Source organism: Paraburkholderia sp. UCT2 (assembly GCF_014397665.1).
Lineage (GTDB): Bacteria > Pseudomonadota > Gammaproteobacteria > Burkholderiales > Burkholderiaceae > Paraburkholderia > Paraburkholderia tuberum.
In genome coordinates this window covers 1-57295 of the sequence record NZ_VZQO01000052.1, presented here as the reverse complement: position 1 = coordinate 57295, position 57295 = coordinate 1, and the positions used below count along the sequence as shown (strand labels likewise).

At 61.7% G+C, this 57295-nt stretch carries 52 protein-coding genes and 2 pseudogenes; 37 read left to right on the top strand and 17 right to left on the bottom strand.

From position 1 onward, the window contains the following. The first annotated feature begins 177 nt into the window (after positions 1–177). Positions 178–486, top strand: coding sequence for a DUF4148 domain-containing protein (locus F6X39_RS30690; protein ID WP_187619338.1), 309 nt, complete (start codon positions 178–180; stop codon positions 484–486). A gap of 326 nt (positions 487–812) precedes the next feature. Beyond that, entirely contained in the window at positions 813–1898 is a 1086-nt protein-coding gene (locus tag F6X39_RS30685; RefSeq protein ID WP_262414870.1) for a class I SAM-dependent methyltransferase, read from the top strand. Positions 1899–2385: 487 nt separating this feature from the next. Here F6X39_RS30685 and F6X39_RS30680 read toward each other — a convergent pair. Continuing rightward, a pseudogene (locus F6X39_RS30680) lies at positions 2386–3255 on the bottom strand (MFS transporter); the annotation flags it as partial. 560 nt (positions 3256–3815) lie between these two features. Between F6X39_RS30680 and F6X39_RS30675 the strand changes: the two are divergent. Then, positions 3816–6287: a glucose/quinate/shikimate family membrane-bound PQQ-dependent dehydrogenase gene (locus F6X39_RS30675; protein ID WP_187619337.1), complete on the top strand. Its 2472-nt coding sequence runs from the start codon at positions 3816–3818 to the stop codon at positions 6285–6287. 75 nt (positions 6288–6362) lie between these two features. Here F6X39_RS30675 and F6X39_RS30670 read toward each other — a convergent pair whose 3' ends face one another. Next, positions 6363–6515, bottom strand: coding sequence for a hypothetical protein (locus tag F6X39_RS30670; RefSeq protein WP_184010528.1), 153 nt, complete (start codon positions 6513–6515; stop codon positions 6363–6365). Between the two features lie 172 nt (positions 6516–6687). Here F6X39_RS30670 and F6X39_RS30665 point away from each other — a divergent pair, with 172 nt between their 5' ends. Further along, positions 6688–7476 carry a DUF72 domain-containing protein gene (locus F6X39_RS30665; protein ID WP_187619336.1) on the top strand — a complete coding sequence of 263 codons (789 nt, stop codon included), beginning with the start codon at positions 6688–6690 and terminating at the stop codon, positions 7474–7476. 284 nt (positions 7477–7760) lie between these two features. Here F6X39_RS30665 and F6X39_RS30660 read toward each other — a convergent pair whose 3' ends face one another. Continuing rightward, complete coding sequence (locus F6X39_RS30660) at positions 7761–7880, bottom strand: SDR family oxidoreductase (RefSeq protein ID WP_262414869.1); 120 nt, start codon at positions 7878–7880, stop codon at positions 7761–7763. Positions 7881–7984: 104 nt separating this feature from the next. Between F6X39_RS30660 and F6X39_RS30655 the strand changes: the two genes are divergently transcribed. From F6X39_RS30655 to F6X39_RS30645, 3 genes are all read left to right on the top strand, one after another. Beyond that, positions 7985–9232, top strand: coding sequence for an ecdysteroid 22-kinase family protein (locus F6X39_RS30655; protein WP_262414868.1), 1248 nt, complete (start codon positions 7985–7987; stop codon positions 9230–9232). Positions 9233–9342: 110 nt separating this feature from the next. Further along, positions 9343–9693, top strand: a complete 351-nt coding sequence (locus F6X39_RS30650) for a hypothetical protein (protein ID WP_262414867.1) — start codon at positions 9343–9345, stop codon at positions 9691–9693. Between the two features lie 43 nt (positions 9694–9736). Next, the gene (locus tag F6X39_RS30645) at positions 9737–10612 is read left to right on the top strand and encodes an enoyl-CoA hydratase-related protein (protein WP_187619335.1); all 876 of its coding nucleotides are present in this window, start codon (positions 9737–9739) and stop codon (positions 10610–10612) included. An 18-nt stretch (positions 10613–10630) separates the two neighbouring features. Here F6X39_RS30645 and F6X39_RS30640 read toward each other — a convergent pair whose 3' ends face one another. The 5 genes from F6X39_RS30640 to F6X39_RS30620 all read right to left on the bottom strand — a co-directional run bounded on the left by F6X39_RS30640 (position 10631) and on the right by F6X39_RS30620 (position 15738). Further along, complete coding sequence (locus F6X39_RS30640; RefSeq protein WP_187619334.1) at positions 10631–12211, bottom strand: AMP-binding protein; 1581 nt, start codon at positions 12209–12211, stop codon at positions 10631–10633. Next, positions 12208–13056 (bottom strand): alpha/beta fold hydrolase, encoded by an 849-nt coding sequence (locus F6X39_RS30635; protein WP_187619333.1) that lies wholly within the window; start codon positions 13054–13056, stop codon positions 12208–12210. Before F6X39_RS30635 ends, F6X39_RS30640 begins: the two co-directional genes overlap by 4 nt. 48 nt (positions 13057–13104) lie before the next feature. Then, entirely contained in the window at positions 13105–14022 is a 918-nt protein-coding gene (locus F6X39_RS30630) for an NmrA family NAD(P)-binding protein (protein ID WP_187619332.1), read from the bottom strand. Between the two features lie 263 nt (positions 14023–14285). Then, the gene (locus F6X39_RS30625) at positions 14286–15254 is read right to left on the bottom strand and encodes a phytanoyl-CoA dioxygenase family protein (protein WP_316251740.1); all 969 of its coding nucleotides are present in this window, start codon (positions 15252–15254) and stop codon (positions 14286–14288) included. A gap of 55 nt (positions 15255–15309) precedes the next feature. After that, on the bottom strand, positions 15310–15738 hold the full coding sequence (locus F6X39_RS30620) for a carboxymuconolactone decarboxylase family protein (RefSeq protein ID WP_008917662.1): 429 nt from the start codon (positions 15736–15738) through the stop codon (positions 15310–15312). A gap of 229 nt (positions 15739–15967) precedes the next feature. Here F6X39_RS30620 and F6X39_RS30615 point away from each other — a divergent pair, with 229 nt between their 5' ends. The 4 genes from F6X39_RS30615 (at position 15968) to F6X39_RS30600 (ending at position 19150) form a co-directional block, all read left to right on the top strand. After that, on the top strand, positions 15968–16867 hold the full coding sequence (locus F6X39_RS30615; RefSeq protein ID WP_184032496.1) for a LysR family transcriptional regulator: 900 nt from the start codon (positions 15968–15970) through the stop codon (positions 16865–16867). Between the two features lie 150 nt (positions 16868–17017). After that, entirely contained in the window at positions 17018–17803 is a 786-nt protein-coding gene (locus tag F6X39_RS30610; protein WP_187619331.1) for an SDR family NAD(P)-dependent oxidoreductase, read from the top strand. Between the two features lie 478 nt (positions 17804–18281). Next, on the top strand, positions 18282–18596 hold the full coding sequence (locus F6X39_RS30605; protein ID WP_187619330.1) for a hypothetical protein: 315 nt from the start codon (positions 18282–18284) through the stop codon (positions 18594–18596). 11 nt (positions 18597–18607) lie between these two features. Further along, positions 18608–19150 (top strand): nuclear transport factor 2 family protein, encoded by a 543-nt coding sequence (locus tag F6X39_RS30600; RefSeq protein WP_184032187.1) that lies wholly within the window; start codon positions 18608–18610, stop codon positions 19148–19150. Between the two features lie 91 nt (positions 19151–19241). Here the strand turns inward: F6X39_RS30600 and folE are convergent, their stop codons facing one another. Continuing rightward, positions 19242–19877 (bottom strand): GTP cyclohydrolase I FolE, encoded by a 636-nt coding sequence (folE, locus tag F6X39_RS30595; protein ID WP_187619329.1) that lies wholly within the window; start codon positions 19875–19877, stop codon positions 19242–19244. A 193-nt stretch (positions 19878–20070) separates the two neighbouring features. On the opposite strand from folE, the gene F6X39_RS30590 reads away from it, so the two are divergent. Then, entirely contained in the window at positions 20071–21048 is a 978-nt protein-coding gene (locus F6X39_RS30590; protein ID WP_184050184.1) for an NAD(P)H-dependent flavin oxidoreductase, read from the top strand. 87 nt (positions 21049–21135) lie between these two features. Here the strand turns inward: F6X39_RS30590 and F6X39_RS30585 are convergent. Next, a pseudogene (locus tag F6X39_RS30585) lies at positions 21136–21642 on the bottom strand (MBL fold metallo-hydrolase); the annotation flags it as partial. Between the two features lie 314 nt (positions 21643–21956). Here F6X39_RS30585 and F6X39_RS30580 point away from each other — a divergent pair. The 5 genes from F6X39_RS30580 to F6X39_RS30560 all read left to right on the top strand — a co-directional run bounded on the left by F6X39_RS30580 (position 21957) and on the right by F6X39_RS30560 (position 27964). Then, positions 21957–23888: an AMP-binding protein gene (locus tag F6X39_RS30580; RefSeq protein ID WP_262414866.1), complete on the top strand. Its 1932-nt coding sequence runs from the start codon at positions 21957–21959 to the stop codon at positions 23886–23888. Positions 23889–23907: 19 nt separating this feature from the next. Next, positions 23908–25119 carry an acyl-CoA dehydrogenase family protein gene (locus tag F6X39_RS30575; protein WP_187619328.1) on the top strand — a complete coding sequence of 404 codons (1212 nt, stop codon included), beginning with the start codon at positions 23908–23910 and terminating at the stop codon, positions 25117–25119. A 78-nt stretch (positions 25120–25197) separates the two neighbouring features. After that, positions 25198–26358: an acyl-CoA dehydrogenase family protein gene (locus F6X39_RS30570; protein ID WP_187619327.1), complete on the top strand. Its 1161-nt coding sequence runs from the start codon at positions 25198–25200 to the stop codon at positions 26356–26358. A gap of 19 nt (positions 26359–26377) precedes the next feature. After that, on the top strand, positions 26378–27115 hold the full coding sequence (locus F6X39_RS30565) for an enoyl-CoA hydratase (protein WP_187619326.1): 738 nt from the start codon (positions 26378–26380) through the stop codon (positions 27113–27115). 69 nt (positions 27116–27184) lie between these two features. After that, positions 27185–27964, top strand: coding sequence for an SDR family NAD(P)-dependent oxidoreductase (locus tag F6X39_RS30560; RefSeq protein WP_187619325.1), 780 nt, complete (start codon positions 27185–27187; stop codon positions 27962–27964). A 149-nt stretch (positions 27965–28113) separates the two neighbouring features. Here the strand turns inward: F6X39_RS30560 and F6X39_RS30555 are convergent, their stop codons facing one another. After that, positions 28114–29049, bottom strand: a complete 936-nt coding sequence (locus tag F6X39_RS30555) for a FadR/GntR family transcriptional regulator (protein ID WP_187619324.1) — start codon at positions 29047–29049, stop codon at positions 28114–28116. Positions 29050–29316: 267 nt separating this feature from the next. On the opposite strand from F6X39_RS30555, the gene F6X39_RS30550 reads away from it, so the two are divergent. Next, positions 29317–30381: a hypothetical protein gene (locus tag F6X39_RS30550; protein WP_187619323.1), complete on the top strand. Its 1065-nt coding sequence runs from the start codon at positions 29317–29319 to the stop codon at positions 30379–30381. 68 nt (positions 30382–30449) lie between these two features. Here F6X39_RS30550 and F6X39_RS30545 read toward each other — a convergent pair whose 3' ends face one another. From F6X39_RS30545 to F6X39_RS30525, 5 genes are read right to left on the bottom strand one after another with little or no spacing between them, the layout of a single operon-like run. Beyond that, positions 30450–31226, bottom strand: coding sequence for an enoyl-CoA hydratase-related protein (locus tag F6X39_RS30545; protein ID WP_184032198.1), 777 nt, complete (start codon positions 31224–31226; stop codon positions 30450–30452). Between the two features lie 43 nt (positions 31227–31269). After that, positions 31270–32034: a glucose 1-dehydrogenase gene (locus F6X39_RS30540; RefSeq protein WP_018425530.1), complete on the bottom strand. Its 765-nt coding sequence runs from the start codon at positions 32032–32034 to the stop codon at positions 31270–31272. Positions 32035–32072: 38 nt separating this feature from the next. Beyond that, complete coding sequence (locus tag F6X39_RS30535) at positions 32073–33326, bottom strand: CaiB/BaiF CoA transferase family protein (RefSeq protein ID WP_187619322.1); 1254 nt, start codon at positions 33324–33326, stop codon at positions 32073–32075. A 2-nt stretch (positions 33327–33328) separates the two neighbouring features. Then, the gene (locus F6X39_RS30530; protein ID WP_090808761.1) at positions 33329–33805 is read right to left on the bottom strand and encodes a MaoC family dehydratase; all 477 of its coding nucleotides are present in this window, start codon (positions 33803–33805) and stop codon (positions 33329–33331) included. Between the two features lie 49 nt (positions 33806–33854). Next, positions 33855–35018, bottom strand: coding sequence for an acyl-CoA dehydrogenase family protein (locus F6X39_RS30525; RefSeq protein WP_187619321.1), 1164 nt, complete (start codon positions 35016–35018; stop codon positions 33855–33857). Positions 35019–35405: 387 nt separating this feature from the next. On the opposite strand from F6X39_RS30525, the gene F6X39_RS30520 reads away from it, so the two are divergent. From F6X39_RS30520 to F6X39_RS30450, 15 genes are all read left to right on the top strand, one after another. Beyond that, on the top strand, positions 35406–35771 hold the full coding sequence (locus tag F6X39_RS30520) for a Zn-ribbon domain-containing OB-fold protein (RefSeq protein ID WP_018425526.1): 366 nt from the start codon (positions 35406–35408) through the stop codon (positions 35769–35771). Positions 35772–35830: 59 nt separating this feature from the next. After that, positions 35831–36982, top strand: a complete 1152-nt coding sequence (locus tag F6X39_RS30515) for a thiolase (RefSeq protein ID WP_090808764.1) — start codon at positions 35831–35833, stop codon at positions 36980–36982. Between the two features lie 105 nt (positions 36983–37087). Next, the gene (locus tag F6X39_RS30510; protein WP_187619320.1) at positions 37088–37888 is read left to right on the top strand and encodes an enoyl-CoA hydratase/isomerase family protein; all 801 of its coding nucleotides are present in this window, start codon (positions 37088–37090) and stop codon (positions 37886–37888) included. A gap of 11 nt (positions 37889–37899) precedes the next feature. Beyond that, the gene (locus tag F6X39_RS30505; RefSeq protein WP_187619319.1) at positions 37900–38706 is read left to right on the top strand and encodes an enoyl-CoA hydratase/isomerase family protein; all 807 of its coding nucleotides are present in this window, start codon (positions 37900–37902) and stop codon (positions 38704–38706) included. A gap of 17 nt (positions 38707–38723) precedes the next feature. Next, complete coding sequence (locus F6X39_RS30500) at positions 38724–39539, top strand: enoyl-CoA hydratase/isomerase family protein (RefSeq protein ID WP_187619318.1); 816 nt, start codon at positions 38724–38726, stop codon at positions 39537–39539. Between the two features lie 44 nt (positions 39540–39583). Next, the gene (locus F6X39_RS30495) at positions 39584–40438 is read left to right on the top strand and encodes an SDR family oxidoreductase (protein ID WP_187619317.1); all 855 of its coding nucleotides are present in this window, start codon (positions 39584–39586) and stop codon (positions 40436–40438) included. 3 nt (positions 40439–40441) lie between these two features. After that, the gene (locus F6X39_RS30490) at positions 40442–41584 is read left to right on the top strand and encodes a CaiB/BaiF CoA transferase family protein (RefSeq protein WP_187619316.1); all 1143 of its coding nucleotides are present in this window, start codon (positions 40442–40444) and stop codon (positions 41582–41584) included. A 43-nt stretch (positions 41585–41627) separates the two neighbouring features. Then, positions 41628–42827 carry an acyl-CoA dehydrogenase family protein gene (locus tag F6X39_RS30485; RefSeq protein WP_187619315.1) on the top strand — a complete coding sequence of 400 codons (1200 nt, stop codon included), beginning with the start codon at positions 41628–41630 and terminating at the stop codon, positions 42825–42827. Between the two features lie 31 nt (positions 42828–42858). Further along, positions 42859–44013 carry an acyl-CoA dehydrogenase family protein gene (locus tag F6X39_RS30480; protein WP_187619314.1) on the top strand — a complete coding sequence of 385 codons (1155 nt, stop codon included), beginning with the start codon at positions 42859–42861 and terminating at the stop codon, positions 44011–44013. A 34-nt stretch (positions 44014–44047) separates the two neighbouring features. Next, positions 44048–45214, top strand: coding sequence for an acyl-CoA dehydrogenase family protein (locus F6X39_RS30475; RefSeq protein ID WP_187619313.1), 1167 nt, complete (start codon positions 44048–44050; stop codon positions 45212–45214). A 16-nt stretch (positions 45215–45230) separates the two neighbouring features. Then, the gene (locus F6X39_RS30470) at positions 45231–46037 is read left to right on the top strand and encodes an enoyl-CoA hydratase (protein ID WP_187619312.1); all 807 of its coding nucleotides are present in this window, start codon (positions 45231–45233) and stop codon (positions 46035–46037) included. Between the two features lie 22 nt (positions 46038–46059). Next, a complete protein-coding gene (locus tag F6X39_RS30465; RefSeq protein WP_187619311.1) occupies positions 46060–46929 on the top strand; it encodes a MaoC/PaaZ C-terminal domain-containing protein in 870 nt (289 codons plus the stop codon). A 139-nt stretch (positions 46930–47068) separates the two neighbouring features. Next, positions 47069–48277, top strand: a complete 1209-nt coding sequence (locus F6X39_RS30460) for an acyl-CoA dehydrogenase family protein (RefSeq protein WP_187619344.1) — start codon at positions 47069–47071, stop codon at positions 48275–48277. 9 nt (positions 48278–48286) lie between these two features. Continuing rightward, entirely contained in the window at positions 48287–49420 is a 1134-nt protein-coding gene (locus F6X39_RS30455) for an acyl-CoA dehydrogenase family protein (protein WP_187619310.1), read from the top strand. Positions 49421–49491: 71 nt separating this feature from the next. Continuing rightward, positions 49492–50721 (top strand): cytochrome P450, encoded by a 1230-nt coding sequence (locus tag F6X39_RS30450; RefSeq protein WP_187619343.1) that lies wholly within the window; start codon positions 49492–49494, stop codon positions 50719–50721. Positions 50722–50862: 141 nt separating this feature from the next. Here the strand turns inward: F6X39_RS30450 and F6X39_RS30445 are convergent, their stop codons facing one another. Further along, positions 50863–51522 (bottom strand): TetR/AcrR family transcriptional regulator, encoded by a 660-nt coding sequence (locus F6X39_RS30445; RefSeq protein ID WP_187619309.1) that lies wholly within the window; start codon positions 51520–51522, stop codon positions 50863–50865. A gap of 1226 nt (positions 51523–52748) precedes the next feature. Here F6X39_RS30445 and F6X39_RS30440 point away from each other — a divergent pair. The 4 genes from F6X39_RS30440 to F6X39_RS30425 are packed head-to-tail and all read left to right on the top strand — an operon-like array spanning position 52749 to position 57172. Then, the gene (locus F6X39_RS30440) at positions 52749–54446 is read left to right on the top strand and encodes a DUF1302 domain-containing protein (protein ID WP_262414865.1); all 1698 of its coding nucleotides are present in this window, start codon (positions 52749–52751) and stop codon (positions 54444–54446) included. A gap of 14 nt (positions 54447–54460) precedes the next feature. Beyond that, complete coding sequence (locus tag F6X39_RS30435; protein WP_316251739.1) at positions 54461–55810, top strand: DUF1329 domain-containing protein; 1350 nt, start codon at positions 54461–54463, stop codon at positions 55808–55810. Positions 55811–55859: 49 nt separating this feature from the next. Beyond that, positions 55860–56054 (top strand): DUF1329 domain-containing protein, encoded by a 195-nt coding sequence (locus tag F6X39_RS30430; protein ID WP_410450554.1) that lies wholly within the window; start codon positions 55860–55862, stop codon positions 56052–56054. Positions 56055–56107: 53 nt separating this feature from the next. Continuing rightward, positions 56108–57172 carry a WD40/YVTN/BNR-like repeat-containing protein gene (locus F6X39_RS30425; RefSeq protein ID WP_187619308.1) on the top strand — a complete coding sequence of 355 codons (1065 nt, stop codon included), beginning with the start codon at positions 56108–56110 and terminating at the stop codon, positions 57170–57172. Positions 57173–57295: the final 123 nt, after the last annotated feature.

Sequence of the window (57295 nt, the reverse complement as noted above, 5' to 3'; positions counted from 1 at the left end):
ACGCCTGGCGACGTTGCAGACGCGGAAACGCTCTGTTGGGTGAAAGGTGATTGTAATGCGATGGTAAGCAGATAAACTGGCTTCAACGACTTGGCACAGGCTTCCGCCCCGGCGGTCGTTGTTTCGCTAACCAGCCTTTTCTTTCTGTTTCTGACGCTCACAATTGGAGATTTCATCATGGCTAAAGCACTCATCCCCGTTCTCGCGCTCGCGGCGGTCCTCGCTCTGCCCACGGTTGCGTCCGCTCACAACAACGGTCCCCTGACGCGTGAGCAGGTGCGCGCGGAACTCGTCCAACTGCAGAAAGCGGGCTACGACCGCAACCACAGTGACGCGCACTACCCGGCAAACATCCAGGCAGCGCTGGCGAGCGTGGCGGCCCAGCAGCAGGCGTCCAGTGGCTACGGTGGCGTGAAATCGGGTTCGGCCGCTTCGGGGCGACCGACCCAGTGGGCCTCGGATCATTCGATCTACAAAGGAAGTTGATTGGCGATCAGCCGGGTGGCCGGGCGCTTTCAACCGCCCGGCCCGGTGACACACGGCGAGCGGCATCGTCGCGGCTTGCAGGTTCGCCGATGCGGCCCGTTACCGGCAGGAACAGCGCGAGCGGTTCGCCGAGGGTGTCAGCGGTGCTAACGACTACATCGAACGCATGCGCCAGAAATTGGGCGAGAAGCACAGGGGACGAATTGCCCGAAGGCGTCATAGATCAGCCTGGCAATCGAAGTCTAAGCCGCCTAACACGGCGCTTGAAAAATAAACTGCCTCGTTCGACACGTAGCCATTATTCGACTAGGCTTATCAGAAGCCCCATGCTGCACAAACGCGTTGAAAACCCGCCAGGAAAGATTCGATTCAAACACCTGATTGCAGGCTATCTCACGATAAGCTACCGACCCATGGACGACATCTCTCCGCAGGCCTTCGTCGATGCCGCGATCGCCTATCAGAAGACTGCCGCGGTGAAAGCCGCCGTCGAGCTCGATCTGTTCACCGCGATAGCGGACGAGCACGGCGACGTTAAGCGTATAGCCGAGCGGGTAAAGGCCGCCGAGCGCGGTGTGCGCATACTCTGCGACTTTCTGACCGTGCACGGGTTTCTGCAGAAGGAAACGGGACAGTACCGATTGACGCCGTCGACCACCGCATTCCTGACGACTTCCTCGCCGGCCTGGATGGGGAGCATCGTGGATTTCCTGGCGGCTCCTGAAATGACGGCACTGTGGCTGGACGACCCCGCCGCGTTCGTTCGCAATGGAGGAGCCGTGGGGCTGGGCAACATCGCGCCCGAGCATCCCGTCTGGGTGAAGTTCGCGCGTGCGATGGCACCCTTCGTGACACAAACCGCACAGAGCGTCGCGCAACACGTGAGTGCGCGGCCTCAGGCACCGAAGCGCGTGCTGGACATTGCAGCCGGGCATGGGCTGTTCGGAATCGCGATCGCCGAAGCGATCCCCGGCGCGGAAATCGTGGCGACCGACTGGCAACCGGTTCTCGAGGTCGCAACGGAGAACGCCGCTGCGGCCGGTGTCAGTTCGCGTTACCGCACGGTCGCCGGCAGTGCGTTCGAAGTCGATTGGGGTACGAATTTCGATCTGGCGCTGGTCACGAACTTCCTGCACCACTTCGATCCGCCAACCTGCGTGGAATTACTCTCGAAAGTCCGCAGGAGCCTCAGTCCCGCAGGGCGAGCGCTCGCGGTGGAATTTGTTCCCGACGAGGATCGCGTGTCGCCGCCGTTCGCAGCCGCGTTTTCCTTTATGATGCTTGCATCCACGCCGCAAGGCGACGCGTACACCGCGCGCGAACTCGAGCAAATGGGCCGCGAAGCCGGCTTTTCCAACGTAACGGTGACGCCGCTGCCACCTTCGCCGCAAGCCCTCGTTGCATTCGAGTAGCGCACACCCCTCGCGCTCCAGGCACCGCATTTCATCATGGAGACGGCGTTCAGACGATGTCGATGTTGAAGGTTGCGCTGCCGGCCGACCTGACGGTCGACGCCGAGGTGTGCTCGGCACGGGCGCGGGCAGCTATCTTCCGCCGTCGCGAACGCCCGACGACGTATGCTCTTGCTGACGTACAAAACCTGGTCGATCTTGCTCATCCTGCGGGTCGATGCCACTCGCAGCCTCGTCGATACCGGAGAACTCTCACTTGCAGTGATCGCCAGAGAGACCGGATTTGGCGATACCGAAAGAATGCGCAGAGCATTCGTCAGGACTCGGCCACCCCCCTCATTGCTTTACGGGATTTTCAGGAAGGGTTCCGCACCTTGTCCACGGCTCAGTCCCTGCACATGGTTGCGGCGCGATTGGTAGCAAACGTGTACACGGCGATCCGTCAGCGGGCCGCGCATAATCGTTGCCTGCCTGAAGGCGGTACGTTTCAGCGGACATCGAAGTATGGACGCCGAAAGCAGGCGCGTCCGGCGACGCCAAGCACATCACTTGCGGGCTGGATGGTCGCCACCGCGAGACCCGCTCCTGCGAATGCGCACGCGGCGGACACCAGCGCGACGGCGCGCAGCGCGTCAGTGATGGCGTCGGCTTGCGCCTGCGCCACGGGTGTCTGCGGCGCCGTATGAGCATCGCCGGCTGCCGCCCCGGTTTGCGCGTCCGGCTCCAGCAACCGCCCGGTCTGGTGTGTGCCCTGAGGAACGTGCAGTTCGTCGAGCCGCGCCGACAGTTCCGCGTGGTGTGACCGCACGAACACGATGCCGGCGACGCCCGGGGCAGCGCTCAACAGCGCCCGTGAACCGAAGCGGCTCGTCAGGTTGCCGGTGAAGCGCGACAAAAAGCCGATGATGACCGGTACTGGCAGCAGCGCCGCGCCCGCTTCGGTTGTGGTGTAGCCATGTGCGCGGATCAGCGTGAACGGCAGGAAGAACAGTACGCCGCCCAGACCGACGTGGAGCAGCAACGTCACGAGGTTGGCGCTGGTGAAATCGCGCGAGCGGAACACGTCGAGCGGCATCATGGGGCGACGGCTGTTCGCTTCGATTATCACGAATGCGGCCAGCACAAACACGCCGACGCCGATCGCGCACAGTACGAGCGGATGCCCGAAGCCATGCGCCAACGCCTGGGTCAGGCCATAGGTGAGAGCGGCGAGCCCCGCTGCCGCGCTCAGCGCGCTGGGCCAGTCCGACTGTTGAGGCGCATCGAGCTTGTGGCTGTTCGGCACCGACAAAATCGCGAGCGCAATCGTCACCGCTGCAAGCGGGACGTTGAGGAAGAAGATCGCGCGCCACGACAGCGAAGACCGCGCACATCGTCGCTGCGCAAGCGAGCCCGTGCGAGACATCGGGGTCTTCACGCTGGCGTCGGCCGCTTGCGGGCTAGCGCCGAACGCGGGTTCGCTGATCGCCGCCCGCGCGGTGCAGGGCATTGGCGCGGCGCTCTTCGTGCCCAGCAGTCTGGCGATCATCGGCGCCGTATTCGAAGGGTGAAAAAGGCGCCCTCAAAAGATCTCCCGCCTCCTGCCCAGCGGGCGCCAAGGGCTTTTATGCGGGGCTGACAGGCAAGGGGCCCGGATCGCTCGATGCGTCATCATCGCTGTGGCGCAGCATGATTCAATTGACCGTCGCCAACGAAGCGGCATATCTTGAGCATTGCCGACGCTACGCTCTCGACCACCTGGGCCAACAGGTCAGATAGCGAGGTATCGGTTGCATGTCCGCGGCAGGTTCGATCTCATCGCTGCACGCGCGATAACCCGCGAGAAGTCAGGCGCCTGCATCGAACAACAGGACAGACCAGGCCCATCTTTTGCGGTCTGCGCGCGCACGTCGTTCTTGATTAGGGTGGAAGATCATCATGTCGAGACAGCCCGGTTGGTCAGTCGTCATCGGTGCAATCACACTTGTGTTTCTCGCGCTCACTTCGCTTTACCTCGTGATCGGCGGAACATGGCTGATTGCCGTAGGCGGGTCGTGGTACTACCTGATCACGGGCCTGCTGCTCGCAGTAGTGACGTGGTTGCTTTACCGGCGCAAGCCCGCTGCGCTCGTTCTCTATGCGCTCGTGATGATTGCGACGGCGGTCTGGGCACTGTGGGAGTCCGGCACGGACTTCTGGGCATTGGCTCCGCGCTCCGGGGTGCTGGTCATTTTCGGCGTGTGGCTACTGCTGCTCGTGAGCTGGCGGATGGAGGGCGCACGCGGGCTCGGCATTGGTTCGCTCGTCGTTGCATTGGCTGTCTGGGCGGGCGTGCTCATCTACGCGAACTTCAACGACCCGCAAACGGTCAACGGGAGCTTCAGTGCGGCATCGGCGGCCCCCGCAGAGACCGGTGATAGCGCCGCCGACTGGCCGGCCTACGCGCGCACCCAGGCCGGTACCCGCTATTCCCCGCTGACTCAAATCACGCCTGCAAACGTCAAGGACTTACAGGTCGCGTGGACCTTCCGGACCGGGGATAGCAAAGGCCCCAACGACCCCGTCGAGATTACGGACGAAGTCACGCCGATCAAGATCGGCGAGACCTTGTTTCTATGCTCGCCGCATCAGATCCTATGGGCGTTGGATGCGCAGACCGGCAAGTTGAAATGGAAATTCGATCCGCAGCTGAAGGCCGATCCGTCGTTCCAGCACGTGACCTGCCGTGGTGTGTCTTACGTCGATCTTTCCGCGGCCGGTCCCGCGCCGACGGCTGATCAGCCCTCGGGCGCATCGGCCGCCGCGCCGGATCAGCAGGCAGCATCGGCCGCGGCGCCCGCTCAGCAGCAACCAGCGTCTGCGCCCGCTGCGACTGCCGCGACCGCCGGGGCCTGCATGCGCCGCATCTATCTGCCCGTCAACGATGGCCACCTGTATGCGCTCGACGCGCAGACAGGGGCGCTGTGCAAAACCTTTGCCAACGGCGGCGATCTCGATCTCCAGCACAACCAGCCGGTGACGACCTCCGGCATGTATGAGCCGACCTCGCCGCCGGTCATCACGAACGACGTGATCGTCGTCGCGGGCGCGGTCGAGGACAACTATTCGTCGCGCGAGCCGTCGGGCGTGATCCGCGGCTTCGATGTGCGTTCCGGCGAACTGCTGTGGGTGTTCGACCCGGGCGCGAAGGACCCGAATCAGAATCCTCCCGCCGGCGGTCACTACACGCTCACGTCCCCGAACTCGTGGGCGCCCGCTGCATACGATCCCAAGCTGGACATCGTCTATCTGCCGATGGGCGTGACCACGCCGGACATCTGGGGCGGCAACCGGACGGCGGAGCAGGAGCGTTTCGCGAGCGGCCTGCTCGCGCTGCACGCGTCGACGGGCAAGCTCGCGTGGTTCTATCAGACGGTCCACCACGACCTGTGGGACATGGACCTGCCATCGCAGCCCACGCTCGCGGACATTACCGACGTCAAGGGCAATACCGTGCCTGTCGTGTATGCGCCGGCCAAAACCGGCAACCTGTTCGTGCTCGACCGGCGCACGGGCGTGCCGGTGGTGCCGGCTCCGGAGCGTCCGGTGCCGCAGGGTGCGGCGCCCGGCGACCATGTTTCGCCTACCCAGCCGTTCTCCGGACTGACATTCCGGCCATCGAAGGATCTCACCGATGCCGACATGTGGGGCGCCACGATGTACGACCAACTGGTATGCCGGATCATGTTCCACAAGCTGCGCTATGAAGGCACCTTCACACCTCCGTCGGTGCAGGGGACGCTGGTCTTTCCCGGCAATCTCGGCATGTTCGAGTGGGGCGGCATGGCGGTCGATACGGATCGCCAGATTGCGATCGCCAATCCGATTGCGCTGCCGTTCGTTTCGCGGCTGATTCCGCGTGGCCCGGGCAATCCGATTCAGCCGGTACCGGGCGCGAAAGGTTCGGGGACGGAGACCGGAATTCAGCCGCAATACGGCGTTCCGTTCGGCGTGACACTGAATGCGTTCATGTCACCGTTGGGTCTTCCTTGCAAGCAACCTGCCTGGGGCTTCATTTCGGCGATCGATCTGAAGACCAACCAGATCGTATGGAAGAAGCGGATCGGAACAGTGCGGGACAGCTCGCCGATTCCGTTGCCGTTCAAGATGGGGATGCCGATGCTCGGCGGCCCGATCATCACGGCGGGCGGCGTGGCGTTCATCGGCGCGACGGCCGACAACTACATTCGCGGCTTCGACGTGAACAACGGCAGGCAGCTCTGGCAGGCGCGTCTGCCCGCCGGCGGGCAGGCAACGCCGATGAGCTATTCGGTCAACGGACGTCAGTTCGTGGTGATTGCGGCAGGCGGTCACGGCTCATTCGGTACGAAGCTCGGCGACTACGTGATTGCCTATGCGTTGCCGCAATAGCAAAGCGGTGAAGCAGGGTGGACGTGCGTGGACAGGACTGCCACGTCCACGCACGGCAATGTGGTCATCTGTTTGTCACTGACTTGCGGCGGACGGCGAACTGCTCGCCGCCGAATCCGCGTTGGCTGTTCCACCCGCCTTATCGGCGGGCTTGCAGCCCGCGCACATCGCGGCGATAGCGATCGTGATCGCGCTCGCGAGAAGCCGGCGGTAGAGGATTGGTTTCATGACATCTCCTGGTTGGGTGGCATCCGATCAATACTTGCGACGCAATCAGACAGCGCTCGTCGGGCTATCCTGCAGAGCTACGCATCTCCTGTTCCCGCTACCTTGAATTCACGTCAGTGCGAGAATCTGTCGGTCACTCCGTGTACTGAGAAACCCAATATGGGCTCCGACCTTGCCGGATAAAACTCCCCCGAATCATGCGGCGCCTCGCGAGAACCGTTGCACGGCATCGCCGATACGGATCGGTTGTGCAGGATGGGGACTGTCGGCCAAGGTAGCGGCGCGGTTTCCTGCGCACGGAAGCCATCTCGAGCGGTATGCCCAGATCTTTTCTGCGGTTGAAATCAATTCGTCGTTCTATCGTTCGCACCAGCCGAAGACGTATGCTCGGTGGGCTGCGAGCGTGCCCGATGCATTCCGGTTCTCTGTCAAGGTTCCACGGAGGATTTCGCACGAGCTCAGGTTGCGCGACGCGGATGCCGCCGTTAAAGAATTCGTGCGTGAGGTCACGCCGTTGGGTGAAAAACTGGGGTGCCTGTTGCTTCAGTTGCCGCCCCGCCTGGCGTTGGATACGGTCCCGGCACGAGATTTTTTTTCGCTGCTGCGCGGCCTCACGGCAGCGCCTATCGTCTGCGAACCGCGCCACGCAACGTGGTTTACCGAGGAGGGCGCGCAAACGCTGAAAAATGCGGGGATCGCTTGCGTGCGCGCGCATCCGTCGCCGATCGCCGGCGTCGAACCGGTGGGTGATCCGGGTACGCTGTATATCCGTTTGCATGGCTCGCCGGAGATCTATTATTCGGCATACGACGAGCCGTTCATCGAAGCGGTGGCTGCGCGGATTTTGGACGCTCGAAACTCTAACTCCGAGGTCTGGTGTATTTTCGACAATACCGCGCGCGGTGAGGCGGTACCTAACGCTCTGACACTGATGGAAAAATTAGAGAAGACCCCTTGCTGAGATAAGCCTTTCGAAGAGATCGTGACAAGCGCGTGTCTTTGCGCACGAATAGCAATCTGTATCGGTAGCAGTCGATCGCGAGCGAACTGTGGGTCGGGTCGGTGAGTCTGCGCAAGGTGACAGGCGCAAACGTGCGCTCGTGGGCCGCGTTGCCATCGGGTCGCACGTTCAGGAACAGTTGTCTTCATGTCACGCCCCGGGGCGTGGGTGGCGCGCGAATCGGCGCGGTCCGCGCAAGGATATCGGTGATGATCATCGCGAGCGAACATGGTCGTGGAGTCCGCCTAGCTGACCGTGAAGCCGCCGTCCGCGGCGATGATCTGCCCGGTGACATAGCTTGCGGCAGGGCTTGCGAGAAAGAATACGCTCTGTGCAACCTCGATCGGGGCGGCCATTCGTCCCATCGGAATCCGTCCTGCGCCTACGATCGGCCCTCGTCGAAACGGTGAGCGAAAATACGCACATCGTTCTAAAAACGCAACGATAATACCAGCCGGGATTTCCCTCGTTGCGGGTCTTCAGACGTGCCGCGCAACATGCGCGTGGAGAACGTCGGTCCGGCAATGATGATGTCGGCACGAACGCACATACAACCTCACAGGAAGGCGCCAAGATGAATGTTGCGAAAAGAAGCCCCGCCCAGATGGAATCGCACCGACCGCAGCCTGATACCGGCACGCTTCCTTTGCAGGTTGAGGACATCAGCTCTTCGTGGCTGACGTCGGCGCTCGCGCGCAGCCATGAAGGGGTAGCCGTCGAATCACTGGCCGTCGACGAGGTGATGTACGGCACGGCTACCAAAGTCAGGGTGCGTCTTGCTTACAACGCAACAGGGCGCGAGCTTCGCTTGCCCGAGTCTCTGATCGTCAAGGGCGGTTTCGTTCCCGAGTACCGGAACCTGAACGCCTACATATACGAATACGAGGCGAAGTTCTTCAAGGAAGTTCATCCCCGCTTGCGTGCAAATGTGCCTGCCTGCTTCTATGCAGAGACCGACAGTCGAAGCGGGCAGTCGATCGTGATCCTCGAGGATCTACGTTCACGGGAAGTGGAATTCTGTCGCGTGCAGCGGACGCTGACGTTTGCGCAGGCGGCGGCAAACCTGGACGCGCAAGCGCGGTGGCACGCGCAGTTCTGGCAATCGCCTGCGCTCGAAAGCGATGGCGAACTGGCGTGGCTCGCGTCGCAAGACCCGCTGCCCGATGGCGAGTCCGGCACCTATCACTGGGGCCAGTTGAAACCCGAGGTGTTCGCCAGCTATACACAGTTGCCGCGCGGGGCCGCCGTGCCAAAGCGGTTTCACGATCGTGACTGGATGGAGCGGGCGCTCCTCGATCTGCGCGCTTTCGACCGCATCGGGCCGATGACGTTTCTCCATGGCGATGTTCACCTCGGAAACCTATATTTCGACCGCGACGGCACGCCCGGCTTTCTCGACTGGCAGTCATATCGACGCGGACCGTGGGCTCATGACGTCACGTACTTCCTGATATCGGCTCTGGATATCGCGGATCGGCCGAGATGGGAGCGCGCGTTGCTCGAATACTATCTTGAGCGGCTCGCCTTTCACGGCGTCAACAACCCGCCGTCATTTGAAAGCGCGCTAGATGCCTACCGGCGCCACATCGTCTATGGGCTGTTCTTCTGGCTCGTAAATCCGGTGGAGTGGCAGGTCGAAGTCAACAATTGTGCAGTCGCGCCCCGGTTCGCGATGGCGGCACTCGATCACGAGATTCATGACCTCATGGGCCGATAACCCACCAGGCGCTGAGCGACATGCACTTGACGTCGCCACTTCCGCGGGAGTACATTTTTACGATCGATATTCGAGAATGTGAATGTCGGGAATAATGTAGGAGGCAAAGCATGTCGGAAACGGTCGCTCGACGCAGCACAACCTGGCCCAGCGTGTATGCGTGGGCAGGGCTCGGTGCGCTTTCGCTTTTGCGCAAATCCGCACCTACGCTGTTTCCATCTGTTTTCGTGGCGTCGGCCTTCCTTCTGCTGAACGTCGACGAAGACGGATATACGGCCATCGAGCGAGGTGTCGATCGTGTCGGGTGTCATCCAGCGGTGCGCACGGCGCTTCGGGTGCTGGCTTTCGTCGCGTTTTGCAACCTACTGAATCTGGCCTACACGAGCGCGATGGGTGTGCACGCGGTGTATGCCGATCCGTGGCCGGCGGATATGCCGAGTTGGCTTGCTAACAACCGTTAGGCGCACAGTGCCCGCCAACGTCAAACGCCACAGCGGATAACCGATGACGCATTGCAAGCCGCATCGCTTCGCCGACGTCGAGTATCGTGTAGAAGACGAAATCGCTATCGTCACGATGAGCCATCCGCCAGTCAACGGATTAGGTCTGGGAATCCGTCGCGGACTCGTTGCTGCGTTTGAAGCGGCCCGGTGCGACGCGCGGGTTCGCGCGATCGTACTCAATGGCAGTGGAAGCGGCTTTTCCGCGGGAGGTGATATTCGCGAGTTCGGCACTTCCGCTGCCACAGCTTGGCCAGCATTGTCGCTGCACGTTCATCCGGTGATCGAGGCGAGCGACAAGCCGGTTGTAGCCGCTATCCACGGGTTTGCCATTGGCGGTGGTCTGGAAACCGCGTTGGTGTGCCACTACCGTGTGGTCGCGGACAATGCGCAGATCGGTCTGCCCGAATGCAAGCTCGGCGTGATCCCTTTGTCCGGCACGCAGCGCTTGCCGCGTGTGCTGGGCTTCGCGAAGTCGATCGAATTCATTCTTGGTGCTCAAATCGTGCGCGCGGAAACCTTCCGGGGCAGCGCGTTATTTGACCGGATCGTCGATGGCGATGAGCATGAAATGTCGCGCCTTGCGATCGAGCTTGCGCGTGAGAAGATAGGCGGTACATCGTTGCCATTGATTCGCCGGTTGCCATTGCCTGATGGCGATCCGGTTTCCATTGTCGCTAAAGCGCGCTCACGCCTCAGCTGTAGCGATGCAATAGAAAGCCAGTGTCTGGATGCCATCGCCGCCGCGGCCGAGTCGCCCGATTTCGATGCCGGCATGGCCGCAGCGCGTGCGATCTACGATCGGCTCGTTTCGTCCGATCAGGTGTCAATGCAACGAGATCGGTTTTTCAAGTCTCGCCGGGACGGCTCCGCTCGATAAGCACCAGCTGATTTGCTACTACGCGGAAAGTTGCTTGCGCAGATCGCCTTTTCGCACCTTTCCCGAAGGCGTGCGCGGCAACTCTGCGACGATGCAAAGTTGCTCGGGCGTCTTTTGCTTCGCCACGCCCGCGCCGGCAAAGTGGGTCTGGACTGCGATCAGGTCGAGCGACGTGCGTTCGTGCAAGACGACGACCGCACAGACTCTTTCGCCATATCGTGCGTCTGGCTGCGCCACGACGGCGACATCGCGCACGGCCGGATGAGTGGCAAGTACTCGCTCTACTTCGAGCGACGATATATTTTCTCCTCCGCGAATCACGATGTCCTTCTTTCGGTCCGTGATGGTCAGGCAACCGTTTGCGTCGAGACGGCCGATATCGCCGGTCCAGAACCATCCGTCGTGAGTGAACGCGGCCGCATCGAGCGCCGGGTCGGTGTAGCCGACAAACAGCTCCGGTCCTTTGATCAGAATCTCGCCGTCGCGTCCGGCAGGCCGGTCGCTGTCCAACTCGTCGACAACGCGCACCTGCGAGCCGGGTTGAATGCGACCGTCCGTGCAGGCCCGGATATCAAAAGGCGAATCGGCCCAGCCGACACTCACTGTCGAATGCTCGGTCAGCCCGTACGCGCGGGTTCCCGCGAAGCCGGCCCGATCGGCCATGGCGACGTGGTCCGGCGTGACACCCGTGCCGCCCAGACCGTAAGAAGCGAGGGACGCCAGGCTGCGCCCGTCGCGGCGGGCGGCTTCGAGGAGCCCCTGGAGATGAAACGGCGTGCCACCCGAGAGGCGCACGCGATACTCATCGACCAGTCGCGCGGCAAGCGAGGCGTCCCATCGGTCCATGAACACCATCTCGGTGCCTGTAATGAATGGACGCAACAGGAAATTGAAGCCTGCAATATGGCCAGCAGGGAAGGGCGTGAGATACGGCCCAGGCCCGTCGATGAACGGAATCTGCCACTCTGCGCCGACTGTGCGATGAGAGTGCCGCACGCCTTTGGGCGAAGCTGTCGTTCCTGACGTGTACAGCAGCAGGCAGATGTCTTCCGACGTTGGCGGGTCAGCAGGGCGTTGTTCATGCGTTGTCGCGGCGAGTCGTTGCAGCGCGCCGAACGTGATGCCGTTCGAGGGCGCCCGATCGCCAACGACGATCACGCGCTCGAGGTCGGGCGTGTCGCCGAGCGCGGCGACACGCTCCAGGTAGTCGGTTCGGGACCAGAAATCGGGCACGCACAGAACGCGGGCGCGGGATTGTCGAAGGATGAAGCCGACTTCGGCGGGACCGTAGATGTGTACGATCGGCACGAGTACCGCACCAATCTCCAGTGCAGCCAGATACAGAAGCGCAGTCTCGCGCTGTGTGGGAAGCTGTATCGCGATCACATCGCCTCGACGCAGACCGAGGGCTGTGAGTGCCTTGCCAATCTCTTTCGCGTCGCGCAGCAGGGACTCGGTGGTGCAAGTGTAGGCACCGGCCTGGGTATGAAAATGGAGTGGCGTCGCGCCGTGCTTTTCGACGGCGCGCGCGATCAGGGCCGCAAGAGGCAAACCGCTCGACCACGGCGCAGTTTTCGATTCGCCCGGATTGGAATTCATGCTAGCAAGGCTCGCAAGAGACTCACCAGCGCGAGTGGCTGGTCAAGCATCATGTGATGGCCTGCGCGTGGCATCGTGATGGGACCCTTCGCGCCGGGAATCGCAGCTACGATGCGGCGCGCGCGATCGGCGCTGACCACGCTGCTGCACTCGGCGTGCACGTAGCTGACGGGAACCGCGATGCGGGTCAGCAGGTCTTCTTCGCCTTCGACCGGCTGGAGATTCCGCAACTTCGGGTCGAAGCGCCATACCCAGCCGTCGGCGGTTTGACGAAGTGATGTCCGCGCGAGATGCTCGAGCAGCCACGGCTCGCAATCTTGTTCCGGGATGAGTCGAAAGCGACTGAGTGCAGTATGCCAGTCCGGATAGGGGCGGGGCGGCGGGCGTCGTTCCACTGCAGGCAAGGTTTCGCCTCGTAGCATGAAAAACGAATCGAGCACGACTGCATGCGAGAGACGATCGGGAAAAGTCGCGCACGCCTGGAGCAGACGCGATCCGCCGAAACTGTGGCCCACCGCGACGCACGGTCCAGAGCCGATTGCATCCACGACAGCGACGAGGTCGCGCACGAATACGTCGGCGCTGTATTCCTGCCTGTAGGCGCTGTCGCCCATGCCGCGGAAATCCAGAGCAAAGACGCGAAAGCGATCGGTGAAGAAGGGCGCAATGAAGTCCCACCAGTGCGTGTGCCCGAGAAAACCGTGTGCGAAGACAAGTGGCGGCTTACCGGTGTCTGCGGCGTTCCACGAGACATAATGGACAGTCACCCCGCCGCCTTCGGTGAAGTGAGATCGACGCGGCTGGGCCATGGCGTGGTCGAACCATGAGGGGACACGATCATTCATTGCGGATTTTCCATTACCTGAGGCTTGCATACGCGGTCCACCGACCAGCTATGCGAGTACGATGTGCTGTCGATTCGCATCGATCCAGTCCACCATCGGGGTGAGCTGGACGCCACGTTTGGAAAGCGAATCGATATCGACGCGGTACCCGACCGCGTTGATCCATTCCTGTGCATTCACCCATCCGGGTGCGAGACCCTTTGCTCGGGCTTCATCTGGTGACACGTGCAAAACGGTGATCTGTGCGCCCAGAACGTTGCCGAGGCGATTCGCAACTTCAGACATCGTGAGTCTTTCCGACGCCAGCGGCACGGTCTCACCGTGCCAGCGTTGCGGATCGTTTAGCGCGCTGGCCGCGAGCGCGCCCACGTCGTCGGCGGCAATCCAGTCGAGTCGTGCGTCGGGTAGCAACGCGCTGAGCAGCAAGCTTTCGCGAAGGTGCGGAAACATCGCACCCGTTTTCGGCTCAGCGAGGTTGTCCATCATGAATGCCGGTTGCAAGACCGTCCACGATTCGAAGCCCGCGGCGCGAACGGCCTTTTCCACTTCCCATTTGTCCGTCCAGTACTTTCGGTTCCAACGTTTCTCGCTCCAGCCAGGAAACGTCTCATGATTGCCGGCCTGCGCCACGGAGGTGTGAACGAACTGCGGGACCTCCGCGTTGCGCGCTGCGTTGACGAGCGCAAAACCCTGGCGGCGTTCCCTGTCGCTGCGATCAAAATCAGGCAGGAGAACGGAGAAGACGGAACCGACGCCCTCCATCGCTTTTGCGAGCAAGTCGCGCTCGTCCAGATCTCCCCGTAGCGCCTGCGCATCCATGTCGACGAGTGCCCGCGCAGCCGGCGAGTCTGGATTGCGTGTCAGGAAGCGTACCTTGCGTCCAGCCGCAAGAAGATGGCGAGCCGCGGCGCCTCCTTGTGCGCCAGTGGCACCGATGACGAGTACCGCGGCGGATGAATCGATCATGACTTGTCCCGAGGTGGAACGTTAGACGTTGGCCAGGCGTGTCACGCCTGGGCGGCTTGCGCGCGATGCCGCTAACCCTGTGACAGCCATTGCAGGCTCGCGGCCTGGTGCTCACAAGCATACGTTCCGATATTAGCACGATGTTCATAAATCAACGAGCAAAGGATGCCAGTGATCGATGCTTCAGAGCTGCCACGCCAGAGAGCAAGGCGAATGGCGCGAGGCGCAAAGACGAAGCTTCGTCTTTGCGCCTGACACCACGATCAATGCTGCGGGCGCAGCGTTTGAACGAGGCCGCCTTCATGTGCAACGATCACCTCGGATCCCGGCTGATAAACGCCGGCAATTTCGTCTCCGCGCAGGCGGTTGCCCTGGAGGCCGCGCAGATAACTCGTGTCGTCGAGTCGCAACACATGTTCACCATGCGCGTCGCGCACGACGATCTGGTCCGATGCGATCGACGTCAGCGTGCCCACATAGGGCAGGCGGGGCTCAAACGGGAAACTTCCGCCGTGCGGCAGAATGCGCGTGTCGAGTGACAGACGAAAACGGTCCGAATGATTGCTGAGACCAGAGTGCGGCGTGCGTCGGCTCATCAACAGGACGTCGCCCAAGCGGTAGTTCGTGCGGCGCCATGCGTCTTCTGGCACGCTCGCGAGATCGATGGGAACGATCTTGTTGCCGTCCTTCCTGTGCAGGCACGGAAGCTTATGCAATCCTTCGGCGACGGCCAATCCGCCGACTTGCGCATCGATATCGCTGAGCGGAATCCAGCAGATGATGAAATCGAGGCGGTCGCTGTAGATAGCATCTTCATGAATGAAGTCGAACCGTGTGCGGCTTTTGTCGATAGCGGGCGGCGAGGTGCGGTATTCGGTGAAAGGTACCCAATAAAGCGGTACGCCGAACAGCCGCTGAAAGAATGCACGAACTGCGGGGTCTTCCATCACGGTGCGTGCCGCACCCTGCTCGTTCATCGCCTTCACTGGGAAAAAGCTGAAATTTTCGCGGTCTTTGCCAGTCCATCGCACGTCTCGGTCGTTGCGGTCCACGAAGCCGTTGCTGTCGAGGTGATCAACAAGCAGACCGCGCATGCGCTCCAGCGGCTCGTGGTCGAGAACGTCGCGAAAGAACAGGTAGCCGTCTTCGTTCCAGCGTTCTTGCAACTCGGCGTGATTGCCGAGCAGGCCATTGGAAACGTTGAATTCGCGCATCGTCTGCACGATATCCACGCCTGGTGTGCTCATAAATTGTCTCCTTTGGTCGCGGGGGCGCTCTGATGTCGGCTCACAGCAATCCGCGTTCTTCCGAAGTGCGGGTCGTGGTGTCGATGCCAAGTTCCCGCAGTGTCTCCAGAACGGCCGTGGTAGCGGAGGCGACGGCGGGGAACCCGGCATACGGAAGCGCCTGAATCAGCACCCCTTCGAGTTCGCGTGCGCTCAGACCGTTGCGCACGGCAATGCGGACGTGGTTCTTCAGTTCGAGCGTCTGCCGGCTGGCGATGAGAATGCCCAGCGTGACGAGGCTGCGCTGCTTGCGCTCGAGTTTGTCGTCGCCCCAGACATCCGCGAACGCGTAGTTGATGGCAAGGCGTGAAATGTCGGATCCGAAGCCGGTGGACTCGCTTGCGGCACGTAAGCCGGCTGCCTTGTCTTCACCCATGATTTCGCCGAATACCTTTAAGCCATAGGCGAGTTTTTCTTCGAGGCTCTTCACTTGTCTCTCCTGTTTAACCGCGGCGGCGCGGCTATTGATAGCAGATGCGACTCACCCGAGCCGCCTTGCACATTGTTCGTATTGTAGAACGACATTCTAAAATGTATGTTGAACGGTGCTGGACGTCAAGATAGTGCGCACCCGATATGACCAGGGTTCGTCCGTAGTGCACCGCAACGGGACAAAGGCGATATGCTGGGGACACCCGATATCAAAGCCATATCACGTCATGGAATTGCGGCATCTCAGACACTTCGTTGCGGTTGCGGAGACCCAGCACTTTGGCCGTGCGGCTGCGCGCCTGGGCATGGCGCAGCCGCCGCTCAGCCAGTCGATCATGCGGCTGGAGGAGCAGCTCGGTATCAAGCTGCTCGAACGTACACCGCGAGGCGTTTCGCTCACAGCCGCCGGAGCCGCGTTGCTCGCGGAAGCGAAGCCACTGATCGCGCAAGCGGAGCTGGCCGAGCGGCGCGTGCGGCAAGCCGCCGACGAACTGGCGAGCCTGAGCGTAGCGTTCGTGCCGATGTGTGCGCTGCGAATCATGCCGCTAGCCATTCAGGGGCTTCGCAAGCAATGGCCGGGCGTTGACGTCCGGTTGATCGAGCGCGGCAGTGCTTTGACCGTCGCCAGCGTGAAAAACGGCAGCATCGACCTGGGCGTGGTAGTCACCAGCTCGGCGGACGTCTCCGGTTTGGAAAGCGTGGTCATCGAGCGTCTGCGTGTGGTGGCCGCGGTTCCGGCGAAGTGGCCCGTGGCGGCGCAGCCTTCAATTCGTATCGCGGATCTCGCGCGATACCCGCTCATCATGTTCCCTCAGCAGATGTCGCAGCCGCTGTTCGCTGCGTTCGAGACAGCGCGCCGCGAGGCGGGGCTGTCGCCGCGGGTGACCCAGCAGGCGCGCCATCCATACACGATGCTCAACCTCGTGTCTCATGAACTGGGCATCGGTCTGATGCTGGACTCGGCGCGATACCTGCCCGTGGAGGGTGTCGCCTTCGTCGACATCGAGGATGTTCCGGCTGCAGGCGAAACTGAGGTGTCGCTGGTGTGGGCCGATAGACCTCACAAGCCCTACCACCGTTCGATGCTCGACATCATGCGCGATATCGCGTCGCCGGCGGCGGGGTGATACGCGCATCGCACTGCTCGACAGCTTCGTCCATGCTGCTCCTTTCGTCATCCGCTTCTCGTTCATCTTGACACTCCAAAGTGGTGTGTTTATCTTTGCGAATGACGTTCAGAAAATAACCCGCTCGCGCGGCGAGCCAAAGGAGGAGCAATGAGCACGAATGTGGCGAGTCTTTTCAATCTCGATCAGAAAGTGGCGGTGGTAACAGGGGCAGGCTCAGGCATCGGCCGCGAGACGGCTTTGCTGCTGGCGTCGGCCGGCGCGGCGGTGGTCGCGGCGGACCTGAATGAGGAAGCGGCGCAGCAGACGGCCAGGCAAATCGAAAGTGCGTCTGGCAAGGCTATCGCGATCAAAGTGGACATCGGCGATGAATCGTCGATTCTTGCGATGTACGAAACGGTGCAGGCCAAACTTGGGCGCCTCGACATTCTCGTGAACAACGCGGGCATCTATCCGAAGACGCAATTCGTCGAAACGTCGGCAGAAAAGTGGGACAAGGTGCTCGGCATCAACTTGCGCGGCACCTTCCTCTGCATGCGAGAAGCGATCAAGCGAATGCAAGGTGCCAAAACCGGCGGTTCGATTATCAATATTTCGTCGGTGGCTTCGCTGCAGCCGGTGATCTTCGACAACGGTGACTACGGCGCATCGAAAGCGGGTGTCAACAACCTCACCAAGGTGGCAGCGCTCGAATTCGCAGCAGACGGAATTCGCGTGAACGCAGTGCTGCCCGGCGGCGTGGCAACCGAGGGCGCGGCCGCATCGACGAAGGTTCATCAGGCTCACGGGCCGATCACCCAACCTGGTCGCATGCCGCTGGGCCGCATCGGCGTCGCCTCCGATATCGCCAGGGCAGTGTTGTTTTTCGCGTCGCCGGCATCGGACTACGTCACCGGTCAGCTTCTCGCTGTCGACGGCGGCTTCCAGGTCTCCTGATTACTCTCGTCTGCGTGTCATGTTCGAATCGCTAAGCTGCGTCGAGAACGCGGCTTAGCGCTGCAATTCCCTTTCCCCCACTGATTGCCGACCCGTTCGCACACACGTCCATGTGTGCAGCGGGCGCTCGCGCATGCGCGTCGGTCTGTGCCTTGTCGGGTAGTGAAAACACCGACGTCATTAATTGAACGACTTGTTGCATAACCATATTCCATGGCCTAGGATGTCCATCAAGAGGCGCCATGCAAGCGCCCGAGAGGCATAAGCCTGATCGGAGACATGCGATGTACTTTCTCGACAGCGATTTACGTGGTCCTCTTGCGGACTATACGTACGACTATCGTCGCCAGCGCGCTGAAAAGGGCGCTCCGTCGTCGGACGAATCGGCTCGCGCAAAACAATCGAATTGGGCGGCGCGCGTATTGGGCGCGGTGGCGCCTCGTGCTCTGGGCAAGCTGCGGACGGAGGGCCGGGCGCGATGAAAACGCTGACTCGCGAGAGCGCTCGGGAAGCGCGTAGAGTATGGCTCCCACTCATTCTCCTGTCGATTTCGGCGGCGGCGGTCTGGTTGCTGCAACGCGATCTGCGCATGGAAGAGCTAGGCCGGTCCGCACTCTTCGACGTCGTGATGATGTTTGCCGTGCTCGGGGCGACGGCATTGGCGGGCATCGTCGGATGTGCGATTGCGAGCCGTGCGCGAGCGCAGGAAGCCGATTTGTCGACAGGCGAGGATTGTTGCTTCATTGGCGCCGTGATCGGTGCGGTCGTCTTTTTTGTCGCCATGACTATCTAACGGTAGAAGCCATGAATGAAGAACTGAGCGCACGCGTCGAAGCACTGTTGGATAAGCAGGACATACTCGAATGCGTGCACCGCTATTGTCGCGGGGTCGATCGCATGGACCGGAAGTTGACGCTGTCGGCGTACCATCCGGACGCAATCGACGACCACGGCGCATTCGTCGGGGATGCAGAGGAATTCGTTGACTGGGCCTTTGCGTACCATACCGAGCATCAGTTGTCGCACCACCATATGGTGTTCAATCACAGCGTCGAATTGCAGGGCGACGAGGCGCACGGGGAGACGTACTGGCTTTTCTTCGGAGAAAATCGCGTCAAGCCAGACACGCTAGCGGTGGGGCGCTATATCGACCGCTTCGAAAAGCGTGATGGCGTGTGGGCGATTGCCGCCCGCGTCTGCATCTCCGAAGCGATCAACGAACTGACCCCTGCGGAAGTGCCTACTGCGTGGCGTGAAATCCTGATGGGCAATGGCGTCAGTGCACGAAATCGTGAAGACGTCTCTTACGAACGGCCTTTGAAGACGCGCCAACCCAGCGAGGTTTAAGGCCAGACGCAAGCCTGCAACGACGCTTGCCACGGATCCCAGCATCGATTTGCCATGAAAGCCAACGACGGCAGCAAGCCGACGTTGGCTTTCAGCTATTGGGTAATGGCGCAATCGTGCTGTGACCGACAATCGACAGAAACTCGCGGCGGGTGGAAGGATTGTCACGGAATGCGCCCAGCATTCGACTCGTCACCAGCGATGCGCCGGGCTTGTGCACGCCTCGCGTACTCATGCACTGATGCGCAGCTTCGAGAATGACAGCGACTCCCTTCGGCTGCAGCACGGTGTTCAGCGCATCGGCGATCTGAACGGTCATCTTCTCCTGAATCTGAAGGCGCTTGGCATAGACATCGACGAGGCGCGCGAGTTTGGAGATGCCGACCACGCGATGCTCGGGCAGGTAGGCAACGTGCGCACGTCCGATGATAGGCACCATATGGTGTTCGCAGTAGCTCTCGAATCGGATGTCCTTTAGCACCACCATCTCGTCGTAGCCATCCACTTCGGAAAACGTGGTGGCGAGAATCTGCATCGGATCGGAGTCATAGCCCGAGAAGAACTCGCGGTATGCGCGCGCGACCCGTGCGGGTGTTTGAATGAGACCTTCCCTTTCGGGATCGTCACCGGCCCATCGGATCAGCGTACGCACGGCTTGTTCCGCCTGGTCCCGCGTGGGGCGAATCGACACTTCCTCAGCGCCAATCTGATTGTCTCGTTTGTTCATCAACTCTCCTGATCATTCATGCCTCGTGCAATCGCATCGGCGTCCGCGAGCGCGGCACACGAGTGTCGGTGATGTGGAGGAAGTGTATATAATTGCACGGTGTTCGTAAATGAAAACGACCGGTGCATCTTGCACGCGACGTTCGACCATTGCGGGTCGAAAGGTCAGGTTGCACTTACACAGGGATCAGCACATGAAAACGCGCATTACAGAGCTGCTTGGGATTCGATACCCCATTGTTCAAGGGGGCATGATGTGGGTGGGTCGCGCTGAACTTGCCGCCGCCGTCTCGAACGCCGGTGCGCTCGGCACCATCACCGCTCTGACGCAGCCCACGCCCGAGGCGCTGCGCAACGAGATCGCTCGGGTTCGCTCAATGACGGATCAGCCGTTCGCCGTCAACCTGACCATTCTGCCGACGATCAAGCCAGTGCCGTACGACGAGTACGTGCAAGCGGTCGTGGAGAACGGTGTGAAGATCGTCGAGACGGCGGGACGCAATCCCGAGCCATATATGCCCGCATTCAAGGCTGCGGGAATCAAGGTCATCCACAAGTGCACGTCGGTGCGTCACGCGCTGAAAGCGGAGGCGTTGGGCTGCGACGCCGTGAGCGTGGACGGATTCGAGTGCGCCGGACATCCGGGCGAGGACGACGTGCCCAATCTGATCCTGTTGCCGGCCGCGGCCGCGAAACTGCATATTCCGATGCTTGCGTCAGGCGGCATTGCCGATGCGCGCGGCATGGTCGCCGCGCTCGCGCTCGGCGCGGATGGGATCAATATGGGTACGCGCTTCATGGCAACGCGGGAGGCGCCGATTCACGAGAACGTCAAGCGCAGGCTCGTAGAGCATGACGAGCGCAATACGGCGTTGATCTTTCGCACGCTGAAGAACACGTCGCGTATCTTCAGGAATTCGGTAGCGGAGCAAGTGTTGGAACTCGAGCAAAAAGAGGGTGTGACGTTTGCGGATCTCAAGCCGCTCGTGAGCGGTGAGCGCGGTAAGCGAGTGTACGAGACGGGTGACACCGAAGACGGAACGTTTCCGGCTGGCCTCGCAATCGGGCTTATCGAGGACATTCCCACCTGCGCGGAACTCGTGAGTCGGATGGTCGCCGAGGCGCGCGCACTCATTCATGGCCGGCTGGCCGCGCTCGTAGAAGAGAGCTGAGTCCGAAAGAAGACGGCCGTCGAACCAGGCTGCCCGCGCCCCCGGTTTCAGCGGACGTGGCAGCCGATGCATGCATGACGATCGCAATCAGGCCTGCGAAGTCGGACGACCTTGTTCGTCGAGTCGTTCGAGATGCGCCAGCAGCGACCGGGATGCCGCTGGCCAGAGCCTTTCGGGAACATCGGTATAAGCAAGACGCAGCCAGTCGTCGATCGAACCGGTCGGCAGTGCCTTTACCGCGCCGGCGATCTTTGCTTCCCGGGCGAGACGGTGTGCCTTGAGACGGGCGATCTGGTCATGCGGTCGGTCCAGCACGTACCCATGGGCGGGCAGAATAAAGTCGATGTCACGTTCGGTGCAGATCGCGTTCAACCGGTCGAGTGACGTAAGGTACGCCGTCATGTTGCCGTCGGGAGGATCGATGATGGTCGTGCTGCCATTCAGAATGTGATCGCCGCTGAATAGCAGTCCGTCTTCCAGAAGGACCAGGCACACGTGGTTGCTCGCGTGCCCCGGTGTCGAGACGACCAGCAATCGATGCGTCTCGCCGTCATGCGCAAGTGTCAGCACATCGCCATCGAGCAATTCCGGTGTCGTGTTTAACAATGAAAATGGCGTTCAGAAATTAGCGCAATTTTTGTTTTCTGTCCACGTTGTTGTGCGATGCGCAAAGCTGCGATCGTGCCGAACGTTGTGCACGTCATTCGCGCCAGATTGCGTGTGTGCTATCAGGCCTTCCTTGTGGATGACAACGGATAGACGTGGCTGGGATTTCGCGTTATTCTGGTTCAGAAAGATGATCGACGTTCAATTATTGGTTGAACTTGGCCCGCAACATTTCCAGGTATCGGAAGGCGATGCGAGCGCTCGCGGGACATGACTTGCCAGATAACAACAGGACGACTCAGATGGATGCAGGTACGGCTTCGCACGACGCCCTGATGGATGTGCCGTTTCGCCCGATTCGCGTCGGCAGCATGGATGCCATCGTCGAGCGAAGGCCAGACGGAAGCGTGGTGTATGAACTGCAGGAACCGCTCCAGGCGTATCCCGTCCGCTTGACGGAGCGGCTCGAACACTGGGCGAGCGTCACGCCCGAGCGCGCGTTGCTTGCGCGGCGGACGCCGGACGGCAAGTCATGGGAGTCTCTGACCTACCGCCAGGCGTTCGACGGTGCGCGTGCGCTGGGGCAGGCGCTGCTCGATCGAGGATTGTCGCCGTCTCGTCCGTTGATGATCCTCTCCGATCGAAGCTTTGAACACGCGCTCTTCGCGCTCGCCGCATTGCACGTCGGGATTCCCTATATCCCGGTGACGCCCGCGTATTCGCTGTTATCGCAGGACTTTTCGAAGCTCAGGCAACTCGCGGCCGTATGCACGCCCGGCCTCGTCTTCGCGGAGGACGGCGCGCAGTATGGCCGCGCATTGCGTGAGGTGTTCGGCGACGTGGAATGTGTCGTCGTCGGTCCGTTGCCGGAGGGTCGTGGCGGTTCGCGCGTCGCGCAGTGGCTGAAGACGCCGGTTACAGCCGACGTCGACAAGGCGTTCAAGGCAGTCGGCCCGGATACGGTGGGCAAGATCATGTTTACTTCGGGAACGACAGGCGCACCGAAAGGCGTGATCTACCCGCAGCGCATGTTGTGCAGCAATCGACAGCAAGTCGCCCAGGTGTTCGCGTTTCTTCAGGACGGGCCATCGGATCTCGTCGACTGGCTGCCCTGGCATCACACTTTTGGCGGCACGCATAACTTCGGCATGGTGCTGTACGGCGGGGGGACTTACTACCTGGACCCAGGCAAGCCAACGCCGGAGGAAATTGGCCCGACGGTGCAGGCATTGCGTGAAATCGCGCCGGCGGTCTACCTCAATACGCCGCAAGGGTTGGCCTCGCTCATTCCGCATCTGCAGGCGGACAAGGCACTGCGCGAGAAATTCTTTAGCAAACTCGCGCTAATCTACTACGGCGGCGCAAGTCTGCCGAAATACATCTGGGCTCAACTCGACGAGCTCGCGGTGCGTACCATCGGCCAGCGTGTGCTCATCATGTCGGGCATCGGCAGCACGGAAGCAGGCCCAACGCCGCTATCGGCGGCCTGGGATCCGCGACGGGAAGCGATTGCGGGGTTGCCCGTGCCCGGCGTCAAAGTGAAGGTGGCGCCGGTCGGCGCGAAGCTGGAAATCCGTTTCCTCGGCGACTGTGTGACGCCCGGCTATTGGAAAGATCCCGAGCGCACCGCCGCCGCGTTCGACGAGGAAGGCTATTTCCGCTCCGGTGACGCAGCAACGTTCATCGACCCGCAGCGCCTCGAACTGGGACTGCGCTTCGACGGACGCATTGCGGAAAATTTCAAGCTGTCCTCGGGCACCTGGGTCAACGTCGCCGAGTTGCGACTGTACGCGCTGAACGTGTTGGGCCCGTATGCGCGGGATATCGTGATTGCGGGGCACGACCGCGACTACCTGAGCGCGCTCGTCTTCCCTGACATTGAAGCGTGCCGTGCGCTTTGCGACGACCTTCACGATCCAATGCCGGGCGCCGACCAGATCATCAACAGCCACGGCGTGCGCGCGTTCTTCCAGACCGGACTCGACCAGCTCGCCGCGCGTCCTGGCGGCAGCTCTACGCGCATTGCGCGCCTCGTGCTCGAAAGCGAGCAGCCGACGCTCGATAACGGCGAATTGAGTGCAAAGAGCGCAATCAGCCAACGCAATGTGCTCGAGCGACGGCGCGGTGTCGTGGACGAGCTTTATTGCGTGCCGCCCACGCCGCGCACATTGGTCGGCAACGCTGGCGCAGCAGCGGCCGCAGATCGAGGCGCGCGCCGCGGTTCAACGTACTGAAAACGCTGGAAGTTAAACCATGGATTTTCGCGTAGATCCCGCGGACATTGCGTTCCGCAAAGAAGTTCGTGCGTTCCTCAACGAGCATTTGCCGGCCGACCTGGCCTTTCGCGGGCAGCAGGGCTTTCTGGCAGGTGACGACGATTCACAGCGCTGGACTCGCATCTTGCACGAAACGCACGGCTGGTCAGTGCCGCATTGGCCGCTTGCTGACGGCGGCACGGGGTGGACCGCGATGCAGCGTTACATCTTCGAGGAAGAATGCTATCTGGCAGGCGCACCGATACAGAATCAGGCGGGCGTGTCGCTCGTCGGACCCGTGATTTGCGAGTTTGGCAACGAAGAGCAGAAGCGGCGCTTTCTTCCTCCTATCCAGCGTGGTGAAGTGTTCTGGGTACAGGGTTTTTCAGAGCCGGGCTCGGGTTCCGATCTTGCATCGCTACGTACGACGGCGGTTCGCGATGGAGACCACTACATCGTCAATGGACAGAAGATCTGGACCAGCTTCGGCGCCTACGGTCAATGGAATTTCGTGCTGGTCCGCACGGATAGCGAAGCGAAGCCACAAAAGGGCATTTCCTTCCTGCTGCTCGACATGTCGTCGCCGGGCGTTACCGTGCGGCCGATCGCGTCGCTCGATGGCTGCCATCACCTGGCGGAAGTCTTCTACGACAACGTGCGTGTGCCCGCTGAAAACCTTATCGGCGAGGTCAACAAGGGGTGGGGATACACCAAGTTTCTGCTCTTTAACGAGCGGGCGTTTCTTGGCGCTGAGGCGCCTGCCCTCAAGCGCTATCTGCGCAAGATCCGGCACTACGCCTCGCGCGAACGGATGGCCGGCAAGCCATTGATCCAGGATCCGACGTTTGCGGCACGTTTGGCGCAGCACGAATTGGAGGTTCGCGCGATCGACATGGCGGTGCAGAAAATCCTGCATCAAGGGATAGACGAGCGCAGTGGCGGTATGGCGATCGGATCCATGCTCAAAGTGCGCGGATCTGAACTCCATCAGAAGCTCACGGAGATGCTGCTGGAGGTGATCGGCGATTACGGCGCCGTGTTCTATCCCGATCCGAATGAAGAGCGAGAGCTGCGCGAGGCCCAGTTCATCGGACCTGAATACGCGCCAGGCCTGGCGGCAGAGGTCTTCTATCGGCGGGCTTGCTCGATCTATGGCGGGACGGCCGAAATTCAGCGAAACATCATCGCCAAAGCACTGTTCGATCTTTGACGCCGTATCGAGTCACGAACGGTCTTCGATCCCCGAGACGTGGGATCGCATCAATTGCCGGCATAAAAAGGGTGCAGCATGGACTTCGAGTTGAGCGACGAACAGCGGATGTTGCAGGAAAGCGCGCAACGCTTCTTGCAAAAGAGTTATACGTTCGAACATCGCCGCAATCTTGCTTCGCAAGGAGGCGGATTTTCGCGCGAGACGTGGCGTACGTTCGGCGAAATGGGTTGGCTCGGTGTCGCGGTGCCGGATGAATTGGGCGGGCTCGGTTTCTCGTCAATCGAAAGCGCCATCGTGGCCGAGCAGATCGGGCGCGCGCTGGTGCTGGAGCCATACGTGATGTGTGGTGTGTTTCCTGCGTCACTTGTCACACGCTGCGGGCGAGACGGGCAGCGCGAGGCGATACTTGGCGAGATCGTTTCGGGCGAGACTGTCTATGCAGTCGCGCAAAGTGAACGTGAAGCGCGGGGTCAGGTGCATTACGTGACGGCCGCCGCGAAGAAGACAGAGGACGGGTCGTGGCGGCTGGACGGCTATAAGACGCTCGTGGTTGGAGCGCCCGTTGCAGACCGTCTGCTCGTCGTCGCTCGCGCGGCGGGTGCAGCCGATGCCACGGACGGCATCGGGGTTTTCGTCGTCGATCCGAAGCAGGCAGGCGTGACGCTGAAGACTTGCGCGTTGCTCGACGGCACGCCATCTGCCGACTTGCTGCTCGATGGTGTGATCGTCGCAGAATCGAATGTTCTGGGTGAGGCTGGGCGAGCGTTCGAAGGACTGCAGGCCGCCGTTGACGAAGCGGTCGTTGCGATCTGTGCCGAACTGGTGGGCGATATGGAAGACGCTATCGAGCTCGCGTCGGAGTACCTGAAAACGCGCAAGCAGTTCGGGGTGGCGATTGGCAGCTTCCAGGCGCTGCAACACCGGATGGCCGACATGGCGATCGAAGCGATGCAGGCGCGCGCAACACTGCACCGTGCGTTGCTCTCTATCAGCGAGGACAGGGAGAACCGGAGCGTCGAAATCTCGGGCTGCAAGGCACAGACCACTCGTGGCGCGAAGTTCGTCACGCAACAGGGTATCCAGTTGCACGGTGGCTACGGCATCACGGATGAATACAAGGTGGGCCATCACTATCGCCGTCATCTGGTGCTCGACGCATTGTTCGGCAACGCGGACTATCACCTCAATCGCTACGCACGCCAGATTCAGCACGAGGCAATGGTCGCGGCGGCGTGAACCCTTTCGAGGCATTGCCATGAACGCGAAAGCAACCGATCTGCTCGGCGTGCAGAGTGGCGGAACGGTTCTCACGTTGACACTGAACCGGCCCGCGGCCCGCAACGCACTGAACCTCGCATTGACCGAAGCGCTGGTCGACGCATTGCATCGTTTCGAAGCGGACCAAAGCCTGCGCGTCCTGATCGTGACGGGCGCCGATCCGGCCTTTTGTGCTGGGCTCGACCTGAATGATTTTTCCGCGCCCGATGCGCCGCGCACGCGGGTCGCGGACATGATCGATATGTGGCCGCGCCTCACCAAGCCGGTAATCGCGGCGGTCAACGGCGCTGCCGTTACCGGCGGGCTGGAACTTGCAATGGGGTGCGATTTCATCATCGCGTCCGAGCGTGCGCGCTTTGCCGACACGCACACGAAAATCGGCGCGCTCGCGGGGGGCGGCATGACCGCGAGGTTGCCGTATATCGTGGGTCCGCGGTGGGCGAAGCAGTTCAGCTTGACGAGCGATCCGATTGACGCGGCCACGGCGTTGCGCATCGGCCTCGTGAACGAGGTGGTCAGCCACGATCAATTGATGGAGCGCGCAGCGTCACTAGCGAAGACGATTGCGAGCCGCCGCCCCGATCTCGTCGCGACGGTCAAGCGGGTGATCGATCAGGGTGCGCTAGCTTCGCTGGAAGAGGCGTTGCGGATCGAGAAGGCTGCATTGGCGCAAAGAAAGCAAAGCGGCGGCATGGCGTGGCAGGTGGGGAAATAATCGCTTGCCTGAGCGAAGCGCGCGACGCGAGGGCTTTCATCGACAAGCCTCCATTTTTGTGGAGTACGTATGCCCTCATCGCTTTTTGACCTCACGGACAAGGTCGCAATCGTCACCGGATCGAGTCGCGGCATTGGCTATGCCAGTGCGCTCGGCATGGCGGAACACGGCGCCAAAGTCGTCGTTTCCGGCCGTAACGCCGACGCCTGCGAAACTGCCGCGCAAGCCATCAACGAAAAGATCGGGACTCGGGTGGCCTTGCCGTTCGCCTGCAACATCGGCCGTAAAGCGGAATTGCAAGGTCTCGTGACTGCGGCGAACGGCGAGTGGGGCAGGGTCGACATCGTGATGGCCAATGCCGCGATTCACCCGTGGATAGGCTCGGCACTCGATCTGCAAGACGAAGCGTTCAACAAGTTCATGCAGGTCAACGTCCAGAGCAATATCTGGCTCGCGCAGATGACTGTGCCCGGCATGATCGAGCGTAGCTATGGGCGCTTTATTTCGGTGGCATCCGTGGTTGGCCTGTTCGGCGATGCCGTGACGGGAACCTACGGGCTCACCAAAGCCGCCGACATGCAGCTCGTGAGAAACCTCGCGATGGAATTCGCCGCAAAGGGCGTCACCGCCAATTGCATCGCGCCTGGCACCTTCAAGACCGAGATGGCGCGATCGCAATGGGAGGACGAGGCGATGGTCAAATGGTACCGTGGTCGCAATCCATCACAGCGCTTCGGCGAGGTCGACGAGATCGCCGGGCTAGCCGTGATGCTCGCATCGCGTTCGGGCGGCTATATCAACGGCCAGACGATCGCGGTGGATGGCGGCCACACGATCTCGTTTCGCTGACCTGCAGGAGGGAAGGACATCGTGCGCCCCCAGATGTTCAGGAGGCGAATCACCGATCTGCTCGGCATTCGTCACCCGATACCGAAGAGAACGTTGCCTGCGTGGAGACCGGTGACCGTTGAGGCGGACAGGCAAGCGCAGCGCCGCCGCTACTCCAGCCACGTCCTGATCCCCGCGATGTAGTCGGCCATTTGCCTGCGAGCCTGCTCTTTATCGCGGGCAATAATCGCGCGCGCGATCTCGCGATGGTATTCCTTGATCCTCGCCACGACGCGGTCGCGGTCCGTTCGGCTGCGCCGATGAAACGTGGAATGCGCATCGGCAAGTTGCAGGACGATGCCGTCGAAGAGACACAGTGCGGGATCGCCGCAAAGTTCAGCGAGCAGGAAATGAAATCGCAGCAACTCATCGGCGCCGGCACGACCGTCGAGTTGCGACTCGGCCTGAACCTGGTCGTGCACGCGTCGCTCACCTTCATGGTCGAGCCGTTCGATGACGAGATCCAGGACGGCCAGTTCGAGCGTGCGGCGCGTCGCGAGAATATCGCGCGGCGCGATGCCCGCATACTCCAGATAGACGCCGACTGCCTGCATCGTCGCGCTCAGGTCCGGCTGGGCGACGATCACGCCGCCTGCGGTGCCGCGCTGCACCCTCACGATGCAGTGGTGCTCGAGCAAGCGGATCGCTCCGCGCAACGCAGCGCGACTTACTCCATGGACCTTCATCAATTCCTGCTCGGAGCCGAGCGGTAGTCCTGCCGGCCATCCCAGATCGATGATGTGTTTCAGCAGCGCCATGAAGAGCGTCTGCGCGCGCGTGATCGGTGCGCCGATCGCATTGCGCTTGCGGCGCGACTCGGCAGTTGGGGGCAGCGCAGGCGTCATCGCGGCCAGCATCGAGAGCCACTGCTGGCGCGGGGCTTGGCCAGGATGCATGTTGTCGCGCAGCTTTTCGCGGCGTTGCGCGGCGAACTGGCTGAAGAGGGCGACGTCGGCTGCCGGGACGACCAGTGTCAGGCTCACCATGCCTTCGGCCTTCTTGCGGGTGCGATAAGCGGCGACGCGTTCGGCAGACGACTTTGGCATGTCCGGGTTCAGTATTAAATGCGAACGTCGTTCAATATATCGCACATGATCGTTACGTGTAACGAAGCTTTCGTGCGCGCAGGCAGCGCGCGTTTCCGGACTGGAGAGAAAGCCGGTAAATCAATACGTTAGCTCCTGTGCCCCTGTGCTGATCGCGCGCCGGGCGTGCTCGTGGCCAGACGAGCGGATCGACCGGTTTTCAGCCACGCGCGAGGATACCTATAGTGAGCCGCTCCACCACTTCACCATCGTGACGGTGTAACGACCATGAGCGACACCAAACTATCCATGCCGCGCCGCGGCGACTTTGGCTGGCAGCCTCTTGTCAGCGCCTTCGAGCCCACCATCGAGGACATGCTGTCCAACCGCGCCTACTTCGGCATGCCGCCCGAAGCGCTCTACCTGTGGGGAACGCTGCGCGACGAGGATGGCGAGATCTATTGCCCGATGCGGCGGATTCCCGCTGGCCTGCGGACCGACGCAAAGGACACGCGGCGGCGTTTCTACCTGTGCACGACGCTCGGCCACGACGACGGCATGCATATGCATCCGGTAGGCAAGGAATCGGTGCCGAACGATGGATTCGCAAGAACGCTCGAAGAGGAGCGCATCCACTGGCGAAGCCATCCGCAGGCGCCCGGCAATCGCTTTCACGTCACCTGGACGCCCGAGGATTGCAGCTGGTACGAAGAGAACGGCATGGATATCAGGGGCAAGCTCGTCAAGCCCGGCATGCACTGGTATCTGCCGGGCCGCGACGCGGGCATGTACTACGTCGCGAACATCTTCGAGATGGAAGGGACGATACTCGGAAAGAAGGTGCGCGGCATGATCGGCTTCGATCCGATCCATATGTACGAGGGCGGCGAGATCTACAAGACGAAAGATGCGCTGGTGCAGGAGAAGCTGGAACTCGTCTGGTACACGTGGGCGACGCGTTATAAGGACGGCAGCATCGACTTCGGGCACTTCACGCTCGGTAACGACATGTTCGGCTTCGCGATTCTCGGCAACGAGAAGGGCGAGGTGCGCTTTACCTATGACGTGACGGGCACCATCGATTTCGGCGCGAATGGCTATTGGCAGGAAGGCATCCGTTACTCAGCGTTCGGCGAAGAGTGGGAGTTCATGCCCGATCCGCGCGGGCGTCTGGTCGGTCTCGGGACGCTCAAGAATCCGCAGGTGGACGGCCGCTGGCGGCGCGTGGGCGATGTGCGCGAGCCTGACGTTTGGTTCGCATGGGGCGAAGCCGCCCCGGAGCATGGCAGCCGCCCCATCAACCGGCTCCCGGGGCTTGGCACGCGTGTCGGCGTGAACTTCCGCAAATACTGAACTTCGGCGCGCGTATGCGCAAAGGGCGACGCCGACGCTGAGCGTCGCCCCGCGGGCATTTCCGCCGGTCACTTCACGTACTTGCGAAACTCCGGCTTGCGCTTTTCGCGGAACGCATTGCCGCCTTCCTTCGATTCGTCGGTGTCGTAGTACATCGCCAGCGCCTGCATCGCGAACGCGCCGATGCCGCGGATGTTCTCGGTATCGATATTGAACGAGCGCTTGGCGAGCGCAATAGCGGTGGGGCTCATCTGCAGAATCTCGTCGCACCACTTCTTCGTTTCGGCGTCGAGTTGTTCCGCGGGTACGACGGCGTTGATGAGACCCCAGTCGAGCGCCTGTTTCGCGCTGTATTTGCGGCACAGGTACCAGATTTCGCGCGCGCGCTTCTCGCCGACGATGCGCGCGAGGTAGGCGGTGCCGAAGCCCGGATCGACCGACCCGACCTTCGGGCCGACCTGACCGAAGACCGCGGTCTCGGCAGCGATGGCGAGATCGCAGAGCGTCACCAGCACGTTGCCGCCGCCGATTGCATAGCCGTTCACGCGTGCGATCACGGGCTTCGGAATGTCGCGGATGATGCTTTGCAGTTCCTCGATCGGCAGACCGACGGTGCCGCGCCCGTTGTAGCCGTCGCCGGACTGATCGCCGCCCGTGCAGAACGCCTTGTCGCCGGCGCCCGTGAGCACCACGACGCCGATATCCTTGTTCCATCCCGCGAGGCCGAAGGCCTTGATGAGCTCCTCAACGGTGTTGGCGCTGAATGCGTTGTACACCTTCGGGCGATTGATGGTGATCGTCGCGACCCCGTCCGCCTCCTGATAGCCGATGTCCTTGAATTCCATGTCGTATTCCAATGTTGTTGGTTGATTGCGTTCGCGGAGCCGTTTATCCAGCCATCGTCAGACCGCCCGACACGCTGATGACCTGACCGCTGATGAACGCGGCGTCGTCACTCGCGAGAAAGGCCACCACCCCCGGGATGTCGCCAGGTTCGCCCATGCGGCCGAACGGCACGGCCTTCACGAGGGCGGCCTTGATGCGCTCGCCTTTCTCGCCCTGCGCGAGGTTGTCGAGAAGCGGGGTCGCGGTCGGGCCGGGGCAAACGACGTTGACGGGAATCATCTGGCGGGCCATTTCGCGTGCCATCGTCTTCGTGAAGGCGATGAGGCCGCCTTTGCAGAACGAGTACACCGCTTCCATCGAGGAGCCCACGCGTCCCGCATCCGACGAGATGTTGACGACGCGGCCACGGCCACGTTCGGCCATCCGTCGCAGCACGGCATGGTGCATGTTCAGCGGTCCGTACAGATTGATTGCCACCACCTTGTCCCAGAACGGTTTCTCGGTTTGCAGGAAGAACGCACCCATGTCCCAGCCGGCGTTGTTCACGAGAACCTCGATCGGTCCCAGTTCTTCCTCGACTCTCGCCACCGCAGCATGCACACCTTCGTGATCCGTGATGTCGACGCGGTAGGCTCGCGCCTTGCCGCCCGCCGCCTCGATTTCCGCCGCGACACGCACGGCGCCTTCTTCGTTCAGGTCGAACAGCGCGACGGTCGAACCTTCGTCGCCGAATCGTCTGCTGATGGCGGTTCCGATCCCACCTGCCGCGCCAGTGACGACGACGACCTTCTCCTTGAGCCCCTTCATTGATTCCCTCCGTGATGTGCGAGGCGCTGCCGCGCCAGTTAATCCTTGCTCAGCGCTTCCGATACGGCTTCGCCCCTTCCTGTGGCCCGGGCGAGGAGCGCGCTCGCTTCGTCCGCGCTATATCCCGCTTCGACCAGAACCTGGATGCTGTGCTCGCCGAGATTCGGCGGCAGATAGCGAACGTTGCCGGGCGACTCGGAGAAGTGCACCGGTATCGAGGTCATGACCATGTCGCCTTCGGTCGGGTGCTCGAAGCGCTGGAAGAACCCGGTCTCCTTGATGTACGTGTCGTGCATCAGGTCTTTCAGGTCGCGCACGGGACCGTGCGGCACGTCCGCCGAGGCGAAGATCGCATTCCATTCCGCAGTTGTCTTCTTGCGGATGGCGTCGCCGACGATGCGATACAGCTCGCTGATGTTGCGCATGCGCTCGGCCATGTGGTGGAAGCGCGGGTCGTCGAGCAGATGCGCTGCATCGATTGCGCACAGCACGCGGCGCCATTGCTCGTTATTCACGGCGAGCAGGCAGATATGCCCGTCTTTTGTCGCGTAGGGCCGGCGGTGCGGCGAGAACATGCGCGGATAGCCCAGGCCGGTTCCGTCATTGGAGCCCAGCGCACCTTCCCAAAGATGCTCGAAAAGATTGAATTGCAGCATCGTTTCGAACATCGGCACATGGACGAGCTGGCCGACACCGGTCCGCTCGCGGTGATAGAGCGCCATGCCGATCGACGACGCCAGCACGTAGCCGCAGAACTTGTCGACGATCACGGTGGGGAAGTACCGCGGCGAGCCGTCCGCGTCGCGGTTCATCGCGGCAATGCCGGTTTCGCCCTGAATCACGTCGTCGAAAGCGGGGCGGTCCTTGTAGGGTCCGTCGATTCGATAGCCGGCACCCGACGCGTACACGATGCGTGGGTTGCGCGCCCGCACGGTTTCATAGTCGATGCCGAGGCGCTCGGCGGCACTCGGGCGCATGCTGTGCACGATGACGTCGGCGGTCTCGACGAGCTTGAGCAGCGCTTCGCGGCATTCGGCCTGCTTCAGGTTCAGGATCACGCTGCGCTTGTTGCGGTTCATGATCGTATAGAACACTGCCATGTCGGGATTGCGGCCAGGGCCATTCTTGCGGTTCTGGTCGCCTTCGGGCGGTTCGATCTTGATGACGTCCGCGCCCATGTCGCCGAGTAGCTGCGTGGCGACCGGACCGAGCACGTTGATGGTCAGGTCGATCACGCGGACACCGGCTAACGGGCCGGTCGCCGGTTCGAGGGGTTGTTGGGGATTGTCCATGCTCAGGCCTTGTACTCCTTGCCTTTAACGAGCCTGAGCGGCGTGTACACCATCACTTCCGTGCCGTCCTGCCTGATCACGCGGTTACGGGTGCGCACCAGCCCAAGTCCGGGGCGCCCCTTGCTAGGCCTGCATTCGATCACCTCGCATTCCACGTGAATCGTGTCGCCCACATAGGTCGGGCCTTTGATGTCGAGTTCCATGTTGAGGAACGCGAAGCCGACGCCCTGCATGGTGGCCTGCGTGAGCAGCCCTTCCATCAGCGTGAAGACCAGCGCGCCCGGCGCGACGCGCCCCTTGATGGCCGACTGCTCGCGAAGAAACTCGGTGTTGGTGAACAGAACTTCCAGCATGCCGGTCACCGAAACAAAATTCACGACATCCGTTTCGGTCACCGTGCGGCCCACGGTCTTGAACTTGCGTCCAACGGGCAGGTCCTCCCAGTGAATTCCCAGACCAACCGTTTCGATTTCTTCCATTGCCTGTCCTCTGTCGTTGTCGGCTCGGCTGTTAGCTGAGCTGTCGTTGTCAGTTCTTCTTGATGCGGCCCAGCACGCTGTCCGCGACGATGTTGCGTTGGATCTGGTTGGTGCCTTCGATGATCTGCACCACCTTCGCGTCGCGGAAATAACGGTTGATCGGGTACTCGTTGGAGATGCCTGCGGCGCCGAATAGCTGCACGGCATCGGTCGCGACCTTCATGGCGACATCCGACGCGAACATCTTCGCCATCGCCGCCATTGGGGCGAGTTCACGGCCGCTAACGCCCGCATCGACGAGCGACGCCGTGCGATAGACGAGTTGGCGCGCGGCCTCGGTCTGGGTGACCATGTCAGCGATCATCCAGCGCACACCCTGAAAGTTGCTGATGTTCTGGCCGAATGCAACGCGGTCCTGAATGAATTTGACGGTGTGATCGATCGCGCCCTGCGCGATGCCAACCGCGCGCGCGGCCACGATGGGACGGCTCGTGTTGAGCGCCTCCATTGCCACCTTGAACCCCTGGCCGCCTTCCGGCCCGAGACGGTCTTCCGCGCGGATGAAGGCATCGTCGAAGTAAAGGGGGCACGACGCCACGCCGCGCGCGCCCATCTTGTCTTCTTCGTTGCCGATCGTCAGGCCCGGCGTGTTGCGATCGACGATGAAAAGATTGATCCCCAGCGCCTGTCCTTCCTCGTCGAGCGTCCTGGCGGCGACGAGAATGAAGTCGGCGATATGCGAATTCGTGCACCAGATCTTCGAGCCGTTGAGCACATAGCCGCCGTTCTTGCGGCGCGCTGTCGTGCGAATGCCCGAAACGTCGGAGCCGCTTTGCGCTTCGGTAATGGAGAGAGCACCGCGTAAGTCACCGGAGGCGAGCCCTGGCAGAAGGCGGGCCTTCTGCTCTTCCGTGCCGCCTTCAAGAATGGCTCCGAAGGGTGTCCATTGCACGACCAGCAGATAGCCCGTGTTGTAGCAAACCCGCCCGAACTCCTCGACCGCGATGCAGGCCGACATCAAACTCCCGGCGCCGCCGTACGCTTCAGGAAACGGCAACGTGAAGAGGCCGAGTTCCTTAAGAAGTGCGTACATGTCGTGCGGATACCCGGCCGTACGGTCGATCTCGTCGGCCCGCGGCGCCACGCGCTCCCGTGCGACGCGACGGATGAGGTCGCGAATCTGAAGCTGGTCGTCTGTTAGTTCGTATGTCACTTCGAGCTCTCTTGCTAACGGTTTTTTCGGGCCGGCCTCCGGATTCGTCTCCGGAGTCGGGATACGTCGCCCCCCGCCGACCACGTCCTGATCACATTCGAAGTCTTCACGTTTATGAACAATGTTCGATAAAGTAAACGAAGGGCCAGGTGATCGTCAAGCGCTGAAACCGGCTCCCGCGGGTTTGTCCGAGGTGCGTCGGGAATTTGGTCGGGATGTAGTTTCAGCCTTGCGCGGCGGGGCACGGCAGGGCTTTCCCGCCGTTGACAGCGCGCTTCCAGTGCGTTTAAGATTTGGAACAGTGTTCGGTTATTTGTTCCATTTTGGCCCGACAGAGCGGCTCGATTCGGCGCGAGCCCATGGCAAAACGATTTGGAGGAGCGGGGAATGGACTCTCTTTGTCCTGAAGTCGATTATCAGAAATTCCTGGCCGAGGGCCGCTTGATGATCCAGCGCAGCCGCGGCAGCGGCCGCTATGTCTTCTACCCGCGGGTGGCTGAGCCGGTTACCGGGATGCGCGATCTGGAGTGGGTCGAAGCCTGTGGGAAGGGGACGGTTTATTCCACTACCGTGGTGCGCCAGAAATCGCCCACGCCCAGCTACAACGTCGCAGTGATCGATCTGGAAGAAGGTGTGCGCATGCTGAGTTGTGTGGAGGGCATCGAGCCGGAGGCCGTGCGCATTGGCATGCCGGTGCAGGCGAAGATCGTGTACCGAGGGGATGCGGCATTGCTTGTGTTCGAACCAGCCTGACGCCCGCTAACCCGCAGCCGGCCGTCAACAGCCGGTCACACCGATGAAAGGTAGATCGAATGGAATTCAACTTGCGCGGGCGTACCGCACTGGTGGCAGGCGCCACCTATGGGATGGGGGAAGCACCTGGCTTGTCGTCGCTGGACCTTGCTGCGCGTGCGTCCGTCGACGCGCTCGCCCAGGTGGGACTTACGCCTGGCGATGTAGACGGCCTTTTCGTGTGCACGCCGGACGACATGCTGTCGGGTCTCACGTTTGCCGAATACCTCGGTATTAACCCGAAGTTCACCGACAACAACCGAAGCGGCGGATCGGCGTTCGAAATCTACGCGCACACGGCGGCCATGGCGTTGTGTACGGGACAGATCGATGTTGCCTTGATTGCATATGGGAGCAATCAGCGCAGCGCGGCGGGCAAGCTCGTGCAGTCGTCGCGTCCTTCGCCGTGGGAGAGCCCGTATAAGCCGATGAATCCGGTATCGTCGTATGCGCTTGCGGCGGCGCGTCATATGCATCAGTACGGCACGAAGCGTGAGCATCTGGCCGAGGTGGCCGTCGCCGCGCGCAAGTGGGCGCAACTGAATCCGGATGCGTATATGCGCACGCCCATGTCGATCGACGACGTGATGGGCGCGCGCCTCGTGTCGGATCCGCTTTCCGTGCGCGATTGCTGCCTCGTGACGGATGGCGCGGCAGCGATCGTCATGGTGCGCGCCGATCGAGCGCGTGATCTCACCGACAAGCCGGTGTATCTGCTCGGCGCGGCCTCGGCCACTTCGCACCGCGAAATCGCGAGCATGCCGGATCTCACGGTGACTGCCGCAGCGGAATCGGGCAGGCGTGCGTATCAAATGGCGGGCGTGAAGGCGAACGATATCGACGTCGCGATGCTGTACGACGCCTTCACGATCAACACCATTCTGTTTCTCGAAGACCTCGGCTTTTGCCCTAAAGGCGAAGGCGGCCGCTTCGTTTCGGACGGCGGCATCGCGCCGGGCGGCCGGCTCGCGGTCAACACGAACGGCGGCGGTTTGTCCTGCGTTCACCCCGGCATGTATGGGCTGTTCCTGATGGAAGAATCGATGCGGCAGTTGACGGGCCGCGCTGGTGAGCGCCAGATACCCGGTGCGAAGCTGGCGATCGCGCACGGTAACGGTGGTGTGCTCTCGAGCCAGGCCACGGTGATTCTCGGGACGCAGGAAACCCTGTAAAGACACGCTGTGGGACACGCCGCCCGCCAGGGTCACTGTCAACAGCTTTGCATGGGATCGGAGTAAGCGCGAAAGCGCTAACCCCGATCGACAGGAGACGGACAGATGAGCGAAGAGACCAGCAACGATGCAGCAGAGATCGTACAGGTCCGGCAAGACGGTGCAATCGCGATCGTCACATTGAACTATCCCCAACGGCGAAACGCGTTTTCGCTAAAGATGCGCGAGACGTTGTACGCGCAGCTTTATCGCCTGATGCATCATGAGGAAGCCTGCCGTGCGATCGTACTGACCGGCGCGGGCAATACGTTTTGCGCGGGTGGGGACATCTCGGAGATGCAGGCGCGCAAGGTGCTCGAGTATCGACAGCGCAATGAACTGCCGCTCGATATTTTCAGACTGATGGTGGAAGGCCCGAAAGCGATCGTCGCCGCCGTCGAAGGGTTTGCGTTTGGCGCAGGTCTGTCGCTCGCCGCTGCTTGCGATTATGTCGTCACATCATCGGCTGCGCGCTATGCGAGCGCGTTCGTCAAGGTCGGGCTGCTGCCCGATACGGGGCTCTATTGGTCGTTGACGCAGCGCGTGGGCGGCGGCCTTGCACGCGAGCTCATGCTGAGTGCTCGTGAGTTCAACGGCGTCGAAGCGGGCGAGACCGGTTTTGCCAATCAGGTCGTCGAGCCTGGGGAGGCGCTGAACGCGGCCTCGAAGGTGGCGCAACAGTACGCGGAACTGCCCTCGGTGGCCACCGCGCACCTGAAGGCCGCGCTCGCGACGGGCATCCGTACGCTCGACGACGCCATCGAAGCGGAAGTCAACCTGCAGCCCATCCTGCGCCGCAGCCGCGAACACCAGGAGGCCGTGAGCGCCTTCATGGAAAAGCGCAAGCCGGTGTTCGTGGCCGACTGAAGGAAGCCAACATGAGCGAAAAAGAAACGGCAGAAAACGATACAACGTCGCTGATCGAGGTGACCCGCGAGGGACCGGTCGCGATCGTGACGCTAAACAATCCCCGACGCCGCAACGCGATGGGACGTCAGATGCGTCAGTTGTTGCGCGACACGATGCATCGGCTGATGGTCGACGATCCGGGCTCGCGGGCAATCGTCCTGACGGGCGCGGGCGAGCACTTTTGCGCCGGCGCCGACATCTCCGAGATGACGCAGCGCACGATCCTGCAGAGCCGCGAGATTCTGGCGGAGTCGTGCGTGGTAGTGCGTGAAATGCAGGCGGGACCCAAGCCGGTCGTGGCGGCCGTGGAAGGCGTAGCCTTCGGCGCCGGGCTGTCGCTCGCGGTCGCGACCGACTATGTCGTGGCTGCGTCGAATGCACGCTTTTGCGCGGCGTTTCTGCGCGTCGGCCTGATTCCGGACACCGGTATTCTGTGGACGCTTCCGAAGCGGATCGGCATGGCTCGCGCGAGGGAGATGCTCTCGCTCGCCACTGAAATCGACGGCGACAAGGCCGGCACGATTCACCTTGCTAACGAAGTCGTCGGGCCGGGTACTGCGCGCGCAAAGGCAATCGAAGTTGCGCGCGGTCTTGCCGACTTGCCGCCGCTCGGCGTGGCGCTGCTGAAGGACGCGCTGACCAACGCCGCGACGACCATGGAAGGCGCGCTGCGAGCCGAGATCGACTATCAGCCCATCCTGCGTCAGTCGAAAGACCATCAGGCTGCCTGCAAGGCGTTTATGGAAAAGACCAAACCGGTCTTCACGGGTGAGTGAGCGCGGGGAGCAATGCGATGAGTATCGAGCAGAAGGAAAAAGCCGCGGGCGCCGACGAGATCGTGCAGGTGCGCCGTCAAGGCGACGTGACCATTGTCACGATGAACTATCCCGAGCGCCGCAACGCGTTCTCCATGAGGATGCGCGTTGCGCTGACCGAGGTCTTGCACCGGCTGATGCACGACGATCCGCAAACGCGCGCCATTGTGCTGACAGGCGCGGGCGGCCATTTTTGCGCGGGCGGCGACCTGTCCGAAATGCACGCGACCACTCTACGGTTGCTGGCGCTTCGTGAGCGTATCGCGGTAGGCGTGCGTCTGTTCAAGCTGATTTATACGGGCGCGAAGCCGGTCGTCGCGGCGGTGGAGGGCACGTGCTATGGAGCGGGGCTGTCGCTGGCCGCTGCATGCGATGTCGTGGTCGGTGCCGATACCGCGAGGTACTCATGTGCGTTCGGCAAGGTCGGACTGCTTCCCGACACGGGAATTCTATGGACGCTGCCGCAAAAGGTCGGCGGCAGCAAGGCGCGTGAGTTGATGCTGAAAGGCGATGTCATCGACGCGGCCGCGGCGCGCCGCATCGGCCTGGTCAGCGAGGTGGTCGCGAGCGGCGGCGCGCTCGATGCGGCGATCGAGGCCGCGGCGCGCTTCGCGAACTATCCGCCAGTGACGCTGGCGCTCCTGAAGGCGAGCCTCGTCAATGCGGGCAATTCGATCGAAGACGCATGCCGCCTCGAAACTGACCTCAATCCGCTGACCCGTCAAACGAGCGACCACGCGGAGGCGGTGACGGCCTTCATGGAAAAACGCAAGCCGGTTTTCACGGGTGCCTGACGCCGCCATTCTCCGTTGCTGTCCCTACTGGAAGTTCAACGCATATGTTTACGCCTGACCTGCTGAAGAACAAACGAATCCTCATCACCGGAGGAGGCACCGGCCTTGGTAAGAGTATCGGCCTGCGCTACCTCGAACTGGGCGCCGATCTCGTCATCTGCGGTCGCCGCAAGGAAGTGCTGGACGCGACGGCCGACGAGTTTCGCGGCGTCGTGCCTGGCGCGCGTGTCACGACGGTGCAGGCGGACGTGCGCAGCGCCGAGTCCGTCGAGTCGATGATGGAGACCATCTGGCGCGATGGTCCGCTCGACGTATTGCTGAACAACGCGGCGGCCAACTTCATCGCGCGCACGGAAAGCCTGTCGGCGCGCGCGGTGGATGCGGTGCTCGACATCGTGCTGCACGGCAGCTTCTATTGCACGATCGCGGCGGGCAAGCGCTGGATCGACGCGGGTCACCCGGGCAACGTGATCAGTACCGTATCGACGCCCACGATGACCGGCTCGGCCTTTACCGTGCTGTCCGCGGCCGCGAAGGCGGGTATTCTCGCCATGACCCGCAGCCTTGCGGTCGAGTGGGGCCCGAAGGGCATTCGCCTGAACGCGGTGGCGCCCGGACTGTTCCCGACGCCGGGCGCATGGGAGCAGTTGTACCCGCCGGGCTCGCAGGTCGAGCCGCAGGAGCGCTCGGTGCCGCTGAGGCGCTTCGGCGATCACGCGGAACTTGCCAATCTCTACGCGTATCTGGCGTCCAATGGCTCCGGCTACATCACCGGCGACATGATCGTGATCGACGGCGGCCGCTGGATGCAGGGGGTGGGCGGCCCGACCTTCCGCGCGATGCAGGACTGGACCGACGAGCAGTGGGACGCCATGCGCGCCCACGCTCGCAAGGGTTGAACCATGGGTCCGCTTGCAGGAGTTCGAATCATCGAGCTGGCCGGCATCGGCCCGGGGCCCATGGCGGCGATGCTGCTCGCCGATCTGGGTGCGACGGTGTTGCGCATCGAACGTCGCCAGCCGGTCAAGCTCGGTATCGAGCGTCCGCTGCGCTACAACCTGTTGCTGCGCAACCGAAAGACGATTACGCTCGACCTGAAAGACCCCGAGGCCGTCGAACTCGTGCTCACGCTGGTGGAGCGCGCCGATGCCCTGATAGAAGGTTTCCGACCCGGCGTGACCGAGCGGCTCGGACTGGGTCCGCAGGCCTGCCTCGAACGCAATCCGAAGCTCGCTTACGGACGCATCACGGGATGGGGCCAGGAAGGTCCGCTCGCGCAGTACGCCGGGCATGACCTGAACTACATCGCGATCACCGGCGTCCTCAACGCAATTGGCCGCCGCGATCAGCCACCGTCGATACCGCTGAATCTGATCGGCGACTATGCGGGCGGTTCGCTGTACCTTGCAATGGGGCTCCTGTCGGCGATCCTGCATGCGCGCAACGGCGGCGCGGGACAGATCGTGGATGCCGCGATCGTCGACGGCACGGCCAATCTTGCTACCACGTTCTTCGGCATGCAGGCTGCCGGCATCTGGCGCGACGGGCGCGGGACGAATATCACGGATTCGGGATCGCACTTCTACGACGTTTATGAATGCGCGGACGGCAAGTGGATTACGGTCGGCCCCATCGAGGACAAGTTCTATCTCGAACTCCTCCGCCTGCTCGACATCGATCCGCAAACGCTGGGTACGCAGCTCGACGCAAGCAACTGGCCCGCCGCGCGCGCACTGTTCGCGCTGAAATTCAAGCGACGCACACGCGAGCAATGGACCACCTTGCTCGAACACACGGACGCGTGCTTCGCACCGGTTCTGTCGTGGACCGAGGCACCCGGGCATGCGCATCTGAAGGCGCGCGGCACGTTCATCGAAGTGGACGGCATCGTGCAGCCCGCGCCGGCGCCGCGCTTCTCCGCCACGGTGCCCGCGAAGCCGACGGCGCCCGAGGCACCGGACGCCACCACGATCGACGCCGCGCTGGCGGCATGGCTCGAACCGGGCCGCATTGGCGAGTTGAAAGAAGCGGGAACGCTGGCCTGAGCCGCGCCCGACAGGCGACCCATAAAGACGAAACGAGACACTCATGGATCTGCGATATACCGACGAAGAGCTGGCGTTCCGCAATGAGGTCAGAGCCTTCTTCAAGGAAGCGCTGCCGGCCGACATCCGACGCAAAGCGACCTTGGGGCAGCGCTATTCGGCGGCCGACCTGCGCCGCTGGCAACGCATGCTCTACGAGCGCGGCTGGGCGACGCCAGCATGGGACAAGGCGTGGGGCGGGACGGGCTGGAGCGCGGTGCAGCAATACATCTTCAAGGAAGAGCTGCACATGGCCCCGGCGCCCGAGACGCTGTCATTCAACGTGAACATGATCGGTCCGGTTTTGATCGCGTTCGGCAGCGAGGAGCAGAAGCGCCATTTCCTGCCTCGCATCGCGAGCCTCGAATACTGGTTCTGCCAGGGATTCTCCGAGCCCGGCGCCGGTTCGGACCTGGCCGCGCTGCGAACCCAGGCGGTGCGCGACGGGGACCACTATGTCATCAACGGCCAGAAGCTCTGGACTTCGACGGCGCATCACGCGGACTGGATGTTCTGTCTCGTACGCACGGATTCGAGCGGCAAGAAACAGCAGGGCATCACGTACCTTCTGATCGACATGAAGACGCCGGGCCTGACCGTGCGCCCGATCGTCACGATCGACGGCCACCATGAAACCAACGAGGTGTTCTTCGACAACGTGCGCGTGCCGGTTGCGAATCGCATTGGCGAGGAAAACAAGGGTTGGGACTACGCGAAGTATCTCCTTGGCAACGAACGCAGCGGCATTGCGCGCGTGGGCGTTTCGAAGATGCGCGTGCGTCACGCGAAGGATCTTGCGAAGCGCGTGCCCTGCGGCGACGGTGTGCTGTGGGACGACCCGCGTTTTCGTGAACGTGTCGCGGCTGTCGAGGTGGAACTGAAGGCCTTGGAGATGACGCAGATGCGCGTGATCGCCGAGAGCAGCGCGCAGCAGAGCCACGTGCCCGACCCGAAGACTTCGATTCTGAAGATCAAGGGTTCGGAGCTGCAGCAACTCTCGGCTGAATTGCTCCTCGAGGTGGCAGGGCCGGATGCTCTACCGCTCGACCTCGACTTCCTGCGTGGGCTTGCCGATCCGGTTCGCGAACCCGAATGGGCGCTCACCGTTGCGCCGAATCACTACTTCGCGCGCCACGTCTCGATCGTGGGCGGCTCCAACGAGATTCAGAAGAACATTCTCGCCAAGTCCGTACTCGGACTTTGAGCGACGGGCGAACTGCGGAGAAGCATCAGATATGGACTTTGATTTCACCGATGAGCAACGCATGCTCAAGGACAGCGTCGACCGGCTCGTCAAAGACGAGTATGGATTCGAGCAGCGCGCGAAGTATCTCGCTGAGCCGGACGGTTTCAGCCGCGAGCTTTGGGCGCGTTACGCCGACATGGGCCTGTTGGGCCTTTCGTTTGACGAGGAATACGGCGGCAGCCACTGCGGCCCTGTCGAAACGATGATCGTGATGGAGGCGTTGGGGCGCGCTCTCGCGGTCGAACCGTATCTTGCGACGGTCGTGCTGGGCGGCGGCTTGGTGCGGCTTGGCGGCAACGCGGCGCAACGCGCGGCGATTCTGCCGCAGATTGCGCAGGGCGAGTTGCAGATGGCGTTCGCGCACAGCGAGGCACAGGCGCGGTACGACCTCGCGGACGTTGCGACCACCGCACGGCGCGAAGCCGCCGGCTGGGTGCTCGACGGCGCCAAGCGCGTTGTGCTCCACGGCGGCAGCGCCGATCTTCTCGTGGTGTCGGCGCGCGTGTCCGGTGGCAGGCGCGAGCGTGACGGCATCGGGCTGTTCGTGGTCAGGGGCGACGCAGAGGACGTGAAGCGCCACCCGTATCCGACGCAAGACCGACTGCGTGCGGCCGACGTTGAGTTGTCGGGGGTGCGCGTTCCGGATAGCGACGTTCTGGGCGTGGCGGGCGCTGCATTGCCGCTCATCGAAACGGTCATTGCGCACGCGATCGCGGCGGTGAGCGCGGAAGCCGTAGGTGCAATGGCAGCTGCGCACGAAGAAACCGTGGAGTACCTGAAGGTCCGCAAGCAGTTCGGGGTGCCTATCGGATCATTCCAGGCGCTCCAGCATCGTGCAGTCGACATGCTCGTCATGGTGGAGCAGGCGCGCAGCATGGCGCTCTTCGCGACCATGATGAGCGAGGAGCCGGACGCGGCGGAACGCGATCGCAGTATGTCGGCGGCGAAAGTGCAGATCGGGCGCTCGGGCCGCTTCGTCGGTCAACAAGGCGTGCAATTGCACGGCGGCATCGGGATCACCGAGGAGTGCAAGATCGGTCACTACCTGAGACGCCTGAGCGTGATCGATATCCAGTTCGGCTCGACCGAACATCATCTGACCCAGCTCGCCAATGCAGGCGGACTGATCGATGCAGCAGCGTGAGCCGCGCGTCCAGCCAAGCAAACGGAAACCATTCATGAGCCGAATTTCCCCACCCGATCAATATCAGGAACTGCGCGACGCCTTGCGCGACCTCTCGAAGGCGTACCCGGACGAGTACTGGCGCCGTATCGATCATGAGCGCGTCTATCCCGAGGCGTTTGTGGACGCGCTGACGAAGGCCGGCTGGATGGCCGCGCTGATCCCTCAGGAGTATGGCGGCTCAGGTCTCGGGTTGACCGAGGCGTCCGTGATCATGGAGGAGATCAACCGCAACGGCGGCAACTCTGGCTTTTGTCATGGCCAGATGTACAACATGAATACGCTGCTCAGAAACGGCTCGGAGGCGCAAAAGCGCAAATACCTGCCGAAGATCGCGAGCGGAGAATTGCGTCTGCAATCGATGGCTGTGACCGAACCGACCACCGGAACGGACACGACGAAGCTGAAGACCATTGCTGTAAAAAGAGACGACCGGTACGTGGTGAACGGCCAGAAGGTGTGGATATCACGCGTGCAGCATTCGGACATGATGATCCTGCTCGCACGCACCACGCCGTTGTCGGACGTGAAGAAGAAGTCGGATGGGCTGTCGTGCTTTCTCGTGGACCTGCACCAGGCTATCGGCAATGGGCTGACCGTGCGGCCGATTCCGAACATGGTCAATCACGAGACGAACGAACTGTTCTTCGACAATCTGGAGATTCCTGAAGAGAACCTGATTGGCGAGGAAGGCAAGGGCTTCAAGTACATCCTCGACGGACTCAACGCCGAGCGCGCACTGATCGCGGCCGAGTGCATCGGCGACGGCTACTGGTTCGTCGAGCGCGCGTCGAAGTACGCCAGCGAGCGTATCGTGTTCGACCGGCCCATCGGTATGAACCAGGGCATCCAGTTCCCGATCGCCGAGGCCTACATCGACGTGCGCGCGGCGGATCTGATGCGCTACAAGGCCTGCGAACTGTTCGACAACCATCAACCGTGCGGCGCGGAAGCGAACATGGCGAAGCATCTCGCGGCCACGGCTTCGTGGAAAGCCGCGAATGCCTGTCTGCAGACCCATGGCGGCTTCGGTTTCGCCTGCGAATACGATGTCGAGCGCAAGTTCCGCGAAACCCGGCTCTATCAGGTGGCGCCGATTTCGACGAACCTGATTCTGTCCTACGTCGCCGAGCACGTGCTCGACCTGCCGCGTTCATTCTGAGCTTTGGAGGGATCTGATGCGCTTCCAGACCATTCTGTACGACGTCAAGGACCGGGTAGCGACGATCACGCTGAACCGTCCGGAACACATGAATACCTGGAACGACCAGGTGGCGACCGAAGTGTACGAGGCGATGCAAGCGGCGGGCGCGGACCATGGCGTGCGCGTGATCGTTTTCACCGGCGCGGGCAAGGCGTTTTGCGCGGGCGGCGATATTCACAGCTTCGGCGGTGATCCCGCCGCGCTCATGACGAAGCTCCCGCGTCCGTTCGATATGCGCAAGCGCGCCGACTGGCAAACGCGCTGCTCTTACTACCCGGCCATTCCGAAGCCGGTGATCGCGATGCTCAACGGCGCCACTGTCGGCATTGGCCTGATCCACGCCCTTTTCTGCGACATCCGCTTTGCGTCCGAAGACGCGACCATCACGACGGCATTCGCGCGCCGCGGCCTGAGCGCGGAATACGGCATGGCCTGGATACTCGCGCGTCACGTCGGCCAGGCACACGCGCTCGACCTGCTGCTGTCGGGGCGCAAGATCAAGGGGCGCGAAGCCGAACGTATGGGACTCGTGAATCGGGCAATTCCGGCGGACAAGCTCGTCGAGGAGACCTATGCGTACGCGCGTGAAATGGCGGAGTACTGCTCGCCGCGCTCGATGCGCATCATGAAGGAGCAGGTCTGGGAGGTGCCGTTCCAGACGCCCCACGAGGCGGTGATACACGCCGGGTTGGACATGCCGATCGCCAACCAGTGCGATGACTACAAGGAAGGCATGGCGAGCTTTCTCGAGAAGCGCAAGCCCAACTTCACGGACTACTGAGCACACATAGGACTACCACCTCATGCTGAACTACGAAGTCGTCAAGAACTGGCCGATCGAAGATGTCACGCAGACATATAGCGAGCGCGACGTGATGCTGTATTCGCTGGGTCTCGGGTTGGGCGCAGACCCGCTGGACGCAGAACAGCTGCGCTACGTATATGAAAAGGACCTGCAAGCGATGCCGACTTGCGCGGCCGCGTTCGCGTGGCCGAAATCGTGGATGCGCGATCCGCGTACGGGCATCGACTACCTGAAGCTCGTGCACGGTGAGCAGGACGTTCGCTTCATGCGCCCGATGCCGGTTGCAGCGACCATCGTCAGCAAGACGCGGGTGAGCCGCATCTCGGACAAGGGCGCGGGCAAGGGCGCGATCGTCGAACTCAAGCGTGACATCATCGACGCCTCGACGGGCGAACAATTTGCCGAAGTCCGGCAGGTGTCCTTTCTGCGCGGCGACGGAGGGTTCAGCGCCGAGTCGGGCGCGAGCGACGCGCCGCCCGAAGCGCTTCCGGCTGTGCCGGAGCGCGCCCCGGACGCGGAATACGTGTTTTCGACCGGCGCGCATGCAGCGTTGATCTACCGCCTTTCGGGCGACGCCAACCCCCTGCACGCGGACCCGGAGGTGGCGTCGAAAGCCGGATTCAACCGGCCCATTCTTCACGGCCTCGCGACCTATGGCATGGCGGGTTACGCCGCGATTCGCACCTTCGCGGGCAACGACGCAAAGCGTCTGAAGCGACTCGCCTTGCGCCTGACCGCGCCGGTGTACCCCGGCGAAGAAGTGCGCTTCCAGTTCTGGCGGGACGGTGACACGCGTCTGCATCTGCGGGCGCGCGTCGACGCACGCGATGTGGTGGTGCTGAACAACGGAATCGTGGAAATTGCCTGAAACCGCGCCCGGCAGCGCCGACGTGCTTTGCCGGGCCGCGACTGGAGCCTGAAATGAAACGACCCCCATGCTCACTGTTGTTCGCGGCCCCCCGGGGGGGCTTCAGCCTCCCTTGGGGGCGGCCCGGCGGGAGGCTGAAATGGACCTGAAAGAGAGTCCCGCCGACAAGGAATTTCGCGCCACGGTGCGCGAATTCGTAGCGACTCATTTGCCCGACGACATTCGTGAACGGGTGCTGAACTTCCGCCATGTGCCGCGCGAAGACTACGTGCGCTGGCAACGCATTCTGGCCGGGAAGGGATGGGGCGCACCTGCATGGCCCGCGCACTTCGGCGGCGCCGCCTGGAATGCCGCGCAGCGCAACATTTTCGACGAGGAATGCTTTACCGCCGGCGCGCCGCGCCAGGTGCCGTTTGGCCTTTCGATGGTTGGACCTGTAATCCAGAAGTTCGGCACCGACGCGCAGCGCGAACGGTTCCTGCCGCGCATCATCTCGATGGAGGACTGGTGGTGTCAGGGTTACTCCGAGCCGGGTGCGGGTTCCGATCTGGCGTCGCTCAAGACGCGTGCGGACCGCGTCGAGCGCGACGGTCAACCGTTCTACGTCGTCAACGGCCAGAAGATCTGGACCTCGTTTGCCCAATGGGCGAACTGGATTTTCTGCCTGGTCCGCACGGATGGCAGCGGCCGCCCACAGGAAGGCATCTCGTTCCTGCTGATCGATATGTCGACGCCCGGCATGACGGTCAGACCCATCCGCACGCTTGACGGCGGCCACGACGTCAACGAAGTGTTCTTCGACAATGTGGCAGTGCCAGTGAGCAATCTCGTCGGTGAGGAGCATCGCGGCTGGTCGATCGCCAAGTATCTGCTCGGCCACGAGCGGACCAACATCGCCGGCCTCGGCAACTGCAAGCGTTTCATGCGACGTCTGAAGGAGATTGCCAGCACCGAGCGTAAGCACGGCAAGCCTCTCATCGAGGACGTTCGCTTTCGCGATCGCATCGCCAGGGTGGAAATCGATTTGGTCGCGCACGAATGGTCGCTGCTGCGCGTCGTCTCAGCCGAAACTGCGGGACGTCCCATCGGACCGGAGGCTTCGGTGCTGAAAATCCGCGGTTCGGAGATTCAGCAGGAGCTTACGGAGCTGATCATGGAATGCGCAGGCCCCTATGCGGTGCCTTTTGTAAGCGAAGCGCTGGAGGCGGACTGGCGCGGCGAAACCGCGAACGGCGAGCTGCTCAACGCGCTGGCCGCGCACTACCTGGACTGGCGCAAGATTTCGATCTACGGCGGTTCGACTGAAGTGCAGAAAAACATCATCGCCAAGCAGGCGCTCGGCATCTGAGGACACGCCATGGACTTCACGCTGGTTGAAGAGGAACAGATGCTGGCCGACGTGGTCGGCCGTTTCGTCGAAAAGGAATACGACTTCGAGGCGAGGCGCCGTCTCGCCGCTACTCCCGAGGGCTGGTCGGCTGCGCACTGGACTACGATGGCCGAAATGGGCGTGTTGGCGCTGAACGTGCCGCAGGATCATGGCGGCCTTGGCACGGGCCCGGTCGAGACCATGCTCGTGATGGAGGCCTTCGGCCGTGGGCTCGTACTGGAGCCGTTTGTTTCGACGGCCGTGATCGGCGCGAAGCTGATCGGGCGCGCAGGACACGAGTCGCGCAAGGCCGAACTGCTGGCCGGTATCGCCGACGGCAGCCTGAAGACCGCGCTCGCGACGCTCGAACCTGGTGCGCGTTTCGATTTGTGGAACGTTGCGACGAGGGCCGAGCCAACGCGTGACGGGTTCATCCTGAATGGACGCAAAGGCGTTGTACTGCACGGCGACAGCGCGGACATTCTGCTGGTTTCGGCGCGTACCGCAAGCGAGCAGACCGACAAGCACGGCATCACACTCTTCGCCGTCGATGCGCGAACGCAAGGCGTGAGTGTCAAAGGATTTCCGGCACTCGACGGGCAGCGTGTCGCCGAGGTGGTGCTGGACGACGTGCGCGTCGGTGTAACGGCTGTCATCGGCGCCGTCGATCAGGGCTACCCGTTGCTCGAATGGGCCGTCGATCAAGGCATTTTTGCGCTGTGCGCGGAAGCGGTCGGCGCGATGTCGCGGCTGAGCGATCTGACCTTTGAATACCTGCGCACGCGAAAGCAGTTTGGTTCGCCGATCGGCAAATTCCAGGCGCTGCAGCATCGCGCCGCCGATATTTTGACCGCCGTAGAGCAGGCGAAATCGATGGTCTACTTTGCGGCGGCGAAACTTGGCGATGACGACGAGCTGGAAGCCCATCGTGCTGTGACTGCCGCAAAGGCGCTGATTGGCCGTAGTGCACGCTTCGTCGCTCAGCAAGCGGTACAACTGCACGGCGGGATGGGCATGACGGACGAACTGGCGGTGGGGTGGTACGTGAAGCGGCTCACCTGCATCGACATGACTTGGGGAAACACCGAACACCATATCGAGCTGTACGGCGCGTTCCTGTAATTGCAGTTAATCAGACGACAAGAATGGCCCCGACCGCACATGCCGGTCGATTTGAAGAAAGGAGACAACTGATGTCAGTAGCTTCTCATGGCGCGACTCCGGAGCTGGCGCCAATTCCCGCGCACGTATTGCCTGAACGCGTGTTCGACATCGATATCTACAATCCGCCGGGTGCCGAAGACGACTACCATCTCTCGCTCAAGCAGTTGCACGCCGAAGGCATTCCCGACATTCTCTGGACACCCCGCAACGGCGGACACTGGATCGCGACGCGCGGCGATGACATCTATCACATCCTCAAGGACTACGAGAATTTCTCGTCGAAGCAGCTGACAGTGCCGCTCGTCGAGCATCAACCGTTGCCGCCGATCTTCTTCGATCCTCCGCAGCACACCGCCTATCGCGCGCTGATCGCGCCCGCGTTCATGCCGCAGGCAATCGGCAAGCTCGAGGAGAAGGCGCGCGAAATGGCGATCGAATTGATCGACGGCTTTTATCCTAAGGGCGAGGTGGAATTCGTATCGGGGTTTGCGCAGCATCTTCCGATCGGCATTTTCATGAACATGGTGGCGCTGCCCGCCGAGGATCGCGAGTACTTGCTCGGCCTCGCTGACAAGATGGTCCGCCCGGTCGATGCGAACGAGAAGCTCAAGGCGCTCGGTGCGATTTTTCAGTACCTGGGGGTGAAGATTGCGGAACGCCGCGCGAACCCGGGTGACGATCTCATCAGCAAGATTGTCCATTCGAAGATCGACGGGCGCGCGCTCACCGACGAAGAAGTGCGGGGGCTCTGTGGTCTCGTGCTGATTGGCGGCCTCGACACGGTTGCCTCGGCAATGGGCTTTATCGCGCGATTCCTCGCCGGGAGCCCGGCCCACCGCAAGCAGCTCATCGACAACCCCGAACTGACGCAGAAGGCCGTGGACGAGCTTCTGCGGCGCTTCCCGGTGGTCAATCAAGGGCGGCGGATCACACACGATTTCGAGTACAAGGGCGTGCAGATGAAGGAGGGTGACATGATCATCATGCCGACCACACTGCACGGTCTGGACGAGAGGAAGTTCGACGATCCGCTGAGCGTCGATTTCGCTCGGCCTACGCCGATTCATTCGACGTTCGGCAATGGCGCGCATCGTTGTCCCGGCTCGTTCCTTGCGCGCGTGGAGTTGAAGGTTTTCCTTCAGGAATGGCTTAAGCGGATTCCCGATTTCCAGATCAAGCCTGGCGAGAAAGCGGGTGTCCACGGAGGTGTGAACGGCACGCTATACCACTTGCCTCTTGTCTGGGACGTGGTCCGCTGAGGATCGGTCACAATGGCCTGAGCAAGCCATTGCGACCATGTGCGTCTGTAGAAGGGGACCCGCGGCTCGGTGCGCCCGTCACATGGCGCGCCGACCGCTCCATCCGGGCGCGATTCTGGCACAAGCAACTGCCTTGCAGTTTTATGGAGATGCCTTGCTCAACGCTCGCCAGACGACCTTCATGGCGTGACGGAACGAGTCCGCATTAAATGTGTCCGCGCCGGACCGGCGAAGAAAGACGACCAGACCGTGCAGATGTGAAAGGAGTAGGGCGCCGCGCAACGTGCATTCTCCCGAGGGCAAGGTTGGGTTGATCTGCGCGATCAGTTCCGCGAGGAGACCCTGAAAATCCGCAGTAGATTTCGCCATCAGGGCATGCAGAAAGGGCTCATGCTCTGCGAGGCTCCAGCATTCCAGCACAAAGGCGCTAACGCGGTTTCCGCCGCTCGCCGTCAGTACGGAGAACGCCTCGTCGACGATGACATCCAGTCGCGCTTCCGGTGACCGGGATTTGTCTTGGGCGATCGTCCGATAGTGCTCGAAATAGCGATCCGTGTATGCCTCGATCGTGGCCCGCAATAGTTCTTCGCGAGTGCTGAAGTAGTGCTGCAAGGTCCTCAGTCGAATCCCTGCCTCGCTGGCAATGCGGCGTTGAGTGAAACCAGCGTTACCTTCGGATGCGAAGACCTCGATCGCCACTTCGATGATGGCGGGCACGCGGGTCGTTCTGTTCCCGCGCCGTTTGGGCCCGTCTGCTGCCGTGTTGCCGAGGTCTGCCGATGAGATGGTCAGGTCTTTCATCTGTTGTGCTCTCCTTGGCGTCTGCTGTCCTCTCGCTTGTTGCCAGTCCGGGATGTGTATCTGCGGGCTATACCCTGCCTGATACGAGCGCCGTTCGATCCTGATCGGGCAGCGCCGACATTAATCTGATGATAGTCAGATGACGAATAAAGATGCGTCTGTTGACTAATTATCTTTTAGATAAAGTCTGATTCAGTCACTCGCGACATCACATATCCTACCCGAATAAAGGGTAGGTTTGTCCATACCAGCATTTCCCCTGGTGTCATCTGGGCTTGATAATGGGTCGGCTGACTACTACTATTTAGTCAACCGACACATTACGCCGGAACCCGACCATTCCCGCTGTGTCGCAAGCCGAAGCAGCAGATTCGCAGGGTTTGGGGTTGGCCGGTTAGAGTCGCCAATTTGCGTTCGTGGTTGTGATGTCAGCAGCGCGCACAGGCCGTAGAAGGAGCTGGACATGAAGGTTGGGGAAGGTTCTTTGCGTTGGCTGATCGACAAGTGGATTGCGCCCACTGCAACCACCTCGGTGCACATCACCCGATGTACTTTCGCAAATTCAGGCCAGACGAGGTGTGTACTTGCGCGGTCGTCCGCCGCTGAGAACTCCCTAGCGATATTCTTCTTTCGGCACGACGACGGGGCATGGCGCGTGTTCCCGCCTCCTCCCCGCAAACCAGAAAGGCACTTCTACGCAGGAACGGGATAAGGGATTCGTCTGATCGTGGTCCATGACCAGCCTATACAAAAGGACTGCAAAGGAAACTGATCCGATCGCACAAGCGTTTTCGGCTGCTTCTGCGATTCGTCCTGCTTTCGCTGGTTTGCATCGTCAATCTGCGCAGTCGAATCGGACACCTCGCAAATGCAAGCGTCGCCACTGTCTCGTCAGCGTCACGCGCTCTGCACGCATTGGGCACCACTGCGACCCTGGCCATGCGCGGACCGCTTCGAGTTCATCACCAAACTCAAATCCACGTTTACCCCGCATTTTGAACGTCGTTCGGAAAATTGCATCGCTTAGGGGTGAGCGAGCGTTGACAGTCGAGTTTCGAGCGTTTATCTTTCCGAACAGCATTCGCATTATGGTGACGCTGTGGGAGGTAACTGAGGCGCGATGCTGACGAGGTAGGGAGGCCGGTTTCGCTTCATTGCAAAAGTCTGCGGCAGTCCAACGGCCTGGGCCTTTTCTGCGGCAGCGCGACAAAGACAAGAGGAGACGCATGAAACAGAAGAGTCTAAAGCCAAGTGCGATCAGCCTTGGCGTGCACGCGACCTGCATCGCTGCAGCGTGCGGGTTGTGGAGCGCGAACGCCAACGCCTTCCACTTCGATGTGCCGAACCCGGACATCGACATGGAATGGGACAACACGGTGCGTGCGGACTACGGCATCCGGCTTCAGAACCCGAGCCACTTCTACACGAACAGCCCGACCTACGACGAAGGCGATCTATCGACGCCGAAGTTCAGCACGATCCAGTCGATGCTGAACCTCTACAGCGAATTCGATTTCAAGTACAAGGACACGTCCGGCTTCCGCATCAGTATGGACGCGTGGTACGACCCGACGTTCAAGAATCACAATACGAGCAATCCTGCATTTCCTCCGAACTATCCGAACAACGAGTACACCAGCTACATCAAGAAGTACTACCAGGGGCCGAGCGCCGAGCTGCGTGATGCGTTCGTGTTCCACACTTTTGACCTCGGTGGCCACTCTGTCAACGTCAAGCTCGGCCGGACGGCAGTCACCTGGGGGCAGTCGGCGTTTGCTACGCTGGGTGGCGCGAACTCGGTGGCCATCGGTCAGCAGCCGCTCGACCTGATGAAACTGACGCAGAGCCCGAGCGCTTCGCTCAAGGAAATCGTGTTGCCGACGGCTCAGGCCAACGTGACGACGAGCATTACCGACACGTTCTCTCTCGGCGCGCAGTACACGTTCGAATGGAATCACGATCGGCTGCCTGAAGGCGGCACATATTTCGGCGGTGCCGATCCTATTCTTTACGGCCCTCCGATCGCCAGCTACCAAAACATTCCCGGGCTGGGCACATTCGCGATTCCGCGCATCGCGCCGACGAAAGGCCAGATCGGCGATATCGGCATCGACGGCAAGTGGCGTGTCGATTCGATCGCCACGACCTATGAATTTACGTACCGCCACTTCGCCATGAAGATGCCGTGGGCGGCGGTGCTACTCCCGGGTGCCGGACCCGAACTCTTCCCGGGCACCAACCTTCCCGGTGTTACGGCGAAGTACGGCAACGACGTGAACCTGATCGGCGCTGGCTTCAACAGTGCGATCGGCAGCGCGGCAGTGGCAGGCGAGCTGTCATATCGCTGGAACATGCCACTCAATGCCGTCAACACGACGACGGTCAACGATGCGCCGACGGGTCGCACGCTGCACGGTCTGCTGAACGTCACGCAGTCGTTCGGCAAGACGCCCATGTGGGACAACATGTTCCTGCAGGCGGAATTCGCGTTCAACCAGCTGCTAAGCGTGCAATCGAATGCGCGGAATTTTGCCAACTCCAGTTATGACACCACGGGCCAATGTTCGGCATCGGGCAACTCCGCGTTTAACAACTGCTCGACGCGCTTCTGGGCCGGGATCGGCATTGGTGCGAGCCCGCAGTGGTATCAGGTATTCCCTGGGGTTGATTTGACGATGCCGCTGTTCGTTAATCTGAATCTGAAGGGCTACTCATCTGTCATCACGCCAGCGGCCGAATCACAGGGGCAGAACACCTTCGTGGTCGGGCTTGATTTCACGATCTACAACAAGCATGAGGTGGACATTACCTACACCTACTACATGAACAAGAAGGGGTACTCGACGGCGGGGGCCGCGACGGCTCTCGGAGCACCGTACAGCGACAAGTCGTGGATCGGCATCACCTATCAGACAACGTTTTGATGATGGAGGCACGTGTGAAAAGATTCCCAAAGCTTCTTAAGGCGCTGGCGATACTCGCCGCGGTTTGGGCCTCACCGTATACGCTGGCGATCGAGAGTGGGATCACGCCGTTCGGCGCGGAAATTGCCGGCAACAAGGACGGCACGATTCCGGCATACACGGGGGGCATCAAGGACTTTCCGACCGGGTTCAAGGCCGACTCCGGAAAATGGGCCGACCCGTTTCCTGGTGAAAAGCCGGTTCTGCAAATCACGGCTCAGAACTATCAGCAATACGCCGACAAACTGAGTGCCGCCTCGATCGAGCTGTTCAAGCGCTATCCGACTTACCGGATGGACGTTTACCCGACGCACCGCTCGGTTTCGTATCCGGACTGGTATCTCCAGAACTCGGAAAAGAACGCGGAAAGTGCCAAGCTCGAAAAAAACGGCCTTTATATCGATGGGGCGTTCGGCGGCAAGCCGTTCCCGGTGCCGAAAAACGGTCAGGAGGCGCTGTGGGACTGGGAAATACGCTACGTCGGAACGGCCCAGAAAAACAACGTGAAGACGTGGCTCGTCGATTCGAGCGGCACGCCGATTCTTGCTGCGCAGTTCAAGAGTTCGCTGCTCTATCCGTATTTCGAGCCGAAGGACGAAGCGGAGTTTCGCAAGAAGGGCCCCCTCGCGATCTGGTATCAGGTATATAACGACTACGCGTCACCGGCCCGCCTGATTGGCGACACGACGCTCTTCTGGTACTTCACGGATTCGGCCGATCACGATCAGCAATCGTGGGAATACAACCCGGGCCAACGCCGCGTGCGCGTGGCGCCCGATCTCGCCTACGACACGCCGAACCCCGGCTATTCCGGCGCGATCACGATGGACGACATCCAGTTGTTCTACGGCAAGATCGATCGCTGGAACGCGAAGCTGGTCGGCAAGAAGGAAATGTACATTCCGTACAACGACTACAAGCAGCAGTACGACACGCCGGCCAGCAAGATCACCACGCCGCATTTCTTGAATCCCGATTATGTCCGGTGGGAACTGCACCGCGTATGGGTCGTGGAGCTGACGCTCAAGCCGGGCGCGCGTCACATCTACAGCAAGAAGACGCTGTACTTCGACGAGGATGGCGGCGGGGGAATGATGGATGCCTACGACCAGTCCGGCAAGCTCTATCGCGCCGGCTTTGAGACCACGGTTCCCGCGTATGACTACAAGGTGCCGTATTCGCTCGGTAACTGGTTCTACGACTTCAACAGCGGCATTTATATCTTCGGCAGCCATCCGGCGGACTCGCCCGGGATTTTCTTCAACGTGAATTTCCCAAGTGACTACTTCACGCCGGAGCGTATGCAATCCGCGGGTGTGCGCTAATTGCGCGCCGAGTTGAGGATGAGGTATCGAGTGATGCGTTCTGCCCGGCTTGCCTAGCGGGACGCATCACCCGCAGAACGCGAAGCTCGAAAAGAATGGCCTGTTCGTTTCCGGCGCATTCGGCGGCAAGCCGTTCCCTGTGCCGAAGGACGGTCAGGAAGCGTTGTGGGATTGGGAACTGCGCTACGTGGGTACGGCGCAGCGCAATAATGTGAAGACGTGGCGCACAAAGAAGTTTTCATAAAAAGCTCAGAACTGTTCGCGTGATCGATCGCCAGTTACTGTGAAGGAGACACAATGCGCAAGACCCTGTTTCGTTGGCTGGCGATCGTCGCCGCGGCATGCGCCGCGAGCGGGTCGGTCTACGCCGAATTCGCCGACCCGATGCGCTCGCCCGCCGTCATCAACCCGCAGGCCGCGCATGAACCGCTGATGGCGCTGGCGCAGGCCGGACAGCGCCTGGTGGCGGTAGGTCCGCGCGGAGTAATTCTCGTATCGGACGACGCCGCCGTGCACTGGCGCCAGGTACAGGTGCCGGTGAGTTCCGATCTGGTGGCCGTTACGTTCAAGTCGGCCGCGCTGGGCTGGGCGGTCGGACACGACGGCGAGGTGCTCCATACCACCGACGGTGGCAATAGCTGGACGCGACAGCTCGACGGCCAGCAGGCGGCCAGGCTGATGAGCGAGTACTACGCGAAGCAACAGGGCGATTCACCTGATCTCAAGGCATCGCGCGAAGAGGCCGAGCGCTTTGAAGCAGACCAGGGAGGCCGTCCGTTTCTCGACGTCTGGTTCGATGACGAGCGTTCCGGCTGGGTCATCGGTTCGTTCAACATCATTTTTCATACCGACGACGGCGGCAAGAGCTGGGTGCCCTGGTTCGACCGCGTCGACAATCCCAACGCATTGAACCTGCATGCGATGCGCCGTATCAACGGCACGCTTTATATCGCGGGCGAACAGGGGCTGCTGCTCAAGCTCGATCCCAACAAGCAGCGTTTCGTCGCGGTGCCTACGCCGTCGAAGGGTAGCTTCTTCGGTCTCGCTTCCACGCACAACGCGATGATCGTCTACGGTCTGCTCGGCAACGCGTATCGCTCCACCGACGGCGGCGCGACGTGGGACAAGATCACGCTGCCGACCGGCGCGAGCATTCTCGCTTCGGCTGAACTGCCGAACGGCCACCTTATTCTCGCGACCCAGGCGGGCGAGTTGCTCGAGAGCGCCGACCAGGGGGCAACGTTTCATACACTCGGCGCGAGCCAGCCAGGCGGCATCTTCGCCATGGCGCTGCGCGGCGACACCGCGGTGCTGGCCGGTGCGGCCGGCCTGTCGCGGATCGCATTGTCGAAGTTGCGCTAGGGTCTGTTTACATATGGAACGCACGTGCGAATGCCCGCTATCGGCCGTCCCCCAAGGGGACGGCCGATAGCGGGCATTCCCCTGGAATGAAATTCAGAACTGGGGTTGCCGCGAGAAGGGCCG

Excerpts from the sequence above, each read along its gene's own strand:
- F6X39_RS30690 (WP_187619338.1), top strand. The coding sequence starts at position 178 with ATGGCTAAAGCACTCATCCCCGTTCTCGCGCTCGCGGCGGTCCTCGCT.
- F6X39_RS30685 (WP_262414870.1), top strand. The coding sequence starts at position 813 with ATGCTGCACAAACGCGTTGAAAACCCGCCAGGAAAGATTCGATTCAAA.
- F6X39_RS30675 (WP_187619337.1), top strand. The coding sequence starts at position 3,816 with ATGTCGAGACAGCCCGGTTGGTCAGTCGTCATCGGTGCAATCACACTT.
- F6X39_RS30670 (WP_184010528.1), bottom strand. The coding sequence starts at position 6,515 with ATGAAACCAATCCTCTACCGCCGGCTTCTCGCGAGCGCGATCACGATC.
- F6X39_RS30660 (WP_262414869.1), bottom strand. The coding sequence starts at position 7,880 with ATGGGACGAATGGCCGCCCCGATCGAGGTTGCACAGAGCGTATTCTTT.
- F6X39_RS30650 (WP_262414867.1), top strand. The coding sequence starts at position 9,343 with ATGTCGGAAACGGTCGCTCGACGCAGCACAACCTGGCCCAGCGTGTAT.
- F6X39_RS30645 (WP_187619335.1), top strand. The coding sequence starts at position 9,737 with ATGACGCATTGCAAGCCGCATCGCTTCGCCGACGTCGAGTATCGTGTA.
- F6X39_RS30640 (WP_187619334.1), bottom strand. The coding sequence starts at position 12,211 with ATGAATTCCAATCCGGGCGAATCGAAAACTGCGCCGTGGTCGAGCGGT.
- F6X39_RS30635 (WP_187619333.1), bottom strand. The coding sequence starts at position 13,056 with ATGAATGATCGTGTCCCCTCATGGTTCGACCACGCCATGGCCCAGCCG.
- F6X39_RS30630 (WP_187619332.1), bottom strand. The coding sequence starts at position 14,022 with ATGATCGATTCATCCGCCGCGGTACTCGTCATCGGTGCCACTGGCGCA.
- F6X39_RS30615 (WP_184032496.1), top strand. The coding sequence starts at position 15,968 with ATGGAATTGCGGCATCTCAGACACTTCGTTGCGGTTGCGGAGACCCAG.
- F6X39_RS30610 (WP_187619331.1), top strand. The coding sequence starts at position 17,018 with ATGAGCACGAATGTGGCGAGTCTTTTCAATCTCGATCAGAAAGTGGCG.
- F6X39_RS30605 (WP_187619330.1), top strand. The coding sequence starts at position 18,282 with ATGAAAACGCTGACTCGCGAGAGCGCTCGGGAAGCGCGTAGAGTATGG.
- F6X39_RS30600 (WP_184032187.1), top strand. The coding sequence starts at position 18,608 with ATGAATGAAGAACTGAGCGCACGCGTCGAAGCACTGTTGGATAAGCAG.
- folE (WP_187619329.1), bottom strand. The coding sequence starts at position 19,877 with ATGAACAAACGAGACAATCAGATTGGCGCTGAGGAAGTGTCGATTCGC.
- F6X39_RS30590 (WP_184050184.1), top strand. The coding sequence starts at position 20,071 with ATGAAAACGCGCATTACAGAGCTGCTTGGGATTCGATACCCCATTGTT.
- F6X39_RS30580 (WP_262414866.1), top strand. The coding sequence starts at position 21,957 with ATGGATGCAGGTACGGCTTCGCACGACGCCCTGATGGATGTGCCGTTT.
- F6X39_RS30575 (WP_187619328.1), top strand. The coding sequence starts at position 23,908 with ATGGATTTTCGCGTAGATCCCGCGGACATTGCGTTCCGCAAAGAAGTT.
- F6X39_RS30570 (WP_187619327.1), top strand. The coding sequence starts at position 25,198 with ATGGACTTCGAGTTGAGCGACGAACAGCGGATGTTGCAGGAAAGCGCG.
- F6X39_RS30565 (WP_187619326.1), top strand. The coding sequence starts at position 26,378 with ATGAACGCGAAAGCAACCGATCTGCTCGGCGTGCAGAGTGGCGGAACG.
- F6X39_RS30560 (WP_187619325.1), top strand. The coding sequence starts at position 27,185 with ATGCCCTCATCGCTTTTTGACCTCACGGACAAGGTCGCAATCGTCACC.
- F6X39_RS30555 (WP_187619324.1), bottom strand. The coding sequence starts at position 29,049 with ATGCCAAAGTCGTCTGCCGAACGCGTCGCCGCTTATCGCACCCGCAAG.
- F6X39_RS30550 (WP_187619323.1), top strand. The coding sequence starts at position 29,317 with ATGAGCGACACCAAACTATCCATGCCGCGCCGCGGCGACTTTGGCTGG.
- F6X39_RS30545 (WP_184032198.1), bottom strand. The coding sequence starts at position 31,226 with ATGGAATTCAAGGACATCGGCTATCAGGAGGCGGACGGGGTCGCGACG.
- F6X39_RS30540 (WP_018425530.1), bottom strand. The coding sequence starts at position 32,034 with ATGAAGGGGCTCAAGGAGAAGGTCGTCGTCGTCACTGGCGCGGCAGGT.
- F6X39_RS30535 (WP_187619322.1), bottom strand. The coding sequence starts at position 33,326 with ATGGACAATCCCCAACAACCCCTCGAACCGGCGACCGGCCCGTTAGCC.
- F6X39_RS30530 (WP_090808761.1), bottom strand. The coding sequence starts at position 33,805 with ATGGAAGAAATCGAAACGGTTGGTCTGGGAATTCACTGGGAGGACCTG.
- F6X39_RS30520 (WP_018425526.1), top strand. The coding sequence starts at position 35,406 with ATGGACTCTCTTTGTCCTGAAGTCGATTATCAGAAATTCCTGGCCGAG.
- F6X39_RS30515 (WP_090808764.1), top strand. The coding sequence starts at position 35,831 with ATGGAATTCAACTTGCGCGGGCGTACCGCACTGGTGGCAGGCGCCACC.
- F6X39_RS30510 (WP_187619320.1), top strand. The coding sequence starts at position 37,088 with ATGAGCGAAGAGACCAGCAACGATGCAGCAGAGATCGTACAGGTCCGG.
- F6X39_RS30505 (WP_187619319.1), top strand. The coding sequence starts at position 37,900 with ATGAGCGAAAAAGAAACGGCAGAAAACGATACAACGTCGCTGATCGAG.
- F6X39_RS30500 (WP_187619318.1), top strand. The coding sequence starts at position 38,724 with ATGAGTATCGAGCAGAAGGAAAAAGCCGCGGGCGCCGACGAGATCGTG.
- F6X39_RS30495 (WP_187619317.1), top strand. The coding sequence starts at position 39,584 with ATGTTTACGCCTGACCTGCTGAAGAACAAACGAATCCTCATCACCGGA.
- F6X39_RS30490 (WP_187619316.1), top strand. The coding sequence starts at position 40,442 with ATGGGTCCGCTTGCAGGAGTTCGAATCATCGAGCTGGCCGGCATCGGC.
- F6X39_RS30485 (WP_187619315.1), top strand. The coding sequence starts at position 41,628 with ATGGATCTGCGATATACCGACGAAGAGCTGGCGTTCCGCAATGAGGTC.
- F6X39_RS30480 (WP_187619314.1), top strand. The coding sequence starts at position 42,859 with ATGGACTTTGATTTCACCGATGAGCAACGCATGCTCAAGGACAGCGTC.
- F6X39_RS30475 (WP_187619313.1), top strand. The coding sequence starts at position 44,048 with ATGAGCCGAATTTCCCCACCCGATCAATATCAGGAACTGCGCGACGCC.
- F6X39_RS30470 (WP_187619312.1), top strand. The coding sequence starts at position 45,231 with ATGCGCTTCCAGACCATTCTGTACGACGTCAAGGACCGGGTAGCGACG.
- F6X39_RS30465 (WP_187619311.1), top strand. The coding sequence starts at position 46,060 with ATGCTGAACTACGAAGTCGTCAAGAACTGGCCGATCGAAGATGTCACG.
- F6X39_RS30460 (WP_187619344.1), top strand. The coding sequence starts at position 47,069 with ATGGACCTGAAAGAGAGTCCCGCCGACAAGGAATTTCGCGCCACGGTG.
- F6X39_RS30455 (WP_187619310.1), top strand. The coding sequence starts at position 48,287 with ATGGACTTCACGCTGGTTGAAGAGGAACAGATGCTGGCCGACGTGGTC.
- F6X39_RS30450 (WP_187619343.1), top strand. The coding sequence starts at position 49,492 with ATGTCAGTAGCTTCTCATGGCGCGACTCCGGAGCTGGCGCCAATTCCC.
- F6X39_RS30445 (WP_187619309.1), bottom strand. The coding sequence starts at position 51,522 with ATGAAAGACCTGACCATCTCATCGGCAGACCTCGGCAACACGGCAGCA.
- F6X39_RS30440 (WP_262414865.1), top strand. The coding sequence starts at position 52,749 with ATGAAACAGAAGAGTCTAAAGCCAAGTGCGATCAGCCTTGGCGTGCAC.
- F6X39_RS30425 (WP_187619308.1), top strand. The coding sequence starts at position 56,108 with ATGCGCAAGACCCTGTTTCGTTGGCTGGCGATCGTCGCCGCGGCATGC.